45 protein-coding genes, 2 pseudogenes and 1 riboswitch (2 of these 48 only partly in view) are annotated in these 57,671 nt (G+C 72.0%); of the genes and pseudogenes, 15 read left to right on the top strand and 32 right to left on the bottom strand.

The features are described 5' to 3' along the window. Positions 1 to 372, top strand: the 3' portion of a protein-coding gene (locus JK364_RS12420; protein WP_201850629.1) for an HAD family hydrolase. Its footprint begins 327 nt before the window's first position; the window shows 372 of its 699 coding nt (coding positions 328-699); its start codon lies beyond the left edge, outside the window; its stop codon occupies positions 370 to 372. Positions 373 to 424: 52 nt separating this feature from the next. Here JK364_RS12420 and JK364_RS12415 read toward each other — a convergent pair whose 3' ends face one another. The 8 genes and pseudogenes from JK364_RS12415 to JK364_RS57540 form a co-directional block, all read right to left on the bottom strand. Beyond that, complete coding sequence (locus tag JK364_RS12415) at positions 425 to 2,812, bottom strand: glycoside hydrolase family 95 protein (protein ID WP_230991865.1); 2,388 nt, start codon at positions 2,810 to 2,812, stop codon at positions 425 to 427. Between the two features lie 29 nt (positions 2,813 to 2,841). Continuing rightward, a pseudogene (locus tag JK364_RS12410) lies at positions 2,842 to 3,585 on the bottom strand (ThuA domain-containing protein); the annotation flags it as partial. A gap of 268 nt (positions 3,586 to 3,853) precedes the next feature. After that, complete coding sequence (locus tag JK364_RS12405; protein ID WP_201850623.1) at positions 3,854 to 6,085, bottom strand: ROK family protein; 2,232 nt, start codon at positions 6,083 to 6,085, stop codon at positions 3,854 to 3,856. Beyond that, complete coding sequence (locus tag JK364_RS12400) at positions 6,082 to 9,192, bottom strand: alpha-mannosidase (protein WP_201850622.1); 3,111 nt, start codon at positions 9,190 to 9,192, stop codon at positions 6,082 to 6,084. The genes JK364_RS12405 and JK364_RS12400 overlap by 4 nt, the downstream gene beginning before the upstream one ends. A 330-nt stretch (positions 9,193 to 9,522) precedes the next feature. After that, the gene (locus JK364_RS12395; protein ID WP_201850621.1) at positions 9,523 to 11,982 is read right to left on the bottom strand and encodes a PQQ-dependent sugar dehydrogenase; all 2,460 of its coding nucleotides are present in this window, start codon (positions 11,980 to 11,982) and stop codon (positions 9,523 to 9,525) included. Between the two features lie 268 nt (positions 11,983 to 12,250). Next, positions 12,251 to 12,787: pseudogene (locus JK364_RS12390) on the bottom strand (Gfo/Idh/MocA family protein); the annotation flags it as partial. Between the two features lie 61 nt (positions 12,788 to 12,848). Further along, entirely contained in the window at positions 12,849 to 14,135 is a 1,287-nt protein-coding gene (locus tag JK364_RS12385; protein WP_201850619.1) for an enolase C-terminal domain-like protein, read from the bottom strand. 121 nt (positions 14,136 to 14,256) lie between these two features. After that, a complete protein-coding gene (locus tag JK364_RS57540; RefSeq protein WP_201850618.1) occupies positions 14,257 to 15,051 on the bottom strand; it encodes an IclR family transcriptional regulator in 795 nt (264 codons plus the stop codon). A gap of 257 nt (positions 15,052 to 15,308) precedes the next feature. On the opposite strand from JK364_RS57540, the gene JK364_RS12375 reads away from it, so the two are divergent. Further along, a complete protein-coding gene (locus JK364_RS12375; protein WP_201850617.1) occupies positions 15,309 to 16,208 on the top strand; it encodes an NAD-dependent epimerase/dehydratase family protein in 900 nt (299 codons plus the stop codon). Positions 16,209 to 16,231: 23 nt separating this feature from the next. On the opposite strand, the gene JK364_RS12370 is transcribed toward JK364_RS12375, so the two are convergent. Further along, positions 16,232 to 17,491 carry a glycoside hydrolase family 99 protein gene (locus JK364_RS12370; protein ID WP_201850615.1) on the bottom strand — a complete coding sequence of 420 codons (1,260 nt, stop codon included), beginning with the start codon at positions 17,489 to 17,491 and terminating at the stop codon, positions 16,232 to 16,234. A 252-nt stretch (positions 17,492 to 17,743) separates the two neighbouring features. Here JK364_RS12370 and JK364_RS12365 point away from each other — a divergent pair, with 252 nt between their 5' ends. Continuing rightward, positions 17,744 to 18,595: a putative RNA methyltransferase gene (locus JK364_RS12365; protein WP_201850613.1), complete on the top strand. Its 852-nt coding sequence runs from the start codon at positions 17,744 to 17,746 to the stop codon at positions 18,593 to 18,595. Positions 18,596 to 18,628: 33 nt separating this feature from the next. On the opposite strand, the gene JK364_RS12360 is transcribed toward JK364_RS12365, so the two are convergent. Further along, positions 18,629 to 19,111 (bottom strand): molybdopterin-dependent oxidoreductase, encoded by a 483-nt coding sequence (locus JK364_RS12360; RefSeq protein WP_201850611.1) that lies wholly within the window; start codon positions 19,109 to 19,111, stop codon positions 18,629 to 18,631. A 140-nt stretch (positions 19,112 to 19,251) separates the two neighbouring features. Continuing rightward, entirely contained in the window at positions 19,252 to 20,100 is an 849-nt protein-coding gene (locus JK364_RS12355) for an SLAC1 family transporter (protein WP_201850609.1), read from the bottom strand. 145 nt (positions 20,101 to 20,245) lie between these two features. On the opposite strand from JK364_RS12355, the gene JK364_RS57535 reads away from it, so the two are divergent. Next, positions 20,246 to 20,812 (top strand): CGNR zinc finger domain-containing protein, encoded by a 567-nt coding sequence (locus JK364_RS57535; RefSeq protein WP_201850607.1) that lies wholly within the window; start codon positions 20,246 to 20,248, stop codon positions 20,810 to 20,812. A 225-nt stretch (positions 20,813 to 21,037) separates the two neighbouring features. Here JK364_RS57535 and JK364_RS12345 read toward each other — a convergent pair whose 3' ends face one another. From JK364_RS12345 to JK364_RS12335, 3 genes are all read right to left on the bottom strand, one after another. Then, positions 21,038 to 22,375, bottom strand: coding sequence for an aldehyde dehydrogenase family protein (locus tag JK364_RS12345; protein ID WP_201850605.1), 1,338 nt, complete (start codon positions 22,373 to 22,375; stop codon positions 21,038 to 21,040). Positions 22,376 to 22,606: 231 nt separating this feature from the next. Then, entirely contained in the window at positions 22,607 to 23,281 is a 675-nt protein-coding gene (locus JK364_RS12340) for a response regulator transcription factor (RefSeq protein ID WP_201850603.1), read from the bottom strand. Then, on the bottom strand, positions 23,282 to 24,457 hold the full coding sequence (locus tag JK364_RS12335) for a sensor histidine kinase (RefSeq protein WP_307841241.1): 1,176 nt from the start codon (positions 24,455 to 24,457) through the stop codon (positions 23,282 to 23,284). A 154-nt stretch (positions 24,458 to 24,611) separates the two neighbouring features. Between JK364_RS12335 and JK364_RS12330 the strand changes: the two genes are divergently transcribed. The 6 genes from JK364_RS12330 to metE all read left to right on the top strand — a co-directional run bounded on the left by JK364_RS12330 (position 24,612) and on the right by metE (position 33,013). Beyond that, positions 24,612 to 24,923, top strand: coding sequence for a hypothetical protein (locus tag JK364_RS12330; protein WP_201850601.1), 312 nt, complete (start codon positions 24,612 to 24,614; stop codon positions 24,921 to 24,923). A gap of 31 nt (positions 24,924 to 24,954) precedes the next feature. Beyond that, positions 24,955 to 25,608, top strand: coding sequence for a hypothetical protein (locus JK364_RS12325; protein WP_201850599.1), 654 nt, complete (start codon positions 24,955 to 24,957; stop codon positions 25,606 to 25,608). Between the two features lie 207 nt (positions 25,609 to 25,815). Continuing rightward, entirely contained in the window at positions 25,816 to 28,854 is a 3,039-nt protein-coding gene (locus tag JK364_RS12320) for an endo-alpha-N-acetylgalactosaminidase family protein (protein ID WP_201850592.1), read from the top strand. A 173-nt stretch (positions 28,855 to 29,027) separates the two neighbouring features. Beyond that, positions 29,028 to 29,936, top strand: a complete 909-nt coding sequence (locus JK364_RS12315) for a helix-turn-helix domain-containing protein (protein WP_201850590.1) — start codon at positions 29,028 to 29,030, stop codon at positions 29,934 to 29,936. 91 nt (positions 29,937 to 30,027) lie between these two features. After that, positions 30,028 to 30,237 (top strand): hypothetical protein, encoded by a 210-nt coding sequence (locus JK364_RS12310; protein WP_201850588.1) that lies wholly within the window; start codon positions 30,028 to 30,030, stop codon positions 30,235 to 30,237. A gap of 81 nt (positions 30,238 to 30,318) precedes the next feature. Then, positions 30,319 to 30,515: riboswitch (cobalamin riboswitch) on the top strand. A gap of 179 nt (positions 30,516 to 30,694) precedes the next feature. Continuing rightward, the gene (gene metE, locus JK364_RS12305) at positions 30,695 to 33,013 is read left to right on the top strand and encodes a 5-methyltetrahydropteroyltriglutamate--homocysteine S-methyltransferase (RefSeq protein WP_201850586.1); all 2,319 of its coding nucleotides are present in this window, start codon (positions 30,695 to 30,697) and stop codon (positions 33,011 to 33,013) included. Here metE and JK364_RS12300 read toward each other — a convergent pair. After that, positions 32,954 to 33,871: a helix-turn-helix transcriptional regulator gene (locus JK364_RS12300; RefSeq protein ID WP_201850584.1), complete on the bottom strand. Its 918-nt coding sequence runs from the start codon at positions 33,869 to 33,871 to the stop codon at positions 32,954 to 32,956. The two genes, metE and JK364_RS12300, sit on opposite strands and share 60 nt — an antisense overlap. 150 nt (positions 33,872 to 34,021) lie before the next feature. Between JK364_RS12300 and JK364_RS12295 the strand changes: the two genes are divergently transcribed. After that, positions 34,022 to 34,954: an SDR family NAD(P)-dependent oxidoreductase gene (locus JK364_RS12295; protein ID WP_201850582.1), complete on the top strand. Its 933-nt coding sequence runs from the start codon at positions 34,022 to 34,024 to the stop codon at positions 34,952 to 34,954. 24 nt (positions 34,955 to 34,978) lie between these two features. Here the strand turns inward: JK364_RS12295 and JK364_RS12290 are convergent, their stop codons facing one another. The 3 genes from JK364_RS12290 to JK364_RS12280 are packed head-to-tail and all read right to left on the bottom strand — an operon-like array spanning position 34,979 to position 38,214. After that, positions 34,979 to 36,160: an epoxide hydrolase family protein gene (locus JK364_RS12290; RefSeq protein ID WP_307841239.1), complete on the bottom strand. Its 1,182-nt coding sequence runs from the start codon at positions 36,158 to 36,160 to the stop codon at positions 34,979 to 34,981. Between the two features lie 59 nt (positions 36,161 to 36,219). Then, entirely contained in the window at positions 36,220 to 37,119 is a 900-nt protein-coding gene (locus JK364_RS12285; protein WP_201850581.1) for an AraC family transcriptional regulator, read from the bottom strand. A 30-nt stretch (positions 37,120 to 37,149) separates the two neighbouring features. Beyond that, a complete protein-coding gene (locus JK364_RS12280) occupies positions 37,150 to 38,214 on the bottom strand; it encodes an alkene reductase (RefSeq protein ID WP_201850579.1) in 1,065 nt (354 codons plus the stop codon). Positions 38,215 to 38,348: 134 nt separating this feature from the next. Here JK364_RS12280 and JK364_RS12275 point away from each other — a divergent pair, with 134 nt between their 5' ends. Next, complete coding sequence (locus JK364_RS12275; protein WP_201850577.1) at positions 38,349 to 38,855, top strand: MarR family winged helix-turn-helix transcriptional regulator; 507 nt, start codon at positions 38,349 to 38,351, stop codon at positions 38,853 to 38,855. A gap of 175 nt (positions 38,856 to 39,030) precedes the next feature. Here the strand turns inward: JK364_RS12275 and JK364_RS12270 are convergent, their stop codons facing one another. After that, positions 39,031 to 39,471: an Lrp/AsnC family transcriptional regulator gene (locus JK364_RS12270; RefSeq protein WP_037961940.1), complete on the bottom strand. Its 441-nt coding sequence runs from the start codon at positions 39,469 to 39,471 to the stop codon at positions 39,031 to 39,033. 186 nt (positions 39,472 to 39,657) lie between these two features. On the opposite strand from JK364_RS12270, the gene JK364_RS12265 reads away from it, so the two are divergent. The 3 genes from JK364_RS12265 to JK364_RS12255 all read left to right on the top strand — a co-directional run bounded on the left by JK364_RS12265 (position 39,658) and on the right by JK364_RS12255 (position 45,004). Beyond that, positions 39,658 to 43,173, top strand: coding sequence for an indolepyruvate ferredoxin oxidoreductase family protein (locus tag JK364_RS12265; protein ID WP_201850575.1), 3,516 nt, complete (start codon positions 39,658 to 39,660; stop codon positions 43,171 to 43,173). 55 nt (positions 43,174 to 43,228) lie between these two features. After that, positions 43,229 to 44,368, top strand: coding sequence for an acyl-CoA dehydrogenase family protein (locus tag JK364_RS12260; RefSeq protein WP_201850573.1), 1,140 nt, complete (start codon positions 43,229 to 43,231; stop codon positions 44,366 to 44,368). Positions 44,369 to 44,485: 117 nt separating this feature from the next. Beyond that, the gene (locus JK364_RS12255) at positions 44,486 to 45,004 is read left to right on the top strand and encodes a hypothetical protein (RefSeq protein ID WP_230991781.1); all 519 of its coding nucleotides are present in this window, start codon (positions 44,486 to 44,488) and stop codon (positions 45,002 to 45,004) included. A 13-nt stretch (positions 45,005 to 45,017) separates the two neighbouring features. Here JK364_RS12255 and JK364_RS12250 read toward each other — a convergent pair whose 3' ends face one another. From JK364_RS12250 to JK364_RS12190, 13 genes are all read right to left on the bottom strand, one after another. Further along, positions 45,018 to 45,935 (bottom strand): MurR/RpiR family transcriptional regulator, encoded by a 918-nt coding sequence (locus JK364_RS12250; protein ID WP_201850571.1) that lies wholly within the window; start codon positions 45,933 to 45,935, stop codon positions 45,018 to 45,020. A 16-nt stretch (positions 45,936 to 45,951) separates the two neighbouring features. Continuing rightward, positions 45,952 to 46,881, bottom strand: a complete 930-nt coding sequence (locus tag JK364_RS12245) for a phosphoglycerate dehydrogenase (RefSeq protein ID WP_201850569.1) — start codon at positions 46,879 to 46,881, stop codon at positions 45,952 to 45,954. After that, positions 46,878 to 47,459 (bottom strand): glucose-6-phosphate isomerase, encoded by a 582-nt coding sequence (locus JK364_RS12240; RefSeq protein ID WP_201850567.1) that lies wholly within the window; start codon positions 47,457 to 47,459, stop codon positions 46,878 to 46,880. Before JK364_RS12240 ends, JK364_RS12245 begins: the two co-directional genes overlap by 4 nt. Further along, a complete protein-coding gene (locus JK364_RS12235) occupies positions 47,456 to 48,418 on the bottom strand; it encodes a shikimate dehydrogenase (protein ID WP_201850565.1) in 963 nt (320 codons plus the stop codon). Before JK364_RS12235 ends, JK364_RS12240 begins: the two co-directional genes overlap by 4 nt. 54 nt (positions 48,419 to 48,472) lie before the next feature. Beyond that, the gene (gene glpK / locus JK364_RS12230) at positions 48,473 to 49,972 is read right to left on the bottom strand and encodes a glycerol kinase GlpK (RefSeq protein ID WP_201850564.1); all 1,500 of its coding nucleotides are present in this window, start codon (positions 49,970 to 49,972) and stop codon (positions 48,473 to 48,475) included. A 5-nt stretch (positions 49,973 to 49,977) separates the two neighbouring features. After that, on the bottom strand, positions 49,978 to 51,069 hold the full coding sequence (locus tag JK364_RS12225; protein WP_201850562.1) for a zinc-dependent dehydrogenase: 1,092 nt from the start codon (positions 51,067 to 51,069) through the stop codon (positions 49,978 to 49,980). After that, positions 51,066 to 52,154 (bottom strand): galactitol-1-phosphate 5-dehydrogenase, encoded by a 1,089-nt coding sequence (locus JK364_RS12220; RefSeq protein WP_201850560.1) that lies wholly within the window; start codon positions 52,152 to 52,154, stop codon positions 51,066 to 51,068. The genes JK364_RS12225 and JK364_RS12220 overlap by 4 nt, the downstream gene beginning before the upstream one ends. Positions 52,155 to 52,167: 13 nt before the next feature. After that, on the bottom strand, positions 52,168 to 53,004 hold the full coding sequence (locus JK364_RS12215) for an SDR family oxidoreductase (protein WP_201850558.1): 837 nt from the start codon (positions 53,002 to 53,004) through the stop codon (positions 52,168 to 52,170). A gap of 84 nt (positions 53,005 to 53,088) precedes the next feature. Next, complete coding sequence (gene eda / locus JK364_RS12210; protein ID WP_201850556.1) at positions 53,089 to 53,733, bottom strand: bifunctional 4-hydroxy-2-oxoglutarate aldolase/2-dehydro-3-deoxy-phosphogluconate aldolase; 645 nt, start codon at positions 53,731 to 53,733, stop codon at positions 53,089 to 53,091. Further along, positions 53,730 to 54,629: an MBL fold metallo-hydrolase gene (locus JK364_RS12205; RefSeq protein WP_201850554.1), complete on the bottom strand. Its 900-nt coding sequence runs from the start codon at positions 54,627 to 54,629 to the stop codon at positions 53,730 to 53,732. Before JK364_RS12205 ends, eda begins: the two co-directional genes overlap by 4 nt. 40 nt (positions 54,630 to 54,669) lie before the next feature. Then, positions 54,670 to 55,557, bottom strand: coding sequence for an ATP-binding cassette domain-containing protein (locus tag JK364_RS12200; protein WP_201850552.1), 888 nt, complete (start codon positions 55,555 to 55,557; stop codon positions 54,670 to 54,672). After that, the gene (locus tag JK364_RS12195; protein ID WP_201850550.1) at positions 55,554 to 56,591 is read right to left on the bottom strand and encodes an ABC transporter permease; all 1,038 of its coding nucleotides are present in this window, start codon (positions 56,589 to 56,591) and stop codon (positions 55,554 to 55,556) included. Before JK364_RS12195 ends, JK364_RS12200 begins: the two co-directional genes overlap by 4 nt. A gap of 325 nt (positions 56,592 to 56,916) precedes the next feature. After that, positions 56,917 to 57,671, bottom strand: the 3' portion of a protein-coding gene (locus JK364_RS12190) for a substrate-binding domain-containing protein (RefSeq protein ID WP_230991780.1). It continues 337 nt past the right edge of the window; 755 of the gene's 1,092 nt are visible here — the last part of the coding sequence; the start codon falls outside the window, past its right edge; its stop codon occupies positions 56,917 to 56,919.

Raw genomic sequence — 57,671 nt, 5'->3', positions numbered from 1 at the left:
GCCGACGGCCGCACCGTCGTGCTCACCACCGGCTTCGCCCGTGTCACCCAGGACGCCATCCTGGACGCGCTCGGCTGGCGCGGTCTGGTGCCGCTCACCCTGTGCCCCGCCGACGCGGGCGGGCGCGGGCGGCCGTACCCGGACATGGTGCTGGAGGCGTTCCTGCGGACCAAGGCCGCCGAGGGGATGGCCCAGGTCGCCGTCGTCGGCGACACCTCCTACGACATGCTCAGCGGCGTACGGGCCGGGGCGGGGCTGGTCGCCGGGGTGCGCACCGGGGCCCATGGCGACGAGGCGTTCCGGGCGGCCGGGGCGACCCATGTGCTGGACTCGGTGGCCGGCCTGCCCGCCCTGCTGCGCGGAGTCGGCTGATGGACATCCGCCTCGACGCCCGGAAGCCGGCCACCGGCAGCCGAGCCCACGCTCAAGCGGGACGGACCACATAGGTGGCGCCCGCGTTCGCGGTGAAGGCCGTGACGCCCGGCTCCGGCCGGGTGGTGGCGACGGGTGCGTCCCCGGAGGTCACCCGCACGGCCTTCGCCGTACGCAGCCGGGTCGGCCCGCCGGCCCGGGCCACCAGCCGCGCCTCGCTCAGCGCTCCGCCCCGCCAGCTGACGTCCACCTCGAATCCGCCCCGCGCCAGCAGGCCCCGCACGCTGCCGTCCGGCAGATGCGGCGGGAGGGCGGGCAGCAGGTGCAGTTCGTCGTGCTGGCTCTGCAGCAGCCATTCGGTCACTCCGGCGCAGGCGCCGAAGTTGCCGTCGATCTGGAACGGCGGATGCAGGTCGAAGAGGTTGGGGGCGGTGCGCTCGGGGGTGAGCAGATCGGTGAGCAGCTTGTAGGAGCGGTCCCCCTCCTGGAGCCGCGCCCAGAAGTTGATCTTCCAGGCGAGCGACCATCCGGTCCCCGCGTCACCGCGCTGTACGAGGGTGGTGCGCGCCGCGGTGAAGAGGTCCGGGGTGCGCGTCCGGCTGATCTGGTTGCTCGGATGCAGCCCGTACAGATGGGAGACATGGCGGTGCTGCTGCTCGGGGGCGCCCGCGTCCCAGTCCTGCTGCCACTCCTGGAGCTGGCCCCGCGCGCCGACCTTCATGGGGGCGAGCCGTCCGCGCGCGGCGAGCACCCGGTCCCGGAAGGCGGCGTCGGTGCCGAGGAGGTCGGCGGCCGACGCCACGGCGCCGAACAGGTCGCGCAGCAGTTGCGTGTCCATCGTCGGCCCGGCGCACAGCGAGCCGCCGCCCCCGCCGTGATGGGCGTTCTCGGGGGAGACGGAGGGGCAGGTGACGAGCGCGCCCGTGGCCGGGTCGGTCACCAGCGCGTCGAGGAAGAACTGGGCGGCGCCCTTGAGGACGGGGTAGCGCGCCCGCAGTTTCGCCGTGTCGCGGGTGTACCGGTAGTGCTCCCAGATGGCCATGGACAGCCATGCGCCGCCCATCGGCCACATGCCCCAGAAGGCGCCGTCCACGGGCGCGGTGCCGCGCCAGGCGTCGGTGTTGTGGTGGGTGACCCAGCCGTCCGCGCCGTACTGGGTGCGCGCCGTGGACCGCCCGGCGACTGCCAGCTCGTCGAGCAGGGCGAAGACCGGCTCCCAGCACTCCAGGAGGTTGGCGGGGGCGGCCGGCCAGTAGTTCATCTCCGTATTGATGTTGATGGTGTACTTCGAGCCCCAGGGCGGGCTCGTCAGGTCGTTCCAGATGCCCTGGAGGTTGGCCGGCTGGGTGCCGGGGCGGGACGCGGCGATGAGCAGATAGCGGCCGTACTGGAAGTGCAGCTCGACCAGTTGCGGATCGCCGCCGGAGGCGAAGCGGGCGACGCGCTCGTCGGTGGGCAGGGCCGCCGCGTCGCTGGTGCCCACGTCCAGCGCGGTACGGCGGAACAGCGCGCGGTGGTCCTCGACATGGCGGCCGCGCAGCTGTCCGTACGGGCGGTTCGCCGCCGGGTTGAGGTCCCCCGCCGCCCGGCCCGCCGCGTCGCCATGGGCGTTCTCCCAGTTCACATAGGTGGTGCCGATGGCCACCAGGACGGTGGCCGCGTCGGCGCCCCGGACGGTGACGGTCCCGCCCGCGCTGGTGGTGGTACCGCCCTCGGCGAGCACCCGCACGAGCGCGCGGAATCCCACCGCGCCGTCCACCCCGCCGGTGGCGTCTCCGGTCCCGTCGAGCGCGGCGGTGAGCGGGTCGGGCGAGGACAGGGAGGTGTGCAGCGGGCTGTCGAACGTGGCGTCGAAGGACAGGGCGCCCTTCTTCGAAGCGGACAGCCGGACGACGATGACACGGTCGGGAGCACTGGCGAACGCCTCACGGGTGAACGTCACACCGTCGCGGGTGTAGGTGGTGGTGGCGATCGCCGAGTCCAGGTCCAGCTCCCGCCGGTAGCCGGACACCGTGCCGCCCGTCGGCAGCCTCAGGAGCAGGCTGCCGACGGTCTGGTACTGGGCCTGGCCACCGGGCACGCCGAGGAAGTCGGAGTTGATCAGCGTCTCGGCCTCGGGCCACTTGCCGTCGAAGACGAGCTGCCGGATGCGGGGCAGGGCGGCCAGCCCCTTGTGGTTGTCGTATTCGTGCGGCCCGCCCGCCCAGAGGGTGTCCGCGTTGAGCTGCAGCCGCTCGGTCTCGGTGCCCCCGAACACCATCGCGCCGAGCCGCCCGTTGCCCAGCGGCAGGGCGCTCAGCCAGTCGGCGGCGGGCGCGCGGTACCACAGCGCCAGCGGCCGGTCCGCCGCCTGGTGGCCGCCGTGCCGCGCGGCGTGGGCGGCCCCGGCGGGCAGGCCGGTGGCCGCGAGGCCCGTGGTGGTCGTGGCGGCGAGGGCCATGAACCGCCGGCGCGGCACGTCAGGGGTCACTTGGCCACGCCCATGGCGTAGCTGATGCCGCCGAGGAGGTGCTGCCGGAAGGCGGGCTCGGCGTAGGACTCCTTGGTGTGGCCGAGGCCGGTGTAGAAGGCCCGGCCGCCCTTGTACGCCTGGTACCAGCTGATGGGGTGATCGCCGTTCATGGTGCCGCCGCCGTACGAGGACTCGTCCAGCGCGGCGAGCACGTGCACGGTGGCCGTACCCCGGGGGTTGGTGCGGTAGTTGTACCACTCGTCGGTGCGGACCCAGGTGTTTCCGAGGTGGGCCGTCGCCGGGTGGGCGTGGTCCTCGACCTTCACCGTGGCCCGCTGGATCGCCGGATGGGACTGGAACCACGCACCGCACAGGCCGCCGTAGAACGGCCAGTCGTACTCGGTGTCGGCGGCGGCGTGCACCCCCGCGTAGCCGCCGCCCGCCGCGATATAACCCTCGAAGGCCGTCTGCCGGCCCGTGTCGAGGACGTCGCCGGTCGTGGACAGGAAGACCACGGCGGCGTAGCGGGCGAGGTTGCCGGGGGTGAAGGCGGCGGCGTCCTCGGTGGCGTCGACGGCGAACCCGGCCTGGGTGCCCAGTTGCCGGATGGCGGCGATGCCATCGGGGATGGAGTCGTGGCGGAAGCCCGCCGTCTTGGAGAACACCAGCACCCGGCCCGCCTTCGGCCGTCTGCGGACGGGTGCGGCCCACGCGGGCGCGTTCGCCGCGGTGATCAGGACGGCGCCGGCCGCTGCCTTCATCACGGAGCGGCGCCGGGCGGGGCCGGGGGTGGGCAGGTCAGGGCCGGGGCTGGGCAGGTCGGGACGTTTCCTGTGCACGGGGAACCTCCGGGGAGAAGTGTGATTCTCAAAGGGGGTTGGGCACAGCGCGCGCCGTCGCGCCTGGGGCGCCGCACGGATGCGAGCGTCGGTGAGAGGATGGGCCGCGTCCGTTGAGCGTAAGGGGACCGTACCGAGTCGGCCCCACTTTGCAAAGCCCGTTGACAAAATCCTGTTCCCGGTCATCCGTTCACCGCCTCGTGGGCGCGGGACGGCCCGCCAGCCGCGGGGTGAACGTGGCGTGGAAGATGGTCGACGCGGCGCCGACGGCGGCGGCCTCGCGGCTGAGCACGGACCGTTCGACATCGACGCGGCGCAGTCGTCTGGCGGTCGGGAAGTCGTTGACGATACGGGAGATCTCGTCCGTGTAGAGGTCGGCGACCCCGTCCGTGAAGAACGGCCCGCCGAGCACGATCAGATCGATGTCCAGCAGGTCCACCAGGGACAGCGCTCCCCTGCCGATGGCCCCGGCGACGTGGCGCACGGCCTGCTCGGCCACCGGGTCACCGGCCCCCGCCGCCGCGCTCACCGCCCGGTGGGCCTCGCGCGGATCGTGAGCGGCGCGCGGGCCGAGGGCCATGCCGAGCCGGGCGGCCGTGCCGGGGATGGACACCGGCGGATTGCACTCGGGCAGGATCTCCGGTCTGCCGTCCGCGCCCACCCGTTCCAGGGCGACGGCGCACAACTGGCCGAACTCCCCCGCGTTGGCGCTGATCCCGCGGTGGATGTCGCCGTTGAGGAACAGCCCGGCGCCGACCCCGGTGCCCAGGTACAAGTACACGAAGTCGCGGGCGCGCCGATTCCGTCCGATCCACCGCTCGCCGATGGCCGCGGCCGAGGAGTCCTTCTCCATGACGATGGGGCAGCGGAAGCGGTCCTTGAGCATGTAGAGCAGCGGCACATCCCGCCACACCGACAGCAGCGGCGGGTCGAGGACGGTGCCGGAGGCCACGTCCACGGGACCGGGCGTGGCCACGCCGATGCCGAGGAACCCGCCGGGCCGCACCGCGCCACCCGCGGCGTCCAGCACTCCGCGGCCCAACCGGGCGACGTGGTCCACGAGTTGGTCCGGGCTCGCGGTCTGCGCGACGGGTTCCGTACGGCTGCGCACAATGGCGCCGTCCAGGTCCACCACGACCGCCGTCAGCACCTCGGGGTCGACATGGATGCCCAGCGCGTGTCCGGCGTCGCCGCGCAGCCGCACGGGTGTGCGCGGCTTGCCGGAGGTGGCCTGCCGCCGGTCGTCCTCCACCAGGATGCCGCGCCGCAGCAGCGAGCGGCAGATCCGGGAGACCGACTGCTGGGTGAGACCGGTGCGGTGGGAGATCTCGCCGCGGGTGATGGTCCCGGCCAGCCGTACCGCCTCGATGACCACGCACTCGTTGAACGAGCCGAGGTCGATCTGGTTGGCGCCGCCCCAGGACTCCCGGCGCTGGTCGCCACCGGCCCGGGAGGCGCCGGTGAAATGGGTGGCGATGGGCTCCCGGAGCCAGCGCACGGGCGGCCGCCCGCGGTCGGCGCCGGGCCGGGCCGCGTAAGCCCTGAGGGCGGCGGCCAGGTCGAGGTAGACGCGGTGCGAGGACTCCGGGTGCCGGGTGCAGTCCAGGCCGACCATGGCGCGGAGGAAGGTGCGCCAGGTGGTGCGCGCCGGAAGGGCGTGGTGGACCACTCCGGCGCGCCGCTCGGGCGGCGGCCCGCCCTTCCCGGTGTCCCACAGGGTGATGGCGTGCAGGGAGGCGCCCGGGTGGCGGCGCCGGGCCTCGCCCAGATACCCGGCCAGCCGGTCCTGGCCACGCGGCGGATCCGGCGCCGGGGACGGCGGGACCTTCAGCGCGGCCTCCACCGCCGCGTCCACCGCGGCGATGACATCCGCGCCGGGCGAGCCGCCCCGGCGCCGCTCAGGGGCGGCCGGGCGGGTGCCCACGAGCAGCAGCGCGCGGTGGGTGTCCAGGTACAGGCCGAGCACCCACACCTCGGCCTCCGGGAGCGGGGGGCGGGTGGGCACCACGGGGACGGTGGCGTTGCCGGGTGTCACCCGCCAGCGCCGGCGGATCGCGGCCACGGCCGCGTGGCTGTAGCCGAGTTCGCGGGCGACCGCGCGGGAGGCGCCGCCGCCGTCGGGCGCCAGGACCGTACGGGTGATGACCTCGGCCTCGTCGATGATGGCGGGCCGCCCGGGGCGGGGGCGCTCCCGCAGACCCGCCATGCCGGAGGCGTCGAACCGCTGCCGCCAGTGGCCCACGGTCTGCCGGGAGACATCGAGCCGCCGGGCGATCTCGGCGTTGCGCAGCCCCTGGGCGGCGAGGAGGACGACGGCGGCGCGGACGGCGCGCGGACCGCCCTCCGCCACCCACCGCCGCAGCACCCCGCGGTCCTCCTCGGGCAGACCCGTGGCGTCCACTTCCTGGTAGGGCGGGCTCACGACGCCCCGCGCGCCAGCCGGAGGGTCAGGATCTGGAACGGGCGCAACTCGAGGTCCACCAACCCGTCCCTGTGCGCCAGTTCGCCGGTGGGGTTCTCCAGGAGGTCGGTCACCCGGACCCGCTCGACGGCGAACCCGGCGGCGAGGGTGGTACGGATTCGGCCCCCTCGCGACTCGTAGAGCCGGACCACGACATCGCCGGAGCGGTCGTCGGCGAGCTTGACCGCCTCCACCACGACGCCCGGATCGCCCACGGTGACCAGCGGCGGTCCGGCGAGCCGGGTGGCGGCCGGGCGCAGCGGAAGGCTGAAGGCGTACCCCCCGGCCACGGCGTCGCCGATGTCAGCGCCGGGGCACAGCGCGTAGCGGAAGCGGTGCCGGCCCCGGTCGGCGTGCGGGTCGGGGCTGTGGGGGCCGCGCAGCAGGGTGAGCCGGAGGGTCGTGGTGGTTCCGCCGTCCTCGCGGGTGCGGCGGCTGACGTCGTGCCCGTAGGTGGAGTCGGTGAGCAGGGCCGCGCCCCAGCCGTGTTCGCCGACGTGGATCCAGCGGTGCGCCCACGCCTCGAAGCGGGCGGCGTCCCAGCTGGTGTTCTCGTGGGTGGGCCGCTCGACATGGCCGAACTGGATCTCGGACGCCACCCGTTCGGCGTGGACGTCCAGGGGCCACGCGGCCTTGAGGACGGTGTCCTCCTCCCGCCAGTCGATGTCCGTGTCGACCTCCAGGATCCGGCTGCCCGCGGCCAGGGCGAGGTGCTGCACGACCACGGACCGGCCGGTGGTGCGCGCCACGCGGACACGGGCCAGCAGCGGGCCCTCGTCGTCGAGGTGGACGGCGGTGGCGGTGTCCAGGTCGCGGTGGACGTCGCGGTACTGGGCGTCCAGGTTCCAGGCGCTCCAGCGCACCGGATCGTCCGGGTGCAGCCGCAGCAGATTCCCGGTGCCACCGGGCGCGATGGCCTCCCTGCGGGACGCGTGGTCGTACGCGGACCGGACCAGCCCGTCGGCGTCGATACGGACCGTCAGCGCGCCGTTGTCCAGGACGTATCCGCCTCCCTCGGCGGGCCGGGCGGTGACCCGTGGCCCATCGGCGGTGTCGGTGCCGAGGACGGCGGCACCGAGCGCGGGGGCCTGGGCGAACACCGCGTACCGGCCGTCGGACAGCTTCTGCGTCCGGCCGCCGGTGGCGGGCGGTGTGTCGAGGAGGACCACCTCGCGCCGCGCGTGCGGAGCGGCGTTGAGCACGGCGAGCGGTTTGGCGGGGTCCGGGGGCCCGGCGGCGCGGGCCACGATCCGCTCCAGGCCGCGGTGGATGGCGCGGTAGGTCTGCTCGGCCTGCTGATGGACCCAGGAGATGGAGGTGCCGGGGAGGATGTCGTGGAACTGGTGGAGCAGCACCTGCTTCCACAGCGCGTCGAGCGCCTCGTACGGATAGGGCTCGCCGGTGCGGACGGCGGCGGTCGCCGCCCACAGCTCGGCCTCGCGCAGCAGCGCCTCGCCGCGCCGGTTGCCGCGCTTGGTGCGGGCCTGGCTGGTGTAGGTGCCGCGGTGGGTCTCCAGATACAGCTCGCCGCGCCACACCGGCGCGTCGGGGTACTCCTCGCGGGCCTCGCGGAAGAACTCGGACGGCGTCTGGACCCTGACGCGTGGGGAGCCCTCGAGGTCGGCCAGGCGCCGGGCCTTCTCCAGCATCTCGCGGGTGGGCCCTCCCCCGCCGTCGCCGAAGCCGAAGGGGGCCAGGGAGCGGGTGCCCGCGCCCTTGTCGGCGTAGCTGGCCACGGCGTGGGCCAGTTCGGTGCCGGACAGGGTGGCGTCGCAGGTGTCCACGGGCGGGAAGTGGGTGAAGATCCGGGTGCCGTCGATCCCCTCCCACCAGAAGGTGTGGTGGGGCAGCTTGTTGGTCTCGTTCCACGACAGCTTCTGGGTGAGGAACCAGCGGGCGCCCGCGAGCGCGGCCAGCTGCGGATACGCGGCGGTGTAGCCGAAGGAGTCCGGCAGCCAGACGCCGTCGGTCTCCACGCCGAGCTCCTGGGAGAAGAAGCGGCGGCCGTGGACCAGCTGGCGCGCCAGGGCCTCACCGCCGGGCAGATTGCCGTCGGCCTCGACCCACATGCCGCCCACCGGCACCCAATTGCCGTCGGCCACGGCCTTCTTGATCCGCTCGAAGACGTACGGCTGGTGGTCGCGCATCCACGCGTATTGCTGCGCGGAGGAGCAGGCGAAGACCAGCTCGGGGTACTCCTCGGCCAGCGCGGCCATGCTGGAGAACGTGCGCGCGCACTTGCGCACGGTCTCGCGCAGCGGCCACAACCACGCGGAGTCGATATGCGCGTGTCCCACGGCGGCGATGGTGTGCGCGGAGTCGTGGGCGCGCCGGTCCAGGACCGGGCGCAGGATCTCGCGGGCCGCCGCGGCGGCCGCGGCGACCCGGCGCGGGGGCACGCAGTCCACGGCCCGCTGGAGGGCGCGCAGGATCTCGTGGCGGCGCGGCAGCCCGACGGGCAGTTCGCGCATCAGCTCATCCAGCACCTCCATGTCGTGCAGGAGCTGCCAGACGTCCTCCTCGCGCACCACGAGATCGGCGCGGCGCAGCCGGTACAGGTCGTCCTCGCCCGCGGTGAGCCGGTGGCCGTAGTGGGTGCCGATGCCCGCGCTGCCGGCGATGGGCGGATTGGCCGCGGCCTCGACCAGCAGGCACACGCTCTCGCCGCCGGCGGCGCGAGTGGTCAGCGGCACCGAGCGGTGGTGGGGGTGCAGGCCCTCCAGCGGGGTGCCGTCGGCGGTGTGGACCAGGCCCTCGGCCTGGCCGCCGGGTCCCCGGGAGAGGTCGAAGCCGAGGTCGAACAGCGCCTCCACGCGGCGGCCCGCCCAGCGCTCGGGGACCGTCGCGGTGGTCCGGAACCAGGTGGTCGACCACGGGCCGCCCCAGCTGCCGCCGGTGATGAACGGCCGGTACTCGGCGCGCAGCGCGTCGGCCACCGGCACCGGCTCCCCCGGGATGTGCCAGGCGGCGACCTCCAGCGGGAGGCGATCGCTGTAGAGCGCCGGGCGCAGGCGCTCGGCGATGAACTTCGCGATGCGCTCTTCCACGGCGTGGCGGTCGTCGTGCATGGTCGGCCCTTCCTCCTGCCCTGCCTGCCTTTCGGGAAAGCGCGCGTGCCGTTTATGTAAAACCATGTGTGTTATCACGTCAACGCTTCGGCCCGAATACCGGCGCATTGCTTTTAACCACGGTTCTGACCTGCTGTTTTACTCGGCAAAGGAAGGGGTTCGATGCCCTGTCAGGAGGAAAATGAGCGGCGTTCCATCGACTGTGTCAGATAAGAGAATTGACATCGGGAGCGGAAATGCGGCGGGGAGGAGTCGGCGTTCTCCTCCCCGCCGCGCGGGCCGTCCGGCGGTTCCCCTCGGGACCTGCGGCGCGGCCCTGCTCGTCCCGGCTCAGCCGGTGGTGAAGGTGAAGTCGTCCAGGTCGAAGAGGTTGCCCTGGCCGGTGACGCCCTTGAAGACGAAGTAGAGCGTGGTCGTCCCGGAGGGGGCGCCGCTGAGGGTGGCGCTCACGTCCTGGAAGTTCTCCCAGCCGCCGGTGCCGGGCACGGTCGCGGTGCCCAGCAGGGTCCCGGTGGGGCTGCCCGCGCGGACCTCGAGGGTGCCGCCGGGGCCGCCGGAGGAGATACGGGCCGTCAGCTTGGTGGCGTTGTTGAGGATGTACGGCTTGAAGGAGATCCAGTCGCCGTTGTCGGTGAAGCCGACCGTCTTGCCACCGTGTGCCGTGGAGTGGCTCGCCTGCTCGATGCCCTGGAACGCGGTGTAGTGCTCGGCCTGGCGGTGCTTGGGCTGGGTGACGTTCTGATCGTGGGTGGTCAGCGGGGGCTGGCCGTTCGCTCCCTTGTCGGTGTACTCGGCGTCGAAGACCCCGAAGATATTGGCGTTCTCGTCGTGTTCGCCGTCCGCCAGCGTCTGGAGGGTGCCCTCACAGCCGGTGGCGGAGGTGATGGGGTGGGCGTGGCTGTCGTGTCCGAGCAGATGGGTGATCTTCACCTTGGAGCAGTCGATGGTGCCGTCCTCCGGGTCGCTGACCTTGATCCGGTAGGGCACCTTGTCGCCGAAGGTGAACAGCTGACCGTCGCCGGGGAGTTCCAGGGTGACCGTCGGCGCGGTGTTGCCGACGGTGATGTGCACGCTCGCCGTGCCGGTCAGACCGCCGGGGTCCCTGGCGGTGAGGGTGGCGGTGTAGGTGCCGTTGGCGGTGTACGTGTGTGTCGGGTTGGCCTCGGTGGACTTGGCGCCGTCGCCGAAGTCCCAGCTGTAGCCGATGGCGTCACCGTCCGGGTCGCTGGTGCCGGACGAGGAGAACCTCACCTGGAGCGGGGCCTTGCCCGAGGTCTTGTCGCTCGACGCCTGGGCGACCGGCGCCCGGCCTCCGACGACGTTCTCGATGCGGTACAGCGCCGAGTTCGCGTCGCCCGCGCCCCATCCGGTGCCGTAGTCCAGGACGTACAGCGCGCCGTCCGGGCCGAAGGCCATGTCCATCACCTGGGTGCCGCTCCAGGGGAAGGCGTTGATGGAGCCGACCGTGCCGTCCGCGCCCTGCTCGATCCGCTTGATCCACTTGCGGCCGAACTCCCCCGCGAAGAAGTCGCCGTCGTACTCCTGCGGGAACTTCACCGGCGAGTTGAGGTTGGCGTCGTAGCGGTAGACCGGTCCGGCCATCGGGGATTCCGAGCCGGAGCCGAACTCGGGCACGGACCCGCCGTCGTAGGGGATCCAGGCGGGCTGGGCCGGGGGCAGATCGGTGAGGCCGGTGTTGTTCGGCGAGGTGTTCTTGGGCGCGGCGCAGTTGAAGGCGGAGCCGGAGGCGCCGGTGGCGAAGTCGAAGTCGATGTACGGCTGGTTCTTGCCGACGCAGTAGGGCCAGCCGAAGTTGCCCGCCTTGGTGACCCGGGCGAACTCCACCATGCCCTGCGGGCCGCGGGTGGAGCTGGCGTTGCCCGCGTCGGGCCCGTAGTCGCCCACATAGATCACACCGGTGGCCTTGTCGACGCTCATCCGGAACGGGTTGCGGAAGCCCATCGCGTAGATCTCGGGGCGGGCCTTGGCGGTGCCGGGGGCGAAGAGGTTGCCCGCAGGGATGTCGTACGAACCGTCCGCCTTGACCTTGATGCGCAGGATCTTGCCGCGCAGATCGTTGGTGTTGCCCGCGCTGCGCTGGGCGTCGAAGGCCGGGTTGCGGCTCGCCCGCTCGTCGATGGGGGTGTAGCCGTCGGAGGCGAAGGGGTTGGAGTCGTCGCCGGTCGACAGGTACAGATTGCCCTGCGCGTCGAAGTCGATGTCGCCGCCGACGTGGCAGCACATGCCACGGGAGGTCTTGACCTCCAGCACCGTCTTCTCGCTGGTCCGGTCCAGGGTGCCGTCGGTCTTGAGCACGAACCGGGAGAGCCGGTTGACGCCGTCGAACCTGGCGAAGTCCGCGGCCGTGCCGTTCTCCGGGGCGTCACCGGCCGGGGTGTTCAGCGGCGGCGCGTAGTAGAGGTAGATGAAGCGGTTGGTGCTGAAGCCCGGGTCGACCCCGACGCCCTGCAGCCCCTCCTCGTCATGGCTGTACACCGGCAGGGTGCCGGCCACCTTGGTGGTGCCCGCGGCGTCGGTCAGCCGCAGGGTGCCGTCGCGCGAGGTGTGCAGCACCGAGCGGTCGGGCAGCACGGCCAGGGACATCGGCTCACCCGTCTCGGCCACCCCCTTGGCGAGGGTGACCTGCTGGAACACGGGGGCGGCGGCCGTCCGGCCGGGGTCGGGCACCGCGTCCGCCGCCGGTGAGGTGAGCGTCAGGGTGGCTCCGGTGAGCAGCGTTCCGGCGAACAGCGCGAGGGATCTGCGCAGTCTCAGGCGTTTCCGGTGCACGGAAGTCCTCCGTATGCGGTGGGGGATACTCGCGGACGTGCTGAGCACAGGCGCGCGCCGCCGCGCCGCGGTACGGGCCTTCGGCAGGGTGGAGGGGACCCTTGTGCCCGTACTCGACACCGCCCTAGCCGTGGCCCGCCGACGCGGACGGCTCGCCCGCGAGGGGCACGGGCTCGGGACGGGAACATGTGGTGCCGACCGGCAGCGAGGTCCGCTCCCGGGCGGCGTAGCGCGGGGTGAGCATGACGTCCAGGACATGCCGGGCGAGCTCAGGTCCGGCGGTGGCCATGAAGGCGGTGGCCGCGACCGGTGTGCCGATGAGTCCGTCGTCCACGGCCCGGCGCGCGGTCTGGGTACCCGGGCCGAGCACGGTGTCCGGTGCGCGGCCGACCCGCAGCCCCGCTCGCCCGGCCGCGCCCAGGATGGCGTCGGCCTCCTCGCGGATGCCGGACAGCGGCTTCTCGCCGTACCCGTACACATGCCGTCGCGCGGCGAGCGCGGCCGGCGCCACCTCGGCGTGTGCCGCCGGGATGGTCAGGTTGAGTACGGCGTCGACGTCCTCGTGTGCCATCAGCTCGTCGGCCGACGCGGCGACGGCCACGCCCCCGGTGCTCTTGGCCACGCCCTCAGCGCCCTTGGCGGCGGTCTCGGCGGTCTCGGCAGTCTTGGCCGCGGCCTCCGCGCGGGCCCGGTTGAGGTCGGTCACGGCGGTCAGGCGCAGTCCCGGCAGCCGTGGCAGCGTGTCCGGATAGGTCCCGCTGATCTTGCCCGCCCCGACCAGCCCTATCCTCAGCGGCGCGCCCACAGCCGCCCCCTCCCGGTCGGCGACCGCCCCTGGGGCGCCCATCCGCTCGTCGCGTTCGGTGTCACGGCCTCTGCACGCTCCCGTCGGTGGTCCGCAGCAGGGCCCAGCGGTCGTGGGCCAGGGGCTCGGGCGCCGGATATCCGCGCGCGGCGCGCTCGTCGAAGTCGACGCCGAGGCCCGGGGTTTCGCGGGGTTCCATCGCCCCCAGACGCGGCACGATCGTGCCGGGGAAGACCTCCAGAACCGGCTCGCGGAAGGTGGCCGCCTCCTGGACGCCGAAGGCGGGGCTGGAGATGTCGAGGGCGATGGTGGCCGCCTGCGCCAGCGGGCTGACGTCGCCCGGACCGTGCGGGGCGAGCCGGACGCCGTGCAGCTCGCAGGCGGCGGCGAGCTTACGGGCCGGGGTGAGGCCGCCGAGCGTGGGTACCCGGATCCGGGCGAAGTCGATCAACGGTCCGGCCAGCAGCGGCAGGAACTGGGTGAGGTCGCTGAACAGCTCCCCCATCGCGAGGGGGACCGGGGAGGCGGCGCGCAGCCGCGCGAAGTGCGCGGCGTCCTCCGGGGCGAGCACGTCCTCCACGAAGTACAGCCCGGCGTCCACCACCCGGCGCAGGAACTCCCCGGCCTGGCGCGGATCGAGGCGCTCATGCGCGTCGTGCAGCAACTCGACGTCGTCCCCGACCAGTTCGCGGGTGCGGCGCAGCACCGGGGGCACCGCGCGCAGATAGCCGGCGCTGTCCCAGCGGCCGGAGCGGTCGTGGCGGGCCCGCGCCTCCCCGGCGCCGGACGGCGCGGCGCCGTAGGTGTCGGAGCCGGGCACGGCGCACTGGACGCGCACATGTCCGAAGCCCCGCTCGCGCGCGGCCGTCACCTTGTCGGCGAGCTCTTCGGCGTCCCGGCCGTCCACATGGGTGTAGGCGGCGGCGCGGTGCCGGAAGCGGCCGCCGAGGAGTGCGTAGAGCGGGGTGCCGAGCCGCTTGGCCTTCAGGTCCCACAGGGCGACGTCGATGCCGCCGAGGGCGTTGCCGGTGACCGAACCGCCGCGCCAGTAGGCGCTGTTGAGGGCCAGGCGGTGCAGGTCCTCGATGTCACCGGGGTCGCGGCCGCGCAGCAGCGGGGCGAGGTAGTCGTCGATCACGCTGCGGACGGCCAGTGTGCGCTGGGGGTCGCTGGCGCAGCCGAGGCCGTACAGTCCGGGGTCGTTGGTCTCGACCCGCACGATGAGGTACGGGCAGCCTTGAGGTGCCGTCAGAAAGGTGCGTACGGCGGTGATGCGGAGCTTGTCGCCGCGCTCCTCCACCCAGGGGGCCTGGGCCAGCGGGACGTGCGGCTCGCGGGGTGCGGACATACGCTCCCATTCCTATAGCCGAATGGCGATCGTCCATCCGAACGTAGGGAGGGTTCGGGAGCGGTGTCAATGACCGTACCGGGATATGGCCGGACCCAGATGTGCGGCGGGGCCCGGAGGCTCAGTGCTCCCCGAGGCGCTTCAGCAGGGTGCGCAACGAGTGGGCCGCCTCGGTGACATGGGCGGCGATCTCGCCCAGCCGGGCGTCGTCCATGCGGCTGCGCGGCGCCGAGCAGCTGATCGCGTCGCCGCCGCCGTGCCCGGTGCCGAGCGGGACCGCCACACAGCGGATGTCCACCGAACTCTCGCCCTCGTCCACCGCCCAGCCGCGCTTGCGGGCGTCGGCGAGCTGGGCGAGCAGCTCGTCCGGGTCGGTGACGGTGCTCGGAGTGAGCGCCGGGAGCGGCCAGTTGAGGCGGCGCTGGACCTCCGCGGCGTCGTACTGGGACAGGATCGCCTTGCCCAGCGCGGTGGCGTGCGCGGGCAGCCGGCGGCCGACCGCCGAGTACATCCGCAGGGCGTGCCGGGATTCGCGCTTGGCCAGGTAGACGACGTCCGTGTGGTCCAGCCGCCCGAGGTGGACGGCCTCGCCCGTCTCCTCGGCCAGCAGGTCGAGCACGGGCCCCGCGATTCCGGCCAGGTCATCGCTCTCCAGATACGCGGTGCCGGTCAGCAACGCCTTGAGGCCGAGGCTGTAGAGCGTTCCGGACGGGTCGGTCTCCACCCAGCGGCGCGACTCCATGGTGCGCAGCACCGCGTGCAGGCTGCTCTTGGGCACGGACAGGGTGCTCGCCATGTCGGCGAGCGAGAGCCGGGCGCCCTCGGCGCCCAGGAGTTCGAGCACTTCCAGGACGCGCGCCGCGGACTTGACGTCCTCGTGACGCCGGACCCGCGCTGCTCCCGACACCGATTCCACGCCAGCCTCCGCTCCCCGGCCCGGCGCCCGTCGGCCCCGGTCCCCGACACCTTCCGTAGCTCGTCTTGACGCTATATCACGGCAAGCCTATGTTCCGTTACTCCAACGCTATTCGGTCTTCTGAACGCTTCACATCAGGCGGGGGCTCGTATGCAGACCAGTTGTCCTCTTTCTCCTCCCTCGGGGCGTTCCTCGGGGCATTCCTCCCCGCCGCCACGGCGTGCCCGTCCCGCGGCGCTCGGCGGGGCGGTGAAGGGATGACACACGTCCTGGTGACCGGCGCCGCGGGCCACATCGGCCGCCAGGTGGTGGACGACCTGCTCCGGCACGGGTACCGCGTGACCGCGACCGACCGGAAACCCCTCGACGACCCACGCCTGGAGCGCGGCCTGACCGGGGATCTGCGCGACCGCGAGCTGGTACGGGAGGCGCTGCGCGGGGTGGCGGCACTCGTCCACCTGGCGGCGATCCCGCACCCCGACCCCGAGGATCCGGCGGGCCAGTTCACCGCCAACTGCCACACCGCCTATCTGGCGCTGGACGAGGCCGGACGCGCCGGGGTGCGCCGGGTGGTGGCCGCCTCCAGCATCGGGGCGCTGGGGCTGGCGTGGTCGGCCCACCCACGCTCGCCCGGCCGCGTACCGGTCGACGAATCACACGCCACGCTCGCCGAGGACCCGTACGGGCTCTCCAAGCTGATCCTCGAGCAGGTGGCCGAGGGCACCCACCGGCGCTGGGGCACCGACACCCTCTGTCTGCGTTTCCCCTTCACCGGCACCGGCCCACGGCTGACCCGCCAACTGGCCGCCGTGCACGCCGATCCCGGCCACCACGCGGGCGATCTGTGGGGGTGGCTGGACACCCGCGACGCCGCCGCGGCCGTACGCGCCGCGCTCGCCGCCGAGACGCACGGCAGCCATGTGCTGTACGTGGCGGCGCCGGACACCTCCTCGGACATCCCCACGGCCGAGCTGCTCGCCCGCCACCACCCCTCCGCCGAGATCACGGCCCCGCTGTCCCGCTTCTCGGGGCTGTACGACACCTCGCGCTGCGCCCGGCTGCTGGGCTTCTCCCCCGCCCACCGCTGGCGCACCGCGGACGCCGTCACGAGGGCAGCCAGATCGAGCCCGCCACCGCCACCCCGCCCACGGCGCTGAGCTACCGGTGCGGCGGCCGCGACCTACAGCGGGGCGTACTGGACCACCGGTTTCGTGGGCCGGTCGGGGGTCAGCGCGATCTGCTTCTTGAGCATCCGGCCGCCGTCTCCGGTGAGCCGGAGGTAGTAGTCGGAGGAGCAGACGGTGCCGTCCTCGTCGAGCGCCCAGATCCCCGATCCGGACGGCACCATCGACGCGTTCTCCGCCGTCTTGGCGATCTGATTGCCCTCGTTGTACTCGTCGAACATGGAGATGTAGATGCCCTGCGCGCCCACCCGCACCATGTTGTAGAACTGCCGCCACATGAAGTCGCCGTGGGCGCGCTGCCGCGACTGGGTGTCGCCGGGGAGCACACACGGCTGGTAGTCGATCCCGTTGGCGTCGCAGTCGGCCTGGTCCGGGGTGTTGACGTTCGTGAAGAAGCGGTCGGTGTCGGCGATGTTGCCGATGCGGCCCACCATCCACGGCGAGAGCATGTGGAAGGCGTGGTAGACGCCGATGTAGCCGGGGCGTGAGTCCTCGTTGCCGGACCGCCAGTGGGTGGGGACCCCGCCCATCACATAACAGCCCTGGGACGTGAACCAGTTGACGACGTCCAGGCAGTCCGCGGCCGACCAGGGCTTGTTGGCCTCGTTGAAGCCGAACCCCCAGATGCCCACCACCGGCTTGCCGTTCTGCCGGGCGTAGGCCGAGGACGCGGTGTGGGCCTTCATCTTGTCGGTCCAGTCCTGCTTCATCTGGCCCTTCATATCGAGCCAGCCGGTGGCGTCGTACATGATGTAGAACTTCCGGCCGTACCGCTCCGCCGCCGAGCGGACCTTGGTGGCCATGGCGTCGCGGGTCGGCCCCTCGGGGCTGAAGGGGTTGAACCGCTGGAGCGCGGCGGTGTCGATGTCGTACTGCTGCATCCAGCGGAAGTGGGTGTCCACGGTCTGCTGGTCATAGGACGAGAACAAGGTGGCCGGCCGGCCGTCGTTGAGGTTGTTGTAGTCGGTCTTGTAGCCCTTGGCGTAGTCGCGCATATCCGGCCAGCTGTGAATGCCCGTATTGCCCGGTGACGGCGGCCGGGACATATCGGCGGCCCAATGCCACCAGCCATTGATCGGGGCACCGTCACCCGCACAGGCGAACCAGCCCTGATAGCCGACGGTGATCTTGCCTACGACGTCACCGGGCGGACTGGCCGCGGCGGCGGTGCCCGTCGTCAGCCTGGCGGTGCCCAACGCGCCGAGCGCCGTGGCACCGAGCGCGGAACCGATGAGATGGCGGCGTGAGATACCCATGGGGGCCTGCCTTTCCGGCAGTGAGCGGCTTGTGTGGGGTGCTCGCTGCGGCGGAGCGTAATAACGCATTAACGGTTCCGCAATTTAATTGACGATAAGCCGAATTCCGGCGGCCACCGCCATCCTGGCCTCTCGCGCTATTGCGGGGAACGAACCCGCCCGCCGACCGGGGCGGGGGTGGGTGTGCGGCACCCCCGGGTCCTCCGCATAGGCTGGGGTCCTGTCAGGACAACGGCGGTAACGGGGGACACGATGCGGAAAGAGGCGGTTCGGTACCTTCACTGCCCGTACTGTTCCGGCGCCATGACGATGACCGACGGCGCGCTGCGGTGCTCGCACGGGCACAGCTTCGACGTGGCGAAGCAGGGGTATGTCAATCTGCTGCGTGGCGCCGCCAAGTTCAGCGCGGACACCGCCGCCATGGTGGCGGCCCGCGCGGACTTCCTGGCCGCCGGTCACTACGCGCCGATCGCCGGAGCACTGGCCGCGCTCGCGCGCGAGACGGCACCGGCGGCGACGGGCGGCGCCCCCGGCTGTGTCGTGGACATCGGTGGCGGAACGGGCTATCACCTCGGCCGGGTGATGTCGGAGTTCCCGGACTCCGAGGGAATCCTGCTCGACATCTCCAAGTTCGCCGCCCGCCGGGCCGCGCGGGCGCATCCCCGGATCAGCGCGGTGGTGGCCGACGCCTGGGACGAACTGCCGCTCGCCGACGGGGCCGCGTCGGTGGTCCTCAATGTCTTCGCACCGCGCAATCCGGCCGAGCTGCGGCGGATTCTGCGTCCCGAGGGTGTGCTGCTGGTGGTGACACCCCGGCCCGATCATCTACGGGAACTGGTGGCGGCGCTGGAGCTGCTGCGGGTGGGCGAGCAGAAGGACGAGCGGCTGGCGGACCGGCTCTCGGCGCATTTCACCGAGGTGGCCCGGGAGCGGTCGCGGAGCACCATGACGCTGGACCACAAGGCCCTGCCGCAGCTGGTGGGGATGGGCCCCAACGCCTGGCATCAGGAGGGCGGGCGGCTGGAGGAGCGCATCGCGCGGCTGCCCGAGCCCTGCGATGTGACGCTGTCCGTCACGCTCACCGCGTACCGCCCGCTGGTCTGACACCCGGCCCCCAGCGGGTTCCGCCAGGGGCCATCACGTCCAGACGGTGTATCCGCCGTCCACGCGGATCGCCTCGATACCGCTGATGTACCGGGCGCCGCAGCGGTCCTGGGGCAGGACGAGCTGGGGGCCCGCACGGTCGAGCGGAGTGTCGTCGATGGTGACCGCGAGCAGCACGGGGGCACGGCCGAAGTCCGGGTCGATCTCGGCCCAGGACAGCAGCGCGCGGTGGCCGTCCACGCCACGTACGGCGATCAGGAAGCGCAGCCGGTCCTTGCGCCGGGCGGGGTCGAAGCCGGGACCGGCGGCGACCAGGACGTCGTGCAGAAACGGCCCGGTGAAGCGGTGGTGCTGGATGCCGCTGGTGGCGCAGTCGAAGCTCACCTGGGCCCGGTGCTGGGGCCAGGAAAGCAGCTCGGACACCGTCAGCCGGGCGGGGCGGGTCAGATCGCCGGTGAGGGCGACTTCCGCCATCGGACCGGCGGCCGTACTGGCAGCTGCGAGGGAGTCACTCACGGCCTACCACCTCCTGGAGGAGCGTTACCCGAACACCCATCCCAGGCAAACGCACATGCCATGCCGATAGACCATGGATCGCGCCTATACCAGGGAGAAGCCCGGATTTTCCTTGCATCTGCGGCATGGCGGCATTCGACTCACCGATGGTTCGGGTGACGACCGGACCGCAGGCGCCAGAGCCGACCGCCATGGACGAGCCTCGCGGCGCCCAGGAGGAGGAAGGCACCGCTCGCCACGGTCAGCAGCGCCCAGACGGCGACCTCCCGGTCCGGCACGTCCGCCGCGTACGACCAGCGCACCAGGAAGTTCGTGGTGGCGGCCACCGGAAAGATGTAGACCCACAGCCCCGTATGGAAGGACCGCTCGCGGAGGGTCGGCAGCAGAAAGGCGACCAGGGCGAGGGTGAAGAAGAGGATGCCGGAGAATCCGTAGCCGACCCCGTCCAGGCGGCCTCCGTGGGCGGCGAGCCAGGCGCTGCCGCCCACGGCGGGCGGGATGATCAGGACGGTGAGGGTGGGCCGGGCCGGTGGCGGAAGCGGACTGCCGGTGACCAGGCTGCCGAGGATGACCGTTCCGAAGGCCAGCCAGTACAGAACCCCCACGGCGAAGGCCGCCGCCGCCACTTCGGGGAGGCGCAGCGTCGACGCGGTGATGCTCGCGATGAACGGCCCGGAGGAGACCGGCAGCAGATAGCCGGGGTGCAGGGCGGTCTCGCTGAGGGTGCCGGTGAGCCAGTGGGCGAGCAGCCGGGCGGCCACCAGCGCGGCCGCCGCGAGGAAGACCACGTAGGCCCAGCGGGCCCCTTCCTGGCCGAAGCGCGAGAAGTGGCCGGTGACCAGCATGCCGATGATGGGGACGTACGCGAGGGCGAACCCCTGGCCCGGGTGGCGCAGATCCTCGCGCAGATCGCGCCACCGGGCTCCGCCGTGGCGTACGTACGCGGTCAGCAGGACGACCCAGATCAGCCCGCTGACCGCGTACAGCACATCGCTGATCTTGGATCCACGCCGACACGGCGGAGGCCGCCGCCTCTGTGTAATGGACTAATTTTTTAGACGCTTACGCTATAGCACGCCCGGTCATCGAGGTGTAAGCCTCATTCACCAATAGACCATGTGCTAGCATGGCTGGGTGGCCAGAGAAGAACCGGAATCCGGGCGGCGGATCCCCGCGACCGCCGAGGCGATCGTGGACCTGCTCAACTCCCGGCCGCACGGCCCCGCGTGCCCGGAGACGCTCCAGGACCCCGAGACGGCGAGCGCCGTCCTGCGCCCGTTCGGCCAGCCCGCCGCGGAGAGACCATCACCGCAGCGCATGGCCAAGATCCGCGGCCTGCGCACGACCCTCATGGACATCATCACCGCGCCGGACAGCGCGGCGGCGGCACCCGGCTGGGCGCGGCTGGCCGAGCGCGCGTCTCCCGTCACGCTCCGGCAGGACTTCTCCGAGCCCGGGAAGGTGCGGCTGCGGCAGGTGGGCGGCGACCCCGTGCTCGGCGGCATCACCCTCGCGGTGGCGGAGCTCGTCTCCGACGGCACCTGGCCACGTATCCGTATCTGCGCCAATGAGCGCTGCGACCACGCGTTCTACGACACCACGCGCAGCCGCACCCAGCGCTGGCACGCGTACGACACCTGTGGCAACAAGAGCAACGTGGCCGCGTACCGGGCCCGGAAGAAGGCCCGGCCCGGCGGCTGATCCGAGAGCCGCCGGGCGGAACGGGCAGTGGGGACAGGTCAGTTCGCCGGCGGCACCACCGGGTCGTGACGGCCCGCGATCCGGGTGCCGGGCCGCGGCGAACAACACCGCGCTGGTGCCGATGCCCGGGCCCACGACATGCGGTTTCGCCAGCCCGAACGCATCGGCCAGCCGCGACCAGCCGGCGTCGTAGGCGTCCGTCGACCGTCCGGAACCGGGGCTTGATCAGCTCAGCGGGACGTCGAGGACCGCCTTGCGGTGGCTGAACGTCTCCAGCGAGTAGCGGCCGTGGTAGCTGCCCATGCCGCTCTCCCCGACACCGCCGAACGGCAGGGTCGGCAGGCTCAGATGGAACACCGGGAAGCCGAAGTTGACGGCGCCCGAGGAGGTTTCGGCGATCAGCCGGGCCCGAGTGGTGTCGTTCTCGGTGAAGGCGTAGAGCGCGAGCGGCTTGTCGCGGTCGTTGATGAAGGCGATGGCCTCGGACAGGTCGGCGACGGCCAGGATGGGCAGGATGGGGCCGAAGATCTCCTCCCGCATCACCGGCTCGTCCGGCTTGACGTCCAGCAGCACGGTCGGGGCGATGTACTTCTCGGCGCGGTCGCTCTGCCCGCCGACCACGGTGCGGCCGGAGCCGAGCAGCGCGGTCAGCCGGTCGAAGTGGCGCTCGTTGACGATGCGCCCGAAGTTCCCGGCGGCCCGCGGATCGCTGCCGTACAGCCGCTCGATCGCCTGGGCCAGGGCGGGCACCAGCGCCTGGGCCGTGTCCGGGTCGGTGAGGACGTAGTCGGGGGCGACGCAGATCTGCCCGGCGTTGGAGAACTTGGTGGACGCGATGCGTTCGGCCACCGTGGCGAGGTCGGCGTCGCGGTCGACGAAGACCGGGGACTTGCCGCCGAGTTCCAGGGTGACGGGGGTCAGATGCTCGGCCGCCGCGCGCATCACGATCCGGCCCACGGTGCCGTTGCCGGTGTAGAAGACGTGGTCGAAACGCTGGGCCAGCAGCGATGTCGTCTCTGCGACGCCGCCCTCGACCACGGCGGTGGCCTCGGTGTCGAGGTAGGCCGGAAGCAGCCGGGCCAGCAGTGCGGAGGTCCGCTCGGCGAGTTCGGAGGGCTTGATGACCACCGCGTTACCGGCCGCCAGCGCGGCGGCGACCGGGGTCAGCAGCAGATAGATCGGATAGTTCCAGGCCGAGAGGACCAGGGCGACACCGAGGGGGTCGAACTCGGTGCGGGCCGTGGTCCCCTCCGGCAGTTGGGAGACGGTGACCTCCGCGGGCTGCGGGGCGAGCCACTCCTCCAGGTGCTCGAGGTAGTCGTCGATCTCGCGGACCGTGCCGTCGATCTCGGAGCGGTCGACCTCGGCGCGGTTCTTGCGCAGATCGGCCCAGAGGGCTTCGGCGATGGCCTCGCGGTTCTCGGTCAGCAGCGCGCGCAGCCGGGTGAGCTGCTCGCGGCGCCAGGCGAGGGGTTTGGTACGGCCACCGCGATGGGTCTCCCGCAGCCGCGCCACGAGGGCGGCCGCGTCGGTCTCGGTGAAGGCGGGGTGGGTGAGGGTCATGGGGCGTCCGTTCTCCGGCGCCCGGCCAGCGGGCACGGGTGCACGACGTAAGCGTCTTTCTGATTTAGATGCTTACGTTATAGCACGCGCGACCGCGCCCTTGTAAGTTTCTTCACTTAGTAGACCATGTTCCGAGGCATCCGCTGACCGGGCGGCGCCTCGGTGCTCACCGCACCCCGGCCGTCATAACGCGGCGGGCGCGATTACCCGGCGATTGCACCGGGCTGGTCATTACTCCGCGTCGCGGACCAGGAGTGCGATCTGCACCCGGTTCTCCACCGCCAGCTTGGCGAACAGGTTGCTTATGTGCGCCTTGACGGTCGCGACGCTGATGTGCAGCCGCCCGGCGATCTCCGGGTTGCCCAGCCCGTCCGCGATGGCCCGAGCGGTATCGCGTTCTCGTTCGGTCAGGGCGGACAGCTGTTTCCGCGCGGCCTCGCGGGACGAGCTGCGAGCCGTGGCGGACTGTGGCCCGGTGGCCGCGGCGATCACCCGTGCCGTGGCCACCGGGGACAGCACGGGGTTCCCTTCCGCGACGGTCCGCACCGCGTCGATGATCCGCGCCGGCGGGGTGTCCTTGAGGACGAACCCGAGTGCTCCGGCGCGCAGTGCGCCGAGCACCAGATCGTCGGAGTCGAACGTGGTCAGGATGAGCACCCGCGGCGGCGCCGGCCTGGTGAGGAGTTCCCGGGTCGCGCTGAGACCGTCACGGCCGGGCATCCGCACGTCCATCAGCACGACGTCCGGCCGCCGCTCGTCCACCACGGTGAGCGCGGCGTCCCCGTCGGCCGCCTCCGCGACGACGCTCAGGTCCGGTTCGGCCTCGAGGACGAGTCGCAGCGCCATCCGCACCAGCTGGTCGTCGTCGACGATGACGATACGCACCGGCTCCCGATCGTTATCCACTCATGCTCTCTTTTCGTGGGTGGGGTTCGGCCAGGGTAGCCGCGCGGTGAGGAGGTATCCATGGTCGGGTGTGGGGTGGTGGTCGAGTTCTCCGCCGGCGAGGCTGATGCGTTCGGTGAGGCCGAGCAGACCGAATCCCGATGCCGGTGGTGGTGCGGTTGCCCGGGCGGCCGGGGTGTTGTGGACGCTGACGTCGAGTTCGCCGCCCGCTGTTCCTTCGAGGGTGATGTGTACGTGTGCGCCGGGGGCGTGTTTGGCGGCGTTGGTCAGTCCTTCCTGGACGATCCGGTAGCAGGTGCGTCCGACGACGTCGGACGGTGTTCCCGTCACGGTGGTGGTGAGCGTGACGTCCAGTCCGGATGTGCGCGCGTCGGCCACCAGGTCGGGGATTCCGTCGAGGGAGGGCTGCGGTGGTTCCGGGCGGCCCGGGTCGGCCCGGAGCACACCCAGGACATCCCGTAGTTCTTCCAGCGCTTGGTGGGAGCCGTCGGCGATGCCGCGGACCAGCACGCGGTTTTCCTCCGCTGTCAGGTCGCCGCGGTGATCCAGCACTCCGGCCTGCATGGCGACCAGGGAGATCCGGTGCGCGAGCACATCGTGCATCTCGCGGGCGATCCGGTTGCGTTCCAGGGCCCGTGCCTGTGCCGCTCGCGCGGTCTGTTCCCGCTCCGCGCTCTCCGCCCGGTCCCGGAAGGACCGCACCTCGACACGGCGCGCGCCGATGGCCATGCCCACGGCCACGGCGATGCCCGCGATCAGCGCCGGCAACGCGAGCGCGAGCCACAACGGGCCGGGCGGGGTCGGGTAGAACCCGCCGGAGAACTGTGACGCGGTCACGAGGGCCAGGCCGACGACCCCGCTCTCCACCGGACGGCGACGGGTGGAGAGCGAAACCAGCGCCAGAAACGCGGCGCCGGAGGCGAGTGCCGACGCGGTCGAGGCGATCGCGATCGTCATGGCGACGGCGAGCGGGAACCGCCGCCGCCACAGAAGCGCCGTCAGACAGCCGAGAGCCACCAGCGGATCACCGATGAAGAACCACGAGCCGGGTCCGGTCGCCTCCGTCCGCAGCACCACACCGGTGGAGAGCCAGAGCGGTATGCCCACTGCCGCGGCCGCCATCAGCCGCCAGGTCTGCTGCCACCATCCGAGCGGTGGCGCGACGTCCGTATTCACCTGGTCATTATCGCGACACGGTGCGGCCCGTGCGTCAGACCCGGGGGCTGATGTGCCCCCGACCAGAGTCGCATTCCCGCCTCGTCCTTGGTCGAAGGCGGTTCGAGCCGCCGGGCTGATGTGCCTGCCGCACCGCGCGGACAGACTCGTTCACGTGCCGAGACAACCGAACACCAAACGGAGAAGCGCGATGCGCAGGGGTGGCTATACGGCCCTTGAGGCGGTCGGGATGGTGATCGCGGCCCTGGCCGCCCAAGGGGTGATCCGCGGTTTGCTCAACCCGGGCTCCGAGCCGCTGTGGGGCATCGTCAACGGGGTCCCCGGCGGCCTCACCGGCCAGATGATCCTCCTCGGATCCATCGCGCTCGTCGCGATGGTGCTCGGTGGCTGGGCACACACTCGCAAGGAACCGACCACCGAGCGGACCGGTCATTCCGGGGGGATCAGCGGCCGAGGAACGGTCTGACGGCATCCGGGACGATCCCAGGAGTAGAGACATGATCAAGGAGTGGCGGCATCGTCGGGCCGTGCAGCGGGTCAAGCCCGGGGACGGGCGAGCGTTGAAGCGTTTCCGCTGGTGGCAGATGCTCACCCGCGCACTGTTCTATCTTCGGCTGAGGAACGACGACGGCCGGCAGACGGTCTACGCCGTCGACATCAAGCATCAGAACACGTCGGACGGCTACGCCAAGGCCCATCTGTACCTCGATGGCAGGCATCACGCCGAGTCCAGAGTCCCTGCCGTCTTCCCCGTCCAGGGCGGCACCGTCGAAGTAAGGGCGAGCGGCTTCGGACTCAAGCGCTGCCACTACGTCAGCGCCGAGGGGGCCGAGTTCCAGCTCGTCCCGGACCCCCGCTCCGCCGAGGGGCGCCGCGCGCGCCTCGACCGATCGCACCCCGCACTGAGCCGCTTTATCGGCTTCCTCTCGGTGCTCGTGCTCGTCATCGGCCTGGTTCTCCTGATCCTTCAGCTCGCCGAACAGATCACCCGGGCGCCGGAGGGCGTCGCCCAGTACGTCGGGACCTTCACCTCGCCCATTGATCTGTCGGCATGGGGCAACACCGCGGTCGGGCTCGTCACGGTGGCGGCCAGCACCGAGCGGGCGCTGCGGCTGCGCTACAGCCGGCTGCTCGACGGCGCGGCGGGCTGATCCCGTTTCCTCGGACCGGTCGTGAGCGCTTGTCGTGATGGGCGCCACGGCCCGTTAGTCCAACACCCCCGCGCACTTGTCCATGGGCGGCCGCCCCGCCGCCGTCCCAAGGTGGAGCACTGTTCCCACCAGCGAGGGAGGAGCGGCGCGTTGACCCACACAGAGGAGGGGCGGCCGGGAGCATGGCGACCCGGTCGCAGAGCGGTCATGGTCACCACCACACTGGCCGGAATCGGAACGGCCATCAGCGCGGGCGGTGGCACCGCCCACGCCCGTGGCACCGAGCGCACATTGCGGTCGAAGCGGCTGGAGGTCCGGGTGGACCCGGAGTTCCCGCGCATCGTCGCGTACACCGACCGCGAGAGCGGCGCGGTGCTGTACGGGCAGCGGGAGCCGGTCCGTACGGTGCTCATCGACGGCGTCGAACACACCCCCCGCACCACCGCCGTCACCAGCGGCCCGGACCACATCAGTTACACCCTCGCCTTCGGCGCGGACGCCGAGATCGACATCCGCGTCCGGGTCAGCGAATGGCAGGTCGACTGGCGCGTCACCCGGATCGCCGACACCGACGCGCTGCGCGTGGGCACCCTGCGCATCCCCGGACTCGCGTTCCTCAGCGTCCGCGCCGACCAGCCGGGCGCCACCCTGCTGGCCGCGCGGATCGACCTCGACCAGGCCAAGAGCGGTGACACCGTGGTCCGGCCCACGGCCGGCACCCCCACCGACGGCGACCCCATCGGCTGCGCCTACGCCGTCGTCAGCACCGACCGGCTCGCCGCCGCCGTCGAGACCAACACGGTGTGGGACAAGCCCTCCTCCGCCGCGGGCACCACGTGGGAGAACGGACGGCTGTGGCGGCAGACGGTGCGCGAGGACGGGCAGATCACCGCCCGGCTCGGCTGCGGTGAGTGGACCCACCGGGCCGCCACCGCGCCCGTCGGCGCCACCGAGCCGCTGCCCTGGGCCACCGTGGTCCTCACCCGGGACCGCAACGGCGACGGCGTGGTCGACTGGCAGGACGCCGCCATCGCCTTCCGCGACATCATGGTCAATCCGCTCGGCGCCGACGAGCAGCATCTGCGGGTCGTCCCGCACATCCCGTTCAACTTCGCCAGCCAGGCCACCAACCCGTTCCTCGACACCCTCGACAACGTCAAGCGCATCGCGCTGGCCACCGATGGACTGCGGCAGTACACCCTGCTCAAGGGGTATCAGTCGGAGGGCCATGACTCCGCCCACCCCGACTACGCGGGCAACTACAACACCCGCGCCGGTGGCCTGGCCGACCTCAACACCCTGCTGCGCTCCGGACGCCGTTGGAACAGCGACTTCGCGGTGCACGTCAACGCCACCGAGTCCTATCCGGTGGCCAACGCCTTCTCCGAGACCCTGGTCGACAAAAACGACAAGCAGTGGGACTGGCTGGACCAGTCGTACCGCATCGACCCCCGCCGCGACCTGGTCTCCGGCGATATCGTCCGGCGTTTCCAGGACCTGCGGAACGACGCCGACCCGGCCCTCGCCGGTCTCTACATCGACGTCTTCCGCGAGTCCGGCTGGAACTCCGACCGGCTCCAGCGGGCCCTGCGCGAGCAGGGCTGGCGGGTGGCCACCGAATGGGGCCACGGGCTGGAGCGCTCCTCGCTGTGGTCGCACTGGGCCACCGAGACCGACTACGGCCCGGACAGCTCGCGCGGTATCAACTCCCGGCTCATCCGCTTCCTCCGCAACCACCAGAAGGACGTCTTCGCCGACAAGTGGCCCACCCTGCTCGGCATCCCCCGGATGGGCAACTTCGAGGGCTGGACCGGCAAGACCGACTGGACCGCCTTCTACCGGCTCATCTGGACCCACAGCCTGCCCGCCAAGTACCTCCAGGCGTACCCCATCCGCACCTGGGGCGACCACGAGATCACCTTCGAGGGGCCCGGCCGCACCTCCGTCAGCGACACCGGCGGCGTCCGCCGCATCACCACCGACGGGCGGCTGGTCTACGACGGCGGTGGCTATCTGCTGCCCTGGGAGCCGCGCGAGGCCACCGACCCCGCCAAGCTCTACCACTACAACCCGGCGGGTGGCACCACCCGTTGGCGGCTGCCGCGCGGCTGGTCGGGACGGCGGTCCGTGGTGCTGTACCGCCTCACCGACCAGGGGCGCGCCGAACCGGTCACCCTGCCGGTGCGCGACGGCCACATCAGCGTCACCGCCGATCCCGACGTCCCCTATGTGGTGCTGCGCTCCGCCGCCCCTGCCCAGGCGGCGCCCGGCTGGGGCGAGGGCACCCCGCTGTACGACCCCGGTTTCCACTCCGGTTCGCTGCGCGGCCGGCAGACCACCGGCCCGGCCACCGTGGAACGCAGTGCGCTGGGCGACTACGAACTGGTCATCGGCGAGGGCGCCGCCGCCACCGTCGGCCAGCGCGTCGGCCGGCTGGCCCCCGGCGGCTATGTGGCCTCCGTACAGGTGGAGGTGGGGGCGGAGGCCGGTGAGCGGCGGCGGGCCGCGCTGCGGGTGCACACCGCCGACGGCGTCACCGCGGAGAACTGGACCGAGACCTCGACCGCCGTCAACCACATGGCGGCCGACCGCAAACACGGCACCCGCTTCCAGCGGATGTTCACCTGGTTCACCGTCCCCGACGGCGGTGGCCCGGTCACCCTCACCCTCGACGTGGCGGCGGGCCGGGCCCGGGTCCGTTTCGACGGGCTGCGGGTCGTGCGGGCCCGGCGGACCACGAAGCCCGGCGCGCTGGTGTACGAGGACTTCGAGCGGGTGCCCCAGGGCTGGGGCCCGTTCGTCAAGGGCGACGCGGGCGGGGTGACCGACCCGCGGACGCATATCGCGCAGCGGCACGCCCCGTACACCCAGGCCGGTTGGAACGGCAAGGCGATCGACGATGTGCTCGAGGGCGGCCAGTCGCTGAAGTCGCGCGGCGAGAACCCGGGCCTAGTCTACCGTACGGTGCCGCACACCGCCCGCTTCCGCCCCGGGCGGCGCTACCGGGTGACCCTGACCTACGCCAACGAGGCGGCCGGTCAGTCCGCATGGGTCACGGCCGTGGACGAGCCCGGGGCGCGGGAGCTGGAGCGCACCCCGCTGCCCGCCGCCACCGGGCGGGCCACGCACGGCTACACCGTCACCGCGCCCGCGGACGGCGAGTTGTGGGTGGGGCTGCGGAAGACCGGCGACAGCGGCACCGCGGAGTTCACGCTCGACTCCTTCACCGTGGAGGAGTTGGACTGACACCGCGCGGGGAGCGGGACGGCGCGCGCCCACGTCCCGCTCCCCGCGGTCCCCACCTTCGGTTACGTGTCCCTCCACCCCGCCGCACGGTCCCCTCTCGCCCCCTGGCGAGCGGGCGGTCCGTGGACGAAGATCGGCGGGTGGGGGACGCAGCCGACCGGAGGGGACCGCGGATGTATCACACCTGGATGCGGTACTTCACGCCCAGCCCGGCCCATCACCGGCTCGGCCTGGTGTGTCTCGGTGTCGGCCTGCAGCACGGCGCCCTGCCCGTCGTCGGCCCGCGGGTCCTCGACCATCATGTGGCGGTGGTCATCAGCGCGGGCCGCGGCTGGTTCCGCGGCGCGGACGGCCGCCGCCGTACCGTCACCGCGCCCGCGCTGCTCTGGCTCACCCCCGGTGTCAGCCACCACTACGCCCCGGACCCGGACACCGGATGGGACGAGGCGTTCGTCGACTTCACCGGCCCGGCCACCGCCGCGTACGCCGATCTGGGCTATATCGACCCGGACCGTCCGGTGGTCGCGCTCACCGACACCGCCACCGCCCGTACGGCCATCGGCCGGATCGTCCGCGCCGCGCGCCAGGGCAATCCGTTCCTGGAGGTCGAGACGGCCGCCGCCGTCCATGAACTCCTCGTCGCCCTGCGCCGGGTGCGCGCCGGCGGCGGCTCGGACGGGCATCCGGTGCTCCAGGCGCTGGCCAGGGACGCCTTCCAGCCGCTGTCGGTGGCCGAGCACGCCGCCCGGCACGGGATGACACCGGCCGAACTGCGCACCGCGGTACGGCGCGGCGCGGGGTGCAGCCCCAAGGACTACCTCCTCGGGATCCGGCTGGGCCGGGCCAAGGAGCTCCTCGTCGGCACCGAACTGCCGGTGGCCGCCATCGCCCGCCGCGTCGGCTACGACGACCCCGCCTACTTCAGCAGGCTGTTCGCCCGCCGCGTGGGCACCGCACCGGTCCACTTCCGCGAGCAGCAGTGCCGCTCGGTCCCCGGCGGTTTCACCAACCGCGTCCCCGACCCGGCCCGCCCACCGACGATCCCGCCCTGCGCCCCGGCGGATGACGTGTTACCCCGTTAGAGGGACGTTGGGCCGCGATCCACACGACAAAGGGGCACCATGCATGCGAAGCCGGTCATTTCCGGCCGCTCATCCCCAGCAAGGAGTTCCCATGCGTATGCGGACCGCCCTGTCCACGCTCGCTCTCACCGCCGCGTCCCTCGCCGTCGGCGCGACCGGTGCCGTCGCGGAGGACGGCCCCGATGTCACCGTCAACAATGCCAGCAGCACGACCTTCCCCGGCGTATGCGCCAGCAACCAGTTCTCCTTCGTCACCGTCCCGGTCAACCTGGTGGGCCAGTCGGACTCCAGCTCGTGCTGACCCCCCGCGCCACGAGCCCGTGAGGGGCGGAACCCCCGGCCGACGCGGCCGGGGGTTTCCCATGCCGTAGGCTGGCCGGTGCAGCTGGTTCGCCCCGTCCGCCAGGCGGGACGCGTCGCAAGAGGGAACCCGGTGGAAATCCGGGACTGCCCCGCAGCGGTGAGCGGGAACGACCGCCGTCATACGCACTGGGTCCGGTGAGAGGGACCTGGGAAGCGACGGCCAGTAGGTGTCCTCCTGAGGAGGACGCGCCCGTGAGTCCGAAGACCTGCCATCTGCCCGCGTGCGGACCACCCGTGCGCGGACATCCCGGTGACCTCGAGGGCGGGTCGGCGAACATGCACCAGACGGACGACCGCGCGCCTGCCGCGCGAGATCGTGGCGTCCGGTCCGTCACCCTTCGCGCTCTCCTCCCGTCGCCGGGACCTCAGGGATTCATCTCGCGAAGGAGATCTCCGTGACCACCAAGTCCGCGGCCGCGGCGGCACGGGCCACCGTGTACGGCTACCCCCGCCAGGGCCCTGACCGGGAACTGAAGAAGGCGATCGAGGGTTACTGGAAGGGCCGCGTCACCGCCGGCGCGCTGAGGGCCACCGCAGCCGGGCTGCGCCGCGCCAACTGGCTCCAACTGACCGGCGCGGGCATCGACGAAGTCCCCACGGGCGACTTCTCGTACTACGACCATGTGCTGGACACCACCGTCATGGTCGGCGCCATCCCCGACCGCCACCGGGCCGCCGTCGCCGCCGACCCGCTCGACGGGTACTTCGCGATGGCGCGGGGCACTCAGGACGTGGCGCCGCTGGAGATGACCAAGTGGTTCGACACCAACTACCACTATCTGGTCCCCGAACTGGGTCCGGACACGGTGTTCGCTGCCGACTCCGCCAAGCAGGTCGCGGAGCTCAAGGAGGCCATCGCCCTCGGGCTGACCGCGCGGCCGGTCCTCGTCGGCCCCGTCACCTACCTCCTCCTCGCCAAGCCCGCGCCCGGCGCGCCCGCCGGCTTCGAGCCGCTCACCCTCCTGGACCGGCTGCTTCCGGTGTACGCCGAGGTCCTGGCCGATCTGCGGGCGGCCGGTGCCGAGTGGGCGCAGCTCGACGAGCCGGCCCTGGTCCAGGACCGCACCCCCGCCGAACGACACGCGGCCGGGCGCGCCTACCGTGACCTCGGCGCCCTCACCGACCGCCCGAAGCTGCTGGTCGCCTCGTACTTCGACCGCCTCGGCGAGGCGCTGCCGGTGCTGGCCAAGGCCCCGGTCGAGGGGCTGGCGCTGGACTTCACCGAGGCCGCCGCGGCGCAGCTGGACGCGCTGGCCGCCGTCGGCGGGCTGCCCCGCAAGCGGCTGGTCGCCGGGGTCGTCAACGGCCGCAACATCTGGGTCAACGACCTGGCGAAGTCCCTGGCCACGCTCGGCACCCTGCTGGGCCTGGCGGACCGGGTCGATGTGGCCGCCTCCTGCTCGCTGCTGCACGTCCCCCTCGACACGGCGGCCGAGCGGGACATCGAACCGCAGATCCTGCGCTGGCTGGCCTTCGCCCGGCAGAAGACAGCGGAGATCGTCACCCTCGCCAAGGGCCTGGCCCGCGGCACCGGTTCGATCAGCGCCGAGCTGGCCGCGAACCGGGCCGACCTCGCCTCCCGCGCGGGCTCCCCCATCACCCGCGACCCCGCCGTCCGCGCCCGCGCCGCCGCGGTCACCGGGGACGACGCCCGCCGCTCCCAGCCGTACGCCGGGCGCACCGCGGCGCAGCGCGCCCACCTCCGCCTGCCGCCGCTGCCGACCACCACCATCGGCTCCTTCCCGCAGACCGGCGAACTCCGCACCGCCCGCGCCGATCTGCGCCAGGGCCGGATCGACCCGGCCGGGTACGAGGAGCGCATCAGGGCCGAGATCCAGGAGGTGATCTCCTTCCAGGAGCAGACCGGCCTGGATGTGCTGGTGCACGGCGAGGCCGAGCGCAACGACATGGTCCAGTACTTCGCCGAGCGGCTCACCGGCTATCTGACCACCCAGCACGGCTGGGTCCAGTCCTACGGCACCCGTTACGTCCGCCCGCCGATCCTGGCCGGTGACATCTCGCGCCCCGAGCCGATGACGGTGCGCTGGACGGCGTACGCCCAGTCCCTCACCGACCGCCCGGTCAAGGGCATGCTCACCGGCCCGGTCACCATGCTCGCGTGGTCCTTCGTCCGCGACGACCAGCCCCGTGGCGACACCGCGCGCCAGGTCGCCCTCGCCCTGCGCGACGAGGTGAACGACCTGGAGGCGGCCGGGACCTCGGTCATCCAGGTGGACGAGCCCGCGCTGCGCGAGACCCTGCCCCTGCGCACCGCCGACCGGCCCGGCTATCTGGCCTGGGCGACCGGGGCCTTCCGGCTCACCACCGGCGGGGTACGCCCCGACACCCAGATCCACACCCATATGTGCTACGCCGAGTTCGGCGACATCGTCCAGGCGATCGACGACCTCGACGCCGATGTCATCAGTCTGGAGGCCGCCCGCTCCCATATGCAGGTGGCCCGCGAGCTCGCCGCCCACGGCTATCCGCGCGAGGCCGGGCCCGGGGTGTACGACATCCACTCCCCGCGGGTGCCCAGCGCGGAGGAGGCGGCCGAACTGCTGCGGACGGGCCTGAAGGCCATCCCCGCCGAGCGGCTGTGGGTCAACCCCGACTGCGGTCTGAAGACCCGCGGCTGGCCGGAGACCCGCGCTTCACTGGAGAACCTGGTCACCGCGGCCCGTACGGTCCGCGGTGAGCTGCCCGCGTCCTGACCCGGAAGAGCGGCCGGGACCGGTGACGCGCAGCAGGTCCAGCTTGCCCGCGTCGCCGCTTCCGGTCGCCGCCGTGTAGGTGACCATGCGCAGATCCGCGCCGGGGACGATGAGCACATCGCAGTCGAGCACGATGTCGCCGATCTCCGGATGCCGGATCGTCTTGCGGTCGGAGGTGTGCTGGGCGGCGGTCGTCCGGGCGGCCCAGTGACGGGCGAAGGCCTCGGACTCCGCCCGTAGTTCCCGCACCAGGCGGGCGAGCCGGGGGTCGGCGGGGTAGCGGGAGACGGCGTCCTTGAGGTCGGCCACGATCGAGGTTTCGAAGGTGTCGCGTCCGCGCTCGGGCCGGACGCGGAGCACCGGGTCGCGGGCGGCACCGGTGCCGAACAGGGCGCGGGCCAGGTTGCGTTCGGCGGCCGGGAGGACGGTGGGGTCGCCGTGCAGGGCGCTCCACATGGCGTTCCACCACACCAGGGTCCAGTCGGCGGTGAACACCCCGATCGGGACGTCGCCCAGGCGCGCCGCGAGCCGCTGGATGCCCGGGGGCACATGGTCGCTGACCGTCCCGTCCCGCGGTGGCAGCAGCCCGGCGCTCCGGTACAGCTGGTCGCGTTCGGCGCGGGACAGCTGGAGGGCGCGGGCGAGGGCGCCGACGACCTGGTCCGAGGGGTGCTTCGCGCGTCCCTGCTCCAGACGCAGGATGTAGTCGACGGAGAGCCCGGCCAGCTCGGCGAGCTCCTCGCGGCGCAGCCCCGGCGCGCGGCGGCTCGCCTTCGGGGTGAAGCCGGCGTCGGCCGGGGCGAGGCGGTCGCGCCAGGCGCGCAGGAGCGCGGCGAAGTCGGAGCGGGAGGAAGCCATGGGGCCATTCTCGCCGCGCGGCGCCGGATGAGCCTGGGTACTGCCGGTCCTAGTGACGGGGACGGCACTGGTCGGCGTCGACGGGGGCGGCGAACGTGGAGCCGCCGCGCCCGGACCGGGCGCCATCGGCCGACCATGAAGGAGCCTTCCATGTCTGTTTCGGAGCACACCATCGTGATGACGGGCGCGAGCCGCGGGATCGGGCGCGTCGCCGCGGAAAACATCGTGCGCCGGTCGCCCGACGCGCACCTCCTCGTCGTGGCCCGCGCGTCCTCCGGCGCCCGGCTCGCCGAGGAGCTCGCCACGGGCGGGCGTACGGTCTCGTACGTCCCGGCGGACCTCGGCTCGCTCCAGAGCGTCCGCTCCGCCGCCACCGAGATCCATGACCGGCTGGAGCGCGGTGATCTGCCACCGCTGCGCGGCTTCGTGGGCAACGCGGGGATGCAGTACACCAACGCGCTGACCGAATCCCCCGACGGGTACGAGGCCACCTTCGCCATCAACGTACTGGCCAACCATCTCTTCGTCCGGGTGCTCCAGGACCGCTTCACCGCGCCCGCCCGGGTCGTGATCACCGTCAGCGACACCCATTTCGGGGACTTCAGGCACAACCTGGGCATGGTGCCCGGCCCGGTCTGGAACTCTCCCGATGTCCTCGCCCGTCCGGGCGCCTTCGCCAAGCCGGCCGGCACGGCGGGCGGGCGCACCGCGTACTCGACGAGCAAGCTGGCCGCCATCCACCTCGTGCACGAGTACGCGCGGAGGCTTCCGGCCGGGATCGACGTCATCGCGTACAACCCCGGTTTCGTCCCCGGCACCGGTCTCGCCCGCAATGCCGGTCCGCTCTCCCGCTTCGCCATGCGGCGGGTCCTGCCGGTGATGGTCCTCACGCCGTTCGCCACCGGCCGCGGCGCCGCGGGCCGCTACCTCGCCGATGTCGTGCTGGGCACGACCCCGGCACCGACCGGCTCCTACGTCGACCGCGCCCGGGTGGCGCGGTCGTCGGAGGAGTCCTACGACCCGCGGCGCGAGCGCGAACTGTGGGACGCCGTCGAGCGGTTCACCGTGACGCACGCGGTCTGAGAGCGGCTTGGCGCACCCCTTCCGTCACCGCACACCGCGGAAGGCGTCCCGCACCTCCCGCACCAGCGTCTCGGGCTGCTCCAGTCCGGGGAAGTGGCCGCCCAGCTCCATCTCGTGCCAGGACCGCAGATCCGTATAGCGCCGCCCGGCCCAGCGTTCGGCCGTGGGCCAGGGCTCGGCCGGGAACAGGGTGCACGCGGTCGGCACGGTCACCGGCAGGGCGTTCTCCTCCTCGGCGCCGCGCGGTGTCCAGCGCAGCGCCTCCCAGTACCAGCGGGCGCTGGACGCCCCCGTCCCGGTGAGCCAGTACAGGGCGATGCCTTCGGCCTGCCGGTCAAGGCTCACTCCCCCGCCCGCCTCGGCCCGGGTGTCGGCGTAGGCGGCGAACTTCTCGCCGAGCCAGGCGGCCAGTCCGGCGGGCGAGTCGACCAGGGCGTAGCCGAGGGTCTGCGGCCGGGTGCCCATCTGGATGCCGAATCCATAGCCGTCGGCCAGGTGCAGATCACGCCGTTCGATCATCCGCGCCTCCGCCGGGGTGGCGGTGTCGCGGTCTCGCGGAAGCGGTGAGGCCACCGGCATCGTCAGGTGCAGGCCGGCCACCCGCGAGGGGAAGCGCCGGGCCAGCTCGGTGCTGATGAACGCGCCCCAGTCGCCACCGTGTGCGCCGAAGCGGTCATAGCCCAGCCGGCTCATCAGCGTCGCCCAGGCGTCGGCGGTCCGCGCGGGGTTCCAACCGGTCCGCGCGGGACGGCCGCTGAAGCCGAAGCCGGGCAGTGACGGAACGACGACGTCGAAGGCGTCGGCCCGGTCGCCACCATGCGCGACCGGATCGGTGAGCGGGCCGATGACCTGCTCGAACTCCAGGATCGACCCGGGCCAGCCATGCGTCAGCAGCAGGGGCATCGCCCCGGGCTCCGGGGACCGGACGTGCCAGAAGGCCAGCTCCAGGCCGTCGATGACCGTACGGAAGTGGCCGATGGCGTTCCACGCCTTCTCGCGTGCCCGCCAGTCCAGCTCGCGCAGCGCCGCGAGGAGCGCCCGCATATGGTCCAGCGGCACACCTTGGGACGCGTCCGCCACGGTCTCCGATTCGGGCAGCCGGACCCGCTCCAGCCGCAGGCGCAGATCGTCGAGGTCGGCGTCGGGAACGGAGATGGCGAAGGGTTCGATGTCGGGCGTCACTCCGCCCGGTGAGGAAGTTGGCACGCCATGAACGCTAGAAGCGCCCCGGGGCCACGGGAATGCGCGCGATTGCCGTCCAGCGATCAGCGATTGCGATAGGCCGACGGCCGTACGCCCGTATGCCGCAGGAACGCCGTGGACAGTGAGCCGGGGCTGCCGAATCCGCACCGCGTGGCCACTTGGGCGACGGACAGCCCACCCGCCCGGAGCAGCCGCTGCGCCTCCTCGATCCGCAGCCGGGTGAGATAGCGGTGGGGTGTCTCGCCCGTGGCGTCCTTGAAGGCCCGGATGAAGTGATACACGCTGAAGCCGGCCTCGGCCGCCAGGTCCGCCACCGTCAGGGGGCCGCCCAGCCGGTCCCGCATCATCGCCACGGCCTTGTGCGTCCAGGGCCCGGCGGCGCCCGACCGGTCCAGCTTCGGCGGCCGGACGCCGCGGCTGAGCACATGCACGGCGAGGAACGTCGCCGCGGACTCCGCGTACAGATCGTCGGCTTCGCCGGCCGCGCCCAACGACCGCATGGTGTGCTCGACGAGCGGATCCCCCGAGGCCACCGCGGCGGCCATCCGCTCGTAGTCGACGCGCTCCCCGCCCAATTGCTCGACCGTACGGGCGACGGTGACGCGTGGAATGTGCACCTGGAGGGTCCGCATGGGGACCACGGACCGATAGCGGCGTACCGACGCCACGCCCGGAACCGCCATATCGAGCTGCCCCGGTGTCCAATGCCGCTGCCGCCGGCGCCCACCGGTACAGGTCTCCATGGCCGCGTCGCCCGCGACGGTCAGGACGAGGTGCAGATCCTCGGTGGCGGGCAACGCCATCCGCTCGACCCGCGCGGTGTGATCGAACCGCTGCAGCAGCAACGACCGCCAGCCGAGCCCGTCCCAGCTGCTGAACGTCCGCTCGACATAGGGGTTCGCGTCGAATCCGGTATACGGCTCGAGGTCGAAATCAGGAGCGTCACACACCACATCGAGCATAGCCACGAACGTGGCCAGGAGGGCCGGCCCTCAGGCGGTCAGGTACGGGTAGTCGAGGTACCCCTTGTCGGTGCCGCCGTAGTAGGTCGTCTCGTCCGGTGTGTTGTACGGTCCGCCCGCTCGCAGCCGGGCCGGAAGGTCGGGGTTGGCGAGGAAGAGCGCCCCGAAGGACAGCAGGTCGGCCGTACCGTCCTCGATGAGCGCCAACTCCTCCGCACCGGTGAACCCGTCCGTCGCGGGGTTGAGGACGAGGGTTCCCGAGAACTCCTTGCGGAGGATGCCGGTCAGATCGCGGGAGTCCTCGACGATGTGCAGATAGGCGGGGCCGGTCTCGTTCAGGCGGCGGACCAGCTGGACGTACGTGGCCTCGATGTCGGGCTCCTCGATGCCGTTGTAGCGAATCCCCGGCGAGATCCGTATCCCGGTGCGCCGCGCTCCGATGGCCGCCGACACGGCCGCGACCACCTCGGCCGCGAACCGGATCCGGCCCTCGATCGAGCCACCCCATTCATCGGTGCGCAGATTGGAGCTGGGGGCGAGGAACTGGTGGATCAAGTAGCCGTAGGCGGCGTGCAGTTCGACCCCGTCGAACCCCGCCTCGACGGCGTTGCGTGCCGCCTGGGCGAAATCCGCGATCGTCTCCCGCACCTCCTGGGAGCTCAGCTCGCGTGGGGTGGTGAAGTCCTTCATCCCGTCGGCGGTGAACAGCCGGCCGGGTGCGGCGACGGCCGAGGGAGCGACCTGTACCAGTCCCTCCGGCAGCAGACCGGGGTCGCCGACCCTGCCGACGTGCGAGATCTGGGCGAAGACCACCCCGCCCTCGGCGTGCACCGCGTCGGTGACGCGGCGCCAGGCGGCGATCTGCCCGGCGCTGTGCAGCCCCGGGGTGTGGGGGAAGCCCTGGCCGACCACGGACGGCTGCGACCCCTCCGTGATGATCAGCCCGGCCGTGGCCCGCTGTGCGTAGTACGTGGCCATGGAGCCGGTGGCCGTATTGCCGGGCCCGAAGGCGCGGGCACGCCCCATGGCGGGCATGACCAGGCGGTTGCGGAGCCGCAGCCCGGCAAGGTCGATCGGATCGAAGGGTGTGGACACAACGGCTCCCGGGGTCGATGGGGCATAACGGTCGGCAACGAGATCATTGGCCGACCAACGATCTCAACGGCGAAGCCACCATAGCCCATTCGTTGGGTGGCCAATGATTGGCCGGCCACGATAGCCTTGCCACCATGACCACAGAGCTCCCTGGCGCGGCGGAGGCCGATCACATCGGCGCGGCGGAGGACGGATACGGCGGCCACGTCAGTCAGACCCTGGCGCGGGTGTCCCGCCTGCACCGCCTCGCCGGGGGCAGGCTGCTGCGCCCGACCGGCCTCTGCTCCGGCCAGGAATTCCTGATGATGACCCTGTGGGACGCGGGGTCGGTCCGGCAGTCGGAGCTGGCGAGGGCGCTCGACCTGGACCCGTCGACGGTGACCCTGATGCTGCGGCGGCTGGAACAGGGCGGGCATGTCACCCGCGCCCGCGATCCGCGGGACCGGCGCGTCATGCTCGTCCGGGCCTCGGAGGCGAGCTACGCCCTGCGACCCAAGGTCGCGGAGGCCTGGGCGCGGCTGGAGGAGCACATCCTGGACGGGCTCGACGACGGCGAGCGCGAGGCCTTCGCGAGGATCCTCATGAAGGTCGAGAAGAACCTCGCCGCGGAAGAGGGCGAAGAGGGCCTGGAGCGCCCCTAGGGGGTGCCCGGCGGATCTTGGCGCCTGCGGCGGGCTGCTCCCCTCCCCGCCCCTTCCCACAACTGGGGCTCCGCCCCAGACCCCGGGGGTCCAGGAGCGGAGCCCCTGCCACGCGGCGGAGCCGCATATCGACGCTGCGGGAAGGAGCGGGGAGGGGAAAGATCCGCAGGAGAGGTCAGGCGTGGCGTGTCCACGAGCCCAGCACCATCAGCGTCTTGGTGCCGGTGACCAGGCCGACGCGCCGCAGACCGTCGATGACCTGCTGCAGATGCTCGATGTCCCGCACCCGGACGTGCACCAGGGCGTCGGGGTCGCCGGCGATGGTGAAGACGGCCTGCACCTCGGGAACCGTGTAGCAGGTGCGGACGATCTCCCCGACCGGGGTCGTACCGGTGTAGGACAACTCCACGAAAGCCTCGATGCCCCAGCCCAGCTTGGTGTGGTCGATCTGCACCGTGAAGCCCTTGATCACCCCGGTGTCCTTGAGCCGGTCCACCCGGCGCTTGACCGCGGCCACCGACAATCCCACCTCCGGCGCCATCTCGGAGAAGGTGCGCCGCCCGTCCTCGCGCAGCATGCGCAGCAACTGCCGGTCCACATCGTCGAACTCGGGCATCGGCCCTCCGCTCCGCGCCACGCGCACCCGCGCAACCCGCCACAGCGCGCGCAAACTCTTTTAGTCGATCTCGCGAATTTCCTCGGCAGTTTGCGTCTTTACCTAGATCGGCCGCAAGTTACTTGTGCTCCTCCGGGTGATGTTGCTGTCCTTGGGCCGGACCCCAGATATGCCGAGGAGGCTCACATGAGCACCGACCCCGCCGCGGTTTCGCTCGAGGACCCCTATACGGCCCGCAGCGGCCGGGTGCTGATCTCCGGCATCCAGGCCCTGGTCCGGCTCACCCTCGAACAGCGTCGGCTGGACGAGGCGCGCGGGCTGGACACCCGCGCGTTCGTCTCCGGCTATCCGGGCTCACCGCTGGCCGGGGTCGATCTGGAGCTGGACCGGGCACGCCGCTTTCTCGACCCCGCCGGCGTGGTGTTCCGGCCGGGGCTCAACGAGGAGCTGGCCGCCACCGCCGTGGCCGGGACGCAGCTGCTGGGGCAGGTCCCCGGGCGCCGCCACGAGGCGGTGACCGGGTTCTGGTACGGCAAGAGCCCCGGTCTTGACCGCGCGGCCGACGCGATGCGGCACGGGACGGTGGCCGGTACGGCGGCGCTGGGCGGCGCGGTGGCCTGGATCGGCGACGACCCCGGCAGCAAGTCCTCGACCGTGCCCAGCTCCTGCGAGCCGATGTGCCAGAGCCTGGCCATGCCCCTGCTCGCGCCCGGCTCCGTACCCGAGATCCTCGAATTCGGACTGCACGCCGTGGCCCTGTCGCGGGCCACCGGCCTCTGGACCGGACTGAAGATCGTCGCGGATATCGCGGACGCCTCGGCGATCGTCGACCTGGACACGCTCCGGCCCGACATCCCCGCCCCGCCCGCCACCCCGCGCGCCGCGCCACCGCCCCTCGTCGGCCCCGCGTCCCTGGACGCCGAGCACGACATGCTCACCCGGCGGCTGGACCTGGCCCGCGCCTACGCCCGCGAGGCCGGGCTGAACCGCATCACCTTCAGCGCCGCGCACGCCACCTTGGGCGTGGTGGCCTCCGGCACCTCGTACGCCGTGGTGCGGCGCGCCCTGGCCGACCTCGGCCTCGGCGAGGCGGACCTGGAAGCCCTCGGTGTGCGGCTGATCCGGCTGGCGATGCCGTTCCCCCTCTGCGACGAGGACCTGGTGGCCATGACCGGCGATCTGGACCAGGTCCTGGTCGTCGAGGACAAGGTGCCCTTCCTCGAAGGGCACCTCAAGGCCGCCCTGTACGGCAGCGCCGACGCGCCCGTGGTGGTGGGCCGCCGCGGCGAGAACGGCCGGCCGCTGCTCACCGCCCGGGGCACCCTGGGCGCCGAGGACGTGGCCAAGGCCCTGGCCCAGCGCATCGGCCAGGACCGGCTGCCGCCGGCCGCGACCGCCCGGCTGGCCTCGCTGGCGCCGCCGCCCGCGCCCCGGATCGCGCTGCCCACCGTGTCGGCGCGCACGCCCTACTTCTGCTCCGGCTGCCCGCACAACACCTCCACCCGCACCGCCGACGACACCCTCGTCGGCGTGGGGATCGGCTGCCACGCCATGATCGCCCTCGATGGCGCGGGCCGCGGCCACCAGATCGGGCTGACCCAGATGGGCGGCGAAGGCGCCCAGTGGATCGGCCTGGCCCCGTTCACCGACGACCGGCACTTCGTGCAGAACCTCGGTGACGGCACCTTCCACCACTCCGGCTCCCTCGCCATCCGCGCGGCGGTGGCCTCGGGCGTGACCATGACGTACAAGCTCCTCTACAACGACGCCGTCGCGATGACGGGCGGCCAGCGGCCCGAGGGGCAGCTTGACGTCCCGGCGCTGACCCGCTGGCTCGCTCTGGAGGGCGTACGGAAGGTCGTGGTGACCACCGCGGCGCCGGCCGACTACCGCGGCGTACGCCTCGACCCGATCGCCACGGTGCGCCACCGCGACGATCTGCCCGAGGCCGAGAAGGAGCTGGCCGCCACCGACGGTGTGACCGTGCTCATCCATGACGACCGCTGCGCCGCGGAGGAGCGCCGGCTGCGCAAGCGCGGTCAGCTGCCCACCCCCGCCGAGAAGGTGGTCATCAACGAGCGGGTCTGCGAGGGCTGCGGCGACTGCGGGGATGTGTCCACGTGTCTGTCGGTGCAGCCCGTGGACACCACCTTCGGCCGCAAGACCCGGATCCACCAGGCGTCCTGCAACTCCGACTTCAGCTGCCTGAAGGGCGACTGCCCCTCCTTCCTCCTCGTCGAGCCGAAGACGGAGACGGCCAAGAAGGCGAAGGGCAAGCGGTCGCGCGCCGTCCCCCAGCCGCCCGTGGCCCTGACCGCGCCCACCCCGGCGGTGGCCGGGGAGAGCACACTGCTGCGGATGCCCGGCATCGGCGGCACCGGTGTCGTGACCGTCTCACAGATGCTGCAGCGGGCCGCCCATCTCGACGGCCGCTACGCGGCCGGGCTGGAGCAGACGGGGCTGGCCCAGAAGGGCGGGCCCGTCGTCAGCGATGTGCGGATCTCGGCCACCCCGGTCACCGGTGCCGTGCGCGCCTCCCGCGCGACCGCGGACGTGCTCATGGGCTTCGATCTGCTCGGGGCGGCCGCCGACGCCAATCTGCGCATCGCCCGCCCCGGCCACACCATCGCCGTCGTCAACTCCGCCATCGTCCCCACCGCGGCCATGGTGACCAACCGGGTCGTCGTGCCCGGCTCCCCGGACGACGCCCTGGAGCGCATCGAGTCGGCCACCCGCCCCGGGGAGAACCTCTACCTCGACGCGCAGAGCATGGCCGAAGCCCTGTTCGGCGATCACCTGCCGACCAATATGCTCCTCGTCGGGGCCGCCTTCCAGCACGGCTGCATACCGCTGACGGAAGCCGCCATCGAGGGCGCGATCCGCCTCGGCGCCGCCGTGGAGAAGAACCTCGCGGCCTTCCGCTGGGGGCGCGCCGCCGCCCTCGACCCCGAGGCCGTACGGCGTGCCCTGGCCACCCCGGAACGGCCGGTCCTGGAGGTCACACCCGAGGCGCACACCATCGCGGCCACGGCCGCCGGGCCCGGAACGCTCCAGGACACCGTCGCCCTGCGCGCCGCCGATCTGATCGGCTATCAGGACCGGGCCTATGCCGAGCGGTACGCCACCGAGGTCGAGCAGGTCGCCGCGCTGGCCCGGCGGCGGGCCGGTGACGAGGCGGGCGAGCGCATCGCCGTCGCCTACGCCGAGGGGCTGCACAGGCTCATGGCCTACAAGGACGAGTACGAGGTGGCCCGGCTGCATCTGGACACCGTGGAACGGGCCAGGATCGCGGACGAGTTCGGTGCCGATGCCACCGTCTCCGTCCTGCTGCACCCTCCGGCGCTGCGCGCGCTGGGCATGAAGCGCAAGATCCGGCTCCGCCGCACCGCACCCGCTCTCTTCTCGCTCCTCCGCGCCCTGCGGCGGCTGCGCGGCACCCGGCTGGACCTGTTCGGATACGCCGAGGTCCGCCGCCAGGAGCGGGCGCTGATCGAGGAGTATCCGCGCCTGGTCCGCGACGCCCTGGCCCGTCTGACGCCCGGCAACGCCACCGCCGTGGAGGATCTGGTCCGGCTCGTCGAGGCCATCCGCGGCTACGAGGACATCAAGCTGGCCCGGGTCGAGGAGTTCCGCACCACGGCCCGCGCGGCTCTGGACGATCTGGCCGCAACCGCCGACGCCCCCGCGGCCGTCTCCGTCTGACCACCCCGGCCCTTAAGCCCTCTCCTCGCCCGTCCGCACCACAGGAGCGCCCCTCATGCCCGTCGACCGTCTGCTTCCCACCCGTGAGGCCGAGGACCTGCTCGACCTCGTCCGCGAGATCGCCGACAAGGAGCTCGCCCTCCGCGTCGACGGGCACGAACGCGCCGAGACCTACCCCGAGGGCCTGTTCCGCCTGCTGGGCGACGCCGGGCTGCTGGGCCTGCCCTACCCGGAGGAGTTCGGCGGGGGCGGCCAGCCCTACGAGGTCTACCTCCAGGTGCTGGAGGAGCTGGCCGCGCGCTGGGCCGCCGTCGCCATCGCCACCAGCGTCCACACCCTCGCCGCCTTCCCCCTGCTCACCTTCGGCACCGCCGAGCAGCGCGAACGCTGGGCGGAGGACATCCTCGGCGGCCGGCTCATCGGTGGGTACAGCCTGTCCGAGCCCCAGGCCGGGTCCGACGCGGCGGCTCTGACCTGCCGTGCCGAGAAGGCCCCCGACGGCTATCGGATCAACGGCGCCAAGGCGTGGATCACCCACGGCGGCAAGGCGGACTTCTACGCCCTGTTCGCCCGCACCGGCCCCGGCAGCGACGGCATCTCCTGCTTCTTCGCGCCCGGCCACACCGAAGGCCTCAGCTTCGGCCGGCCCGAGGAGAAGATGGGTCTGCACGCCATCCCCACCACCTCCGCCTTCTGGGACGACGCCCTCCTCGCCACCGACCGGCTCATCGGCGGCGAGGGCCAAGGGCTCCACATCGCCTTCCAAGCCCTGGACTCCGGCCGGCTGGGCGTCGCCGCCTGCGCCACCGGGCTCGCCCAGGCCGCCCTGGACGCCGCGGTCGGCTACGCCCACGAACGCACCGCCTTCGGCCGCAGGATCATCGACCACCAGGGGCTCGGCTTCCTGCTGGCCGACATGGCCGCCGCGGTCGACTCCGCGCGCGCCACCTATCTGGACGCGGCCCGCCGCCGGGACCGCGGGCGCCCGTACACCCGTCAGGCCAGCGTCGCCAAGCTGACGGCGACCGACGCCGCCATGAAGGTGACCACGGACGCCGTCCAGGTCTTCGGCGGCTACGGCTACACCCGTGACTTCCCCGTGGAGCGCTATATGCGCGAAGCGAAGATCATGCAGATCTTCGAGGGCACCAACCAGATCCAGCGGCTCATCATCAGCCGCCAACTCGCCCCCTGACCGGCCCCGCGACGGAATGTCGCACCCGGGCACGCCGGGACACCGGTCATGATGACCACCATGACATCGGTACGTGGAACGCGCGGGGCACGAGCGCGACAGCCGGGATCAGGCCGTATGGCGGCGGTGATGGCGGTGCTGACCGCTCTGACCGTGGCCGGTTGCGGCGGGTCGGACACGACCGACGGGGCGCCCGCACACAGGGGGAACCCGTCGGAGTCCCGTTCCGCACAGCCCTCGGGCAGCCCCTCCGGCGGTCCCGGCGCCTCGCCGAAACCGTCGGTGTCGGCGGCGGACGGGCGTGATGTCGGCGCCTGCGCGGACGGCGACTGCGAGATCGCGGTGTCCGAGCGGGTGACGGTCCGCTTCAAGGGCCCGGCCGGTCCGGCGACGCTGACGGTGAACGAGATCGGCCCGAACAAGATCATGTACACGGTGAAGTCGGGCAACAACCGCTCCCAGGGCGGGGCGAGCGGCCCCGGCCAGGGGTGCATCACCGTGCTGCGCGACCACGGCAGCAGCAACTCGTGCGGACGGGTGAGCACCATGCGGCCGGCCGCTCAGCCCGGCTCCGTGGTGATCCTGATGGCCGCCGGGGAGGACGGCACGGCGGTCCTGCACATCGTCTCCAGGTGACCGGCCCCGCCGGTCAACTCTCCACCGGCGGGACTCCCGGGGAACGGGAGTGGCGGATGCCCGCCTCGTAGGTCTCCTTGAGGTGGTGGAGGGTGTCGTCGAAGTGGCGTGCCGCATAGGTGGCGTAGAGGATGTCGATCAGCAGCAGCTGACCCCACTTCGAGGTGACGGACTCCCCGTACAGCCCCTCCCCCGCGACGTTGGAGGTGAACAGCGGCACATCGCTGAGCTCCGCCAGCGGGCTGTCCTGGACGGAGGTGATGCCGATGGAGGTGGCCCCGGTCTGCCGGGCGAGCCGCATGGCGTCCACGATGGCGGTGGACTTGCCGGAGTCGCTGATGCCGATGAGCACATCCCGTGGCGTCAGGATGGTGGCCAGCATGACCTGCACGCTCTGGTCGCGGTAGAGCAGACACTTCTTGCCCGCGCGGGTGAACCGCATGACCCCCTCCTCCGCGGCGATGCTGGAGGAGCCCATGCAGCAGAACACCACCGCGTCCGCTTCGTGCAGCAGATCGACGGCCCGGCTGATGGCGTCGCCGCTGACCTGCTTGGCGGTCTGGGCCAGCGTCTGACGGCTGCTGCGCTCGATCTTGCCCACGATGGCGGGGGGCTCGTCGCCGCGGAGGATGCCCTCGTAGACGAACTCCTCGTCCCGGCCGGCGGCGGCCGACCGGGTGGCGAAGGTGGCCTCGGCGAGGCTGAGGCGGAGCGAGTGATAGCTGTCCATGCCCAGCTCGCGGACGAACCGGGACACCGTCGACTCGGCCACGCCGCACGCCGAGGCCAGCTGCGAAATGGTCATCGACTGCGCCTGCCGGGGGTGGGCCAGCAGATACTCGCCGATCTGGCGCAGCGCGCCCGGTAGGTAGGGCAGTTTGCTGGTGATGAGGTGCAGCACATTGCCGGCCTCATCCGCCGGGACAGCCATGACTCGCTCCGTGGTCTCAGAAAGGGGGGTTAAGTACCCGTAGCAGATTCTCCACGGCCGCGCGGGTGGCGCGCTCCACACTCTCCCCGGTGTACCCCCCGATATGGGGTGTGGTGATCACTCGCGGGTGGTGGAGCAGCTCCTGGGGCTCCGGCGGCTCCTGGTCGTACACATCGGTGGCGTACCCGATGAGCCGGCCGTCCTCGAGGGCGTCGAGGACCGCGCCGTCGTCGACCAGGCTCGCGCGGGCCGTGTTGACCAGATGGGCGCCGGGCCGCATGGCCGCGATGGCGGCCTTGTCGATGAGTGGCCGCTCCGCGGGCGGGCAGTGCAGGGTCACCGCGTCCGCGCGGGCGAGCAGATCGTCCAGCGTGGTGTACGAGAAGTCCCCGGCGGGGGTGAACTCCGGGTCGGGGAACGCGTCGAAGGCGCGTACGGACATGCCGAGCCCGAGGCCGAGCCGGACCACCCTGCGGCCGATCTGCCCGCACCCCACGACCCCGAGGGTGCGCCCCGCCACCTCGCGGCCCTCGATCCGCTGCCACCGGCCGGCCTTGAGCGCCGTGTCCTGCGGGGGGATGTGGCGCAGCCCGGCGAGCATGAGGGCGATGGCGAGTTCGGCGACGCCCTGGGCGTTGGCCCCGGCGGCGGTCTCGACGGCCACCCCCCGCTCGGCGGCGGCGGTCAGGTCGACGGAGTCGACTCCGACGCCGTTGCGGCTGATGACCTTGAGGCCGGGGGCCGCGGCCAGCACCTCGCGGGTGATCGGCTCGACCCCGGCGAGATAGCCCACGCACGAGGGCAGGAACCGCAGCTGCTCCTCGCGGGTGGGCTGGCGGCCGGGGGTGGGGAACAGCAGGTCGTAGCCCGCCGCCTCCAGGGCGGCCAGCGCGGGGTGGCCGCCCTGGGACAGCGAGCGTGGCGTCACGGCGATCCGGTTCGTCACCGCGCCCACTTCGGGTTGTCCACGACCGCCGGGGCGCCGTCGCGCTCCACCACGATCTTGCGGAAGCCCTTGGACTCGATGGTGCCGTAGTCGTGTCCGGCGTGGCCGGGGAAGGCGAAGAAGGTGATCAGCGGCTCGTCGGGCGAGGTGTTGATGGAGCGGTGGGCGTACCGGCCGGGGACGTAGACGCCCTGGCCGGGGGTGAATTCCTGCCACTGCACATCGCCCTCGGGGTTCTCCATCATCATCAGGCCCCGGCCGCGCAGGCAGTAGTAGATCTCGGCGGTGTCGAGCACGGAGTGGAAGTGGCCCTTGGTCATGAAGTACTCGTCACCGACCTTGCCCGGGTAGGTGATGCTGGTGCCGTAGGCAACCTCCCCGGAGCTCTGGGGGACGCCCATGTCGAAGAACTCGTAGACCAGGACGTCCTCTTCGGCCAGGCGCTCCGCGGCCCGCTGGTCGGCGTACATCCCGGCCATGGCGGACATGCGGCGCTGGAGCGGCTTCCTGGTCCGGGAGAGCCCGGTGTCGAGGCTGAAGTCGGTGACGACGGCGGGGCGGGGGGCGGTGGTGCTCATGCGTGCTCCTTGGTGACGTCGCGGGCGATGCGGGACAGCCGCTCGAAGACGGGGCCGTGGGTGGGGATGTCGATGTGGAAGACCTCGGCCATGACACGGGTCCAGCCGTGGATGAAGTACCGCCAGCCATCCACGACGCGCGGCCCGGAGGCGTCCCGCTGGGCCCGTGCCTGGTCCAGGAAGACCAGGTCGCCGCGGTAGTTGAAGTCCCAGGCGATGGCGTCGGCGGGGAACCGGGCGGCGTCGGTGAGCGGGGATCCGGGCCGGTCCTTGCCGAGTCCGGTGGCGTTGACCACGACGGAGCCGGGGGAGAGTGTCCGCAGCTGTGCGTCGTTGTCGCTCGGCTCGGGGGCGAGCCGGTAGTCGATGGGGATGGCGAGGCCGAGGCGTTCGTGGACGGTACGCATCTCGCGCAGCCGGGCCTCGCGGCGGCCCGTGACCACGATGCGGGAGGGGACGTCGCCACCGGCCGCCTCGCGGTTGTGCAGATACAGGGTGAGGGCGAGGGAGGAGCCGCCCGCGCCGAGCAGCAGCAGTTCGCCCCCGGTGCGGGACCAGTAGCCGTCGGGCACGATGGCCTCCAGGGCCAGACCGCTGGTGACGGGGTCCATGGCGTGGCCCCACAGCTGGTCGCCGCGTTTGGAGACGCTGCTGACCTCGTCCAGCAGCTCGGTTTCGTGGCCGACGCCGTCGAAGAGTTCGTGGGCGGCCTTGTAGAGGTTGAGCTTGTGGGTGGTGACCAGGGCGCCGAGCGAGTGCGGGTCGTGCTTGATGAAGTCGACCACCTCCCGGTAGTGCTCGGGGGTGTCGTCCAGCGGGAGGTCGATGCCCTCGATGACGGCGTCGAGGTTCAGCTCGCGCGCCCACGCCGGGAAGACCTTCATGATGGAGGACTTGGTGGTGGTGACGCCGATGAAGTACATCGTCGGGCGGGCGGCGGCGGAATACGTCCGCGGCATGTCAGTTCTCCTTCGAGGAGCCGTGCGGTGGTACGGGCCGGGTGGGCGGCCGGGTCAGTGCTCCTCCCAGTCCCGGGCGCAGCCCACCGCCTTCTGCCAGCCCGCGTAGAGCCGGTCGGCCCGTGCGCGGTCCATCGCGCAGTCGAAGCGGCGCTCGAGCCGGAAGGTGCCGGACAGCTCGGCCCGGTCCTTCCAGAACCCGGTGGCGAGCCCGGCGAGGAAGGCCGCGCCACGGGCCGAGGACTCGATGACGGTGGGGCGCAGCACGGGGACGTCGAGGATGTCGGCCTGGAACTGCATCAGGAAGTTGTTGGCGGTGGCCCCGCCGTCGACCTTGATCTCCCGCGTGGTGAGGCCCGAGTCGCCCTCCATGCAGGTGATGACGTCGCGGATCTGGTAGGCGATGGACTCCAGCGTGGCGCGGATGACGTGCTTGCGGCTGGCGCTGCGGGTCAGGCCGAGGATGGCGCCCCGCGCGTACTGGTCCCAGTAGGGGGCGGCGAGCCCCACGAAGGCCGGTACGACATAGACGCCGTTGGTGTCGGGGACGTTGAGGGCGGCGTACTCGGTGTCCTCGGCGTCGTAGACGATCTGGAGCTCGTCGCGCAGCCACTGGATGGAGGCGGCGGCCACGAAGATCAGCCCTTCCAGGGCGTACTCGACGCCGCCGTCCACGCCCCAGGCGATGGTGGTGAGCATGCCGCTGCCGCTGAAGACGGGGCTGTCGCCGGTGTTGAGGACCAGCGAGGCTCCGGTGCCGTACGTGGCCTTCACCGAGCCCGGGTCGAAGCACGCCTGGCCGAAGAGCGCGCCCTGCTGGTCGCCGACGGCCGAGGCGACCGGGATCCGGGCGCCGAGCAGCACCGACTCCTCGGTGTGGCCGTAGACCTCGCTGGTGGGGCGCACCTCGGGGAGGATCTCGCGGGGGATGTCGAGCTCGTCGAGCAACCGCTGGTCCCAGTCCAGCCGGGTGATGTCGAACAGCATGGTGCGCGAGGCGTTGGTGTAGTCGGTGACATGTGCGGCGCCGCCGGTGAGGTTCCAGATCAGCCAGGTGTCGACGGTGCCGAAGGCGAGCTCGCCGCGCTCGGCGCGCTGCCGGGCGCCGGGGACGTTGTCGAGGATCCACTTCACCTTGGTGGCGGAGAAGTAGGCGTCGATGATCAGCCCGGTGGTCCGCTTGACGTACTCCTCCAGGCCGCGGGCCTTGAGCTCCTCGCACAGCGCGGCGGTGCGGCGGTCCTGCCACACGATGGCGTGGTGCACGGGCTCCCCGGTGGCGCGGTCCCAGACCACCACCGTCTCACGCTGGTTGGTGACGCCGATGGCGGCGATGTCCTCGGCGCCGCACTCGGCCTGGGCCAGCACCTGCTTGGCGACGGTGACCTGGGTGTTCCAGATGTCCAGCGGGTTGTGCTCGACCCAGCCGGGCTGCGGATAGATCTGCGGGAACTCCTGGCTGACGCACGCGGCGATGTCGCCCGCCTTGTCGAAGAGGATGGCCCGGATGCTGGTGGTGCCGGCGTCGAAGGCCATGACATAGCGGTGGGTCATGGATGTCACCTGCCTTCTGCCGAGGCGGGGCGCGATGTGGTGGCATGGGGGTCGCCGTCGAACGCGACCATGGCCTTCATCCCGGCCCCGGAGGCCGCGTAGCCAAAGGCATCGTGGATCTTCTCCAGTGGGAACACCTCACTGACCAGTGGTGACAGATCGACGCGGCGCTCGCCGACCAGCCGCAGACAACGGCCGTAGTCGCCGTTGGTGGAGCCGGTCGTCCCGGTCAGGGTGAGGCCCTTGTAGTGCACGGCGTTGGTGTCGAGCGGGATGGTCCGCGCGGCGCCGAGGCCGGCGAAGTAGTTGAGCCGGCCGTGCGGGGCGAGCAGTTCGGCCGCCTGCGCCTGCACCTGGGGGTCGGACACGGCCGTGATGACCACGTCCGCGCCCCGGCCGCCGGTGTGCTCGCGCACCACCTCGGCCAGGTCCTGTTCGCGGACCCCGACGCACACATCGGCGCCGAGCCGGGCGGCGAGGTCCAGACGGGGGCGACCGCGGTTGGAGACGATCACCTTACGGGCCCCGGCCAGCTTGCCGAGCAGCACATGGAACGCGCCGATCGGGCCCGCGCCGGTGATGACCACGACGTCCTCGGGGCCCACCCGGAGCCCGCGCTGCCCGCTGTAACAGCAGGAGAACGGCTCCACCAGGGCCGCCTCGGCGTACGAGACGCCCTCGGGGATCTCGAAGACGTTGCCGCGCTGGACGGCGAAGCCGGGCACCCGCAGCAGTTCCTGGAAGCCGCCGTCGATGCTGATGCCGAACGCCTCGTAGTCCGGACACATGTTGTTGTAGCCGTGGCGGCACATGTCGCAGCGGCCACAGCCCACGTTCGGGGTGACGGTGACCCGCATGCCCGGGTGGAACGCGGTCACCCGCGGCCCGGTCGCCACCACGTCCCCCGCCACCTCATGGCCCAGCACCCGCCGCTGCCCGTCGCGGATCTTGAAGTGGCCGTGCTTGAAGATGCGCAGGTCGGTGCCGCAGATGGAGGCCGCCCGGACCCGCACCAGCAGGTCGTCGCCGACGACGGTGGGCTCGGCCACGTCCTCGACCGCCAGCTCCCCGGGCCGGTGCAGAACGGCGGCCCTCATGACGCACCTCCGACGACACCGGGCCGGATGAGCTCGGCCTGGGCCTGGTCGGCGACCGCGAAGACGACCTTGTTGTACCAGGTGCGGCGCTCCAGCATGTCGGCGAACATCGCCGGTGCCTCCTCCAGGCTCGGGGTGTGGCTGATGAGTGGCGCCACCTTCAGATCGCGGCCCAGGTGGTGGACCACCATGTCCCATTCGCTGCGCCCGGCCGGGGTGATCCTGGAGTTCCAGGTGCCGTAGACGCGCAGCTCACGGCGGAGGATCGAGGAGACCAGGGCGCGCGGCAGGGTCAGGTCACCGGAGATGTCGCCCAGGAGCGTCACCTGGCCGAGCGGGGCCGCCGCGGTGATGGCCTGGACGAGGGTGGCGGGCAGACCGCTCGCCTCCACCGCGCAGTCCACGCCCCGGCCGCCGGTCAGCTCGCGGACCGTGTCCACCGTGTCACCGGCGGACGCGTCGATGACCGGGAAGCCGAGACCGGCCATGACGGCGCGCTTGCGCTCGTCGACATCGGCCACGTACACCTCACTGGCGCCCAGGATGCGCAGCCACTGGGCGGCCAGCGCCCCGATGGGCCCCGCCCCGATCACCAGCGCGGTGGCGTGGGCGGGCAGCTGGAACTTCAGCATGGCGTGCAGGGCGACCGCGGCCGGCTCCACCATGGCGGCGTGCACCAGCGGCACATCCCGCGCCACCGGCACCAGATTGGCCTCGGGCACCTGGAGGAACTCGGCCATGGCACCGTCGCGCCGCGACCCGTAGTAGTCGTAGCCGGAGCCGACGGCGTACTCGCCGATCTGGGTCATCGGATCCGCCGGATCGGGCAGGAGGGGGAAGACCGCCGCGCGGTCCCCGGGGCGGAAGCGGCTTCCCTCCGGGGCCTCCTCGACCACGGCGGAGAACTCGTGGCCCAGGACGAGCGGATAGTGATACGCCTTCCCGCGGCCGAACCTCAGCACGTCCGAGCCGCATACGCCCACACCGCCGACGCGGACGAGGACGGAACGGTCGCCCACGGGAGCGGGGGCGGGGATGTCGGTGAGGGTGAGCACGCCCTCGGATTGCAGTACTGCTGCCTTCATCGCTTGGTCCGCCTCAGACTTCCATGCCGTAGCGGTGTGCCTTGTGCGTCGGGTAGAGCGCGATCTGGGGGATGGTGACGTCGGGCGTGCGCGTGGCCACGTAGAGGGACACCTCGGCGACGTTGTCGACGTCGATGCAGCTGGCGTGGATGCCCTCGGCGAGCTCCTTGTCGTCCAGCCAGCCGTCGAGGTAGGCGGGGATGTCGCCGTCGTACAGGCCCTTGTCGATGATCTCGGTCATCGGGGTCTTGACGTGGGACGGGTTGATCACCGTCACACCGATGTTCTTCTCCTTGCCCTCAAGGAGAATGTTCTTGCTGAATCCCATCATCCCGTGCTTGGAGGCGCGGTAGGGGCTGTGGCCGGGGCCGGATGCCAATCGGGCCGAGGACGATCCCATATTGATGACGCGCCCGCCGGTGGACTGCCGCTCCATGATGCGGAACGCCTCGCGGCAGCACAGGAAGACCGCGGTCAGATTGGGGCCGATGGTCTTGTTCCACTCCTCCAGCGTCACCTCGGTCACCGGGGGTGAGAGGGAGTCGCGGCCCGCGCTGTTGACGAGGAGATCGACCTGGCCCCACTCCTCCATGGCGGTCCGGAAGAAGCTCTGGACCTGCTCCTCCTCGGTGACATCGGCCTCGATGCCCACGCAGTGGCCGCCCTGGGACTGGATGGAGCCGACGACCTGCTGGAGCCGCTTGCCGTCGATGTCGACCAGGAGGACCTTGGCCCGGTTGGCCGCGAAGATCCGGCCGACGGCCTCGCCGATACCGGAGGCGCCACCGGTGATGATGGCGACCTTGCCCTCCAGCGCGATGCCGGGGGCGGGTTCGTAGGTGGTGGTCATGCTGTCCCTTTGGGGTGTGGTGGGTGGGTGTTCGGAGATGGCTTTGAGGGGGTGGCGTTGAGGGTGGTTTTCAGGAGGTGGTTTTCAGGGGGTGGCCGCGGCGGCGATCTCGACCGCGCCGCGGGCGTTGCGCCCGATGGCCTCGTACTCCCCGTCGGCCAGCAGCGCCGTACTGGCGATCCAGGTGCCACCGCAGGCGGCCACGTGCGGCCGGCTGAGATAGCCGGGGAGGTTGTCCGGTGTCAGGCCGCCGGTGGGCATGAACGCCATTCCGTCGTACGGAGCCGCCATGGCGTCCAGCAGCCGCAGTCCGCCCGACGCCTCGGCCGGGAAGTACTTCACCAGCGGCAGTCCCCTGGCCACGGCCGCCTCGATACCGGTGGGGCTGTTGATGCCGGGGACGACGGGGATCTTCCGCTCCAGGCAGTGGTCCACGACGTCCGGGTTGAAGCCGGGCGCCACCACGAACTGGGCTCCCGCGTCGATGGCGTGGTCCACGGTCGCGCGGTCCAGGACCGTACCGGCGCCGACCAGCAGCCCGGGGTGGCGGGCCCGCAGGGTGGCGATCCCGTCCCGGGCGGCCGGGGTGCGGAAGGTGATCTCGGCGACCGGCAGTCCCGCCCCGAGCAGCGTCTCGCCGAGCGGGTCGGCGTGGCGTACGTGGGGCAGGGTGACGACCGGGACGACCCGGACGCGGCGCAGTTCGCCGAGGAGTTCGGTGGGGTTCATCGGTCCTCTTTCGCGGTGGGGCCGCCCGGGGTGAGGACGTAGGCGTCGCCCACCCGCGGCACGGTCCAGGACAGTGGCGTGGCGCGGCGGCGCAGCGCGTCGCGGGTGTCCTCCGGGTCGACGGTGTTGAAGTCGAACAGGCCGAAGTGGTGGCAGAGCAGCTGCGGGATTCCGGCCGCCTCGCACAGCTCGGCCGCCTCCCGGACGGTGAAGTTGCCAGGGACGCCGTTCTCGGTGCGGTGGCGGTCGCGCCCGTTCACGGGCAGCAGCGCCACGTCGGCGCGGAGTGCGCGCAAGCGCTCGGCCTGTCCGTCGTACGGGACGCAGTCGCCGGAGTGGTAGACGCGGACACCGCCGACCGTGAGCACATAGCCGAGGAAGCGGTGGTCTCCGTGCTCGTCCTGTTCGAGGTGTTCATGGGCGGCGGGGACCGGTTCGACGGTGCTCCCGCCGTCCAGTTCCACCCGCTCACCCGCGGTGGTCCCGGTCAGCCGGGCGGCGGGTACGCCACGCTCCAGGGCCCGCGCCCGTTCGGCGCGCGGGACGACGAAGCGCGGGTCGTTGTGCGGGAGCAGGGCCCGGATGGTGCCCGGGTCCATGTGGTCGGTGTGTCCATGGGTGCACAGCACCGCGTCCACCCCGCGGATGGCCTCCGGTGCCACCGGGGCGGAGTGCATCCGGCGGTGCGGGAAGAGCGTGCCGCGGTACTTCTCGGCGAGGGTGTCCGAGAGGTACGGGTCGATCAGGATCAGCCCGCCGCGGTGGCGCAGGGCGAATCCGGCCTGCCCGAGCCACCACAGCGTCACATCGTCCGGTCCGGCCTCCGGCGGGGCGGCGAAGGTGCCGGTGAGAGGAGTGCCGGACACGGGGCGCACGGCGGGCCGTGTGATGTTCATGCGTGCTCCCGGTGGGTGGGGGTGGGGTCGCGGTGTGCGGTCACGGGGTGCCCGCCGGGGATCTGCCGTCGAGCTCCGCGGGGTCCAGCGCTCCGGTCATCAGGGCGACGGCGTCGGGCATCGTGATGTCGGAGGTGCGCACCAGGGCGACGCGCCGGCCCAGCCGCTGGACGTGGATACGGTCGGCGACGTCGAAGACATGGGGCATGTCGTGGCTGATCAGGATGACCGGCACGCCCCGGCCGCGGATTTCGCGGATGAGGTCGAGCACCCGCTGCGACTCCCGCACCCCGAGCGCCGCCGTCGGCTCGTCCATGATGATCACCCGGCTGCCGAAGCACGCGGCGCGCGCCACGGCGACGCCCTGGCGCTGCCCGCCGGAGAGCGTCTCCACCGGCTGGGAGAAGTTCTGGATGGTCAGCAGCCCGAGGGAGGTGAGCAGTTCCCGGGTCTCCTCGCGCATCCCCTTCTTGTCCAGCAGCCGGAGGACGCTGCCGAGCGGGCCGGACCTGCGGCGCTCACGGCCGAGGAAGAGGTTGGCGGGAATGTCCCGGGAGGGCGCGACGGCCAGGTTCTGGTAGACGGTCTCCAGTCCGTGGTCCCGCGCGTCCAGGGGGTTGCGGAACCGCACCGGCTCTCCGAAGAGACGGATCTCCCCGGCGTCGGGGACCTCCGCCCCGGAGAGGCACTTGATGAGCGTCGACTTGCCGGCGCCGTTGTCGCCGATGACGGCGAGGACCTCACCGGCGCGCAGCTCCACATCGGCCCCGCCGAGGGCGGTGACATGTCCGTAGCGCTTGACCAGGCCGCGCGCCTGGAGGGCGAGTACGTCGGTGGTGGTGTTCCCGGGATTGTTCCGGGGACTGCTCTGGGGATTGTTCCGGGGACTGTTCCGGGGACTGTTCCGGGGACTGTTCCGGGGATTCATGCCGCCACCTTCCGGATCCACTGGTCGGCGGCGACGGCCACGATCACCAGGACCCCCACGGTGAAGACCTGCCACAGGGCGTCCACTCCGGACAGGGCGAGTCCGCTGCTAAACACGCCCACGATGAGCGAGCCCAGCAGGGTGCCGAGGACATGGCCACGGCCGCCGAAGAGGCTGGTGCCGCCGATGACGACGGCGGTGATGGACTGGAGGTTGAGGTTCTCACCGGCCTGCGGGCTGACCGAGCCGATCCGCCCGATGAGGAACCACGCGGCGAGACCGCAGATCAGCCCCGCCACCACATACACGCTGAGCAGCACCCGCCCGGTGCGGATCCCGCTGAGGCGGGCCCCCTCGCGGTTGTCGCCCACCGCGTGCAGATGGGCGCCCCACGCGGTGCCCCGCAGCAGATAGGCCACGGCGGCGAAGCAGCCGATCATCATCAGCGAGCTGTAGGTGACATCGGTGCCCAGCACATTGACGGAGCGGCCCGGCCAGCTCAGCAGGGCCGGCACGTCCTGGGCCCGGATGGTCTCGCTCCGCGAGTAGAAGAGGGTGAGGGCGGAGAAGACGCTGAGGGTGCCGAGCGTGGCGATGAACGGCGGAATGCGGAACCGGGTGACCAGCACCCCGTTGAGTCCGCCGCAGACGCCACCGATGACGACGCCGAGCAGCAGGGCCAGGGGCACCGGCAGACCGTGGTCCACCGCCAGCTTGCCCATCACCACGGAGGCGAGCACGGTGATGGCCCCGACCGACAGATCGATGCCCGCGGTCAGCACGATCAGCGTCTGGGCGATGCCGACCATGCCGATGATCTGCACCTGCTGGACGATCAGCGAGATATTGAGCGGATCGCTGAACCGGGACCCCACCCACACGCCGAAGAACAGCGAGGCGAGGAGCAGCACGATGAGCGGGCCGAGCAGCGGCTTGGTGTGCAGGGCCGCCTGTCCGCGGGTGAGCGCTCCGCGCTGCCGCGGCCGTGCGGTGGGTGGGTCTGCGGCGATTGGCGGGACGGTGTCGTGCACCACGGTCAACTCCTGGAAACGGTAAGGGATATGTGGGTGTGCCGGACGTCCGCCGGGGTGGGCCCCAGCGGTGGCGCACGGGGCTACGGGGTGTCCGCCGCGTGGCAGGGGCTCGGCCCCTGGACGGACCCCGGGGTCTGGGGCGGAGCCCCACCCTCCAGCCCCTCCGGCACTTGAGGAGCACCTTCCTAGCCCCTCCGGCGCTTGAGGAGCACCTTCCTAGCCCCTCCGGCGCTTGAGGAGCGGGGTCTGGGGCGGAGCCCCAGTTGTGGGAAGGGGCGGGGAGGGGAACAGCCCGCCGCAGGCGCCAAGATCCGCCGGACACCCCCTAGCCCCAGCAGTGGCGCAGGCCCCAGTCCGACTTCTGCGAATCCAGACCGGATACGGGGGTGTCCGTGATGAGGGAGACTCCGGTGTTGGTGAAGCCCTGTCCGGAAGAGCCGGAGTCCTTGCCGCCGTCCTTGCCGCCGTCCTTGGCGGAGTCCTTGCCGCCGTCCTTGGCGTGCGCGACCACGGCGGCGAGGCCCTCGGCCGCCATCTTCACGGGGAACTGCATCGAGGTCGCGCCGATGACGCCGCCGGCCACGTTCTTGACGCCGGGACAGCCGCCGTCGACGGAGACGATGGCGATGTCCTTCTGCTTACCGGCCGCCTTGATGGCCTGATAGGCGCCGGCGGCGGTGGGCTCGTTGATGGTGTAGACGACGTTGATGGAGCCGTTCTTCTGGAGCAGCTTCTCCATGGCGTCGCGCCCGCCCTCCTCGTTGGCGCCGGTCACCTCGTGGCCGACGATCCGGGAGTCGCGCTCGTCGCCGATCCGGTTCGGGTTCCGGACATCGACGCCGAAGCCCTCCAGAAAGCCCTGGTCCCGCAGGACATCGACCTTGACCTGCTCGGAGCTGAGGTCCAGCAGGGCGACCTTCGGCCGCTTGCCGTCCATCCGCGCCTTGGCCCACTTGCCGATCATGCGGCCGGCCAGCCGGTTGTCGGTGGCGAACGTGGCGTCCACCGCGGATGCCGGTTCCGTCGGCGAGTCCAGGGCGACGACCATGACACCGGCCTTCCGCGCCCGGTCGATGGCGG

Origin of the sequence: Streptomyces endocoffeicus, assembly GCF_016741935.1 — a bacterium.
Classification (GTDB): domain Bacteria; phylum Actinomycetota; class Actinomycetes; order Streptomycetales; family Streptomycetaceae; genus Streptomyces; species Streptomyces endocoffeicus.
Note: the sequence above shows the minus strand (reverse complement) of the source record. Positions and strands in the feature narration are given on the sequence as shown.

Coding starts and splice junctions, on each gene's coding strand:
- JK364_RS12235 (WP_201850565.1), bottom strand. CDS start 48,418: ATGCCGCGGACGTATTCCGCCGCCGCCCGCCCGACGATGTACTTCATC.
- JK364_RS12370 (WP_201850615.1), bottom strand. CDS start 17,491: ATGGGTATCTCACGCCGCCATCTCATCGGTTCCGCGCTCGGTGCCACG.
- JK364_RS12400 (WP_201850622.1), bottom strand. CDS start 9,192: ATGCACGACGACCGCCACGCCGTGGAAGAGCGCATCGCGAAGTTCATC.
- JK364_RS12365 (WP_201850613.1), top strand. CDS start 17,744: ATGCGGAAAGAGGCGGTTCGGTACCTTCACTGCCCGTACTGTTCCGGC.
- JK364_RS12315 (WP_201850590.1), top strand. CDS start 29,028: ATGTATCACACCTGGATGCGGTACTTCACGCCCAGCCCGGCCCATCAC.
- JK364_RS12225 (WP_201850562.1), bottom strand. CDS start 51,069: ATGAGGGCCGCCGTTCTGCACCGGCCCGGGGAGCTGGCGGTCGAGGAC.
- JK364_RS12415 (WP_230991865.1), bottom strand. CDS start 2,812: ATGGCCCTCGCCGCCACGACCACCACGGGCCTCGCGGCCACCGGCCTG.
- JK364_RS12375 (WP_201850617.1), top strand. CDS start 15,309: ATGACACACGTCCTGGTGACCGGCGCCGCGGGCCACATCGGCCGCCAG.
- JK364_RS12205 (WP_201850554.1), bottom strand. CDS start 54,629: ATGAACATCACACGGCCCGCCGTGCGCCCCGTGTCCGGCACTCCTCTC.
- JK364_RS12270 (WP_037961940.1), bottom strand. CDS start 39,471: ATGCCCGAGTTCGACGATGTGGACCGGCAGTTGCTGCGCATGCTGCGC.
- JK364_RS12295 (WP_201850582.1), top strand. CDS start 34,022: ATGTCTGTTTCGGAGCACACCATCGTGATGACGGGCGCGAGCCGCGGG.
- JK364_RS12255 (WP_230991781.1), top strand. CDS start 44,486: ATGGCGGCGGTGATGGCGGTGCTGACCGCTCTGACCGTGGCCGGTTGC.
- JK364_RS12320 (WP_201850592.1), top strand. CDS start 25,816: ATGGTCACCACCACACTGGCCGGAATCGGAACGGCCATCAGCGCGGGC.
- JK364_RS12300 (WP_201850584.1), bottom strand. CDS start 33,871: ATGGCTTCCTCCCGCTCCGACTTCGCCGCGCTCCTGCGCGCCTGGCGC.
- JK364_RS12260 (WP_201850573.1), top strand. CDS start 43,229: ATGCCCGTCGACCGTCTGCTTCCCACCCGTGAGGCCGAGGACCTGCTC.
- JK364_RS12385 (WP_201850619.1), bottom strand. CDS start 14,135: ATGTCCGCACCCCGCGAGCCGCACGTCCCGCTGGCCCAGGCCCCCTGG.
- JK364_RS12325 (WP_201850599.1), top strand. CDS start 24,955: ATGATCAAGGAGTGGCGGCATCGTCGGGCCGTGCAGCGGGTCAAGCCC.
- JK364_RS12240 (WP_201850567.1), bottom strand. CDS start 47,459: ATGAGCACCACCGCCCCCCGCCCCGCCGTCGTCACCGACTTCAGCCTC.
- JK364_RS12265 (WP_201850575.1), top strand. CDS start 39,658: ATGAGCACCGACCCCGCCGCGGTTTCGCTCGAGGACCCCTATACGGCC.
- JK364_RS12200 (WP_201850552.1), bottom strand. CDS start 55,557: ATGAATCCCCGGAACAGTCCCCGGAACAGTCCCCGGAACAGTCCCCGG.
- glpK (WP_201850564.1), bottom strand. CDS start 49,972: ATGACCCACCGCTATGTCATGGCCTTCGACGCCGGCACCACCAGCATC.
- JK364_RS12220 (WP_201850560.1), bottom strand. CDS start 52,154: ATGAAGGCAGCAGTACTGCAATCCGAGGGCGTGCTCACCCTCACCGAC.
- JK364_RS12215 (WP_201850558.1), bottom strand. CDS start 53,004: ATGACCACCACCTACGAACCCGCCCCCGGCATCGCGCTGGAGGGCAAG.
- JK364_RS12250 (WP_201850571.1), bottom strand. CDS start 45,935: ATGGCTGTCCCGGCGGATGAGGCCGGCAATGTGCTGCACCTCATCACC.
- eda (WP_201850556.1), bottom strand. CDS start 53,733: ATGAACCCCACCGAACTCCTCGGCGAACTGCGCCGCGTCCGGGTCGTC.
- JK364_RS12275 (WP_201850577.1), top strand. CDS start 38,349: ATGACCACAGAGCTCCCTGGCGCGGCGGAGGCCGATCACATCGGCGCG.
- JK364_RS12285 (WP_201850581.1), bottom strand. CDS start 37,119: ATGCTCGATGTGGTGTGTGACGCTCCTGATTTCGACCTCGAGCCGTAT.
- JK364_RS12310 (WP_201850588.1), top strand. CDS start 30,028: ATGCGTATGCGGACCGCCCTGTCCACGCTCGCTCTCACCGCCGCGTCC.
- JK364_RS12345 (WP_201850605.1), bottom strand. CDS start 22,375: ATGACCCTCACCCACCCCGCCTTCACCGAGACCGACGCGGCCGCCCTC.